The 41,114-nt window shown below is 68.8% G+C and carries 35 protein-coding genes and 2 pseudogenes (1 of these 37 running past the window's edge); 20 read left to right on the top strand and 17 right to left on the bottom strand.

All coding sequences use genetic code 11. The features are described from left to right. Positions 1–180: the 3' end of a dihydrofolate reductase family protein gene (locus IE318_RS21465; RefSeq protein WP_189902703.1), read on the top strand. 387 nt of this gene lie to the left of the window's left edge; only the last 180 of its 567 coding nucleotides appear in the window; the start codon falls outside the window, past its left edge; it ends in the stop codon at positions 178–180. Between the two features lie 62 nt (positions 181–242). On the opposite strand, the gene dnaB is transcribed toward IE318_RS21465, so the two are convergent. Beyond that, the gene (dnaB, locus tag IE318_RS21470; protein ID WP_030168573.1) at positions 243–1,718 is read right to left on the bottom strand and encodes a replicative DNA helicase; all 1,476 of its coding nucleotides are present in this window, start codon (positions 1,716–1,718) and stop codon (positions 243–245) included. Positions 1,719–2,177: 459 nt separating this feature from the next. Between dnaB and IE318_RS21475 the strand changes: the two genes are divergently transcribed. Next, complete coding sequence (locus IE318_RS21475) at positions 2,178–3,515, top strand: MATE family efflux transporter (RefSeq protein ID WP_189902705.1); 1,338 nt, start codon at positions 2,178–2,180, stop codon at positions 3,513–3,515. Between the two features lie 177 nt (positions 3,516–3,692). Here the strand turns inward: IE318_RS21475 and rplI are convergent, their stop codons facing one another. The 4 genes from rplI to rpsF form a co-directional block, all read right to left on the bottom strand. After that, on the bottom strand, positions 3,693–4,139 hold the full coding sequence (rplI, locus tag IE318_RS21480; protein WP_030168569.1) for a 50S ribosomal protein L9: 447 nt from the start codon (positions 4,137–4,139) through the stop codon (positions 3,693–3,695). Positions 4,140–4,157: 18 nt separating this feature from the next. Then, a complete protein-coding gene (rpsR, locus tag IE318_RS21485) occupies positions 4,158–4,394 on the bottom strand; it encodes a 30S ribosomal protein S18 (protein WP_003949403.1) in 237 nt (78 codons plus the stop codon). 80 nt (positions 4,395–4,474) lie between these two features. Further along, entirely contained in the window at positions 4,475–5,047 is a 573-nt protein-coding gene (locus tag IE318_RS21490) for a single-stranded DNA-binding protein (RefSeq protein ID WP_189902707.1), read from the bottom strand. A gap of 76 nt (positions 5,048–5,123) precedes the next feature. Continuing rightward, on the bottom strand, positions 5,124–5,414 hold the full coding sequence (rpsF, locus tag IE318_RS21495; protein WP_003991486.1) for a 30S ribosomal protein S6: 291 nt from the start codon (positions 5,412–5,414) through the stop codon (positions 5,124–5,126). Positions 5,415–5,711: 297 nt separating this feature from the next. On the opposite strand from rpsF, the gene IE318_RS21500 reads away from it, so the two are divergent. From IE318_RS21500 to IE318_RS21510, 3 genes are all read left to right on the top strand, one after another. Then, complete coding sequence (locus tag IE318_RS21500) at positions 5,712–6,035, top strand: hypothetical protein (protein ID WP_189902711.1); 324 nt, start codon at positions 5,712–5,714, stop codon at positions 6,033–6,035. Between the two features lie 212 nt (positions 6,036–6,247). Further along, positions 6,248–7,369 carry a peptidoglycan bridge formation glycyltransferase FemX gene (gene femX / locus IE318_RS21505; protein ID WP_030168561.1) on the top strand — a complete coding sequence of 374 codons (1,122 nt, stop codon included), beginning with the start codon at positions 6,248–6,250 and terminating at the stop codon, positions 7,367–7,369. Positions 7,370–7,471: 102 nt separating this feature from the next. Further along, positions 7,472–8,503, top strand: coding sequence for an alanine racemase (locus tag IE318_RS21510; protein ID WP_030168558.1), 1,032 nt, complete (start codon positions 7,472–7,474; stop codon positions 8,501–8,503). Between the two features lie 83 nt (positions 8,504–8,586). On the opposite strand, the gene IE318_RS21515 is transcribed toward IE318_RS21510, so the two are convergent. Continuing rightward, the gene (locus IE318_RS21515; protein ID WP_189902713.1) at positions 8,587–10,101 is read right to left on the bottom strand and encodes a glycosyltransferase family 87 protein; all 1,515 of its coding nucleotides are present in this window, start codon (positions 10,099–10,101) and stop codon (positions 8,587–8,589) included. A gap of 127 nt (positions 10,102–10,228) precedes the next feature. After that, positions 10,229–12,931, bottom strand: coding sequence for a transglycosylase domain-containing protein (locus tag IE318_RS21520; RefSeq protein ID WP_189902715.1), 2,703 nt, complete (start codon positions 12,929–12,931; stop codon positions 10,229–10,231). Positions 12,932–13,327: 396 nt separating this feature from the next. Here IE318_RS21520 and IE318_RS21525 point away from each other — a divergent pair, with 396 nt between their 5' ends. The 4 genes from IE318_RS21525 to IE318_RS21540 all read left to right on the top strand — a co-directional run bounded on the left by IE318_RS21525 (position 13,328) and on the right by IE318_RS21540 (position 17,121). After that, entirely contained in the window at positions 13,328–14,011 is a 684-nt protein-coding gene (locus IE318_RS21525) for a PadR family transcriptional regulator (protein WP_030168549.1), read from the top strand. Between the two features lie 44 nt (positions 14,012–14,055). Then, on the top strand, positions 14,056–15,138 hold the full coding sequence (locus tag IE318_RS21530) for an inositol-3-phosphate synthase (protein WP_030168547.1): 1,083 nt from the start codon (positions 14,056–14,058) through the stop codon (positions 15,136–15,138). 93 nt (positions 15,139–15,231) lie between these two features. Further along, positions 15,232–16,494 (top strand): MFS transporter, encoded by a 1,263-nt coding sequence (locus tag IE318_RS21535; RefSeq protein ID WP_189902717.1) that lies wholly within the window; start codon positions 15,232–15,234, stop codon positions 16,492–16,494. Between the two features lie 126 nt (positions 16,495–16,620). Continuing rightward, the gene (locus IE318_RS21540) at positions 16,621–17,121 is read left to right on the top strand and encodes an LppU/SCO3897 family protein (protein WP_030168541.1); all 501 of its coding nucleotides are present in this window, start codon (positions 16,621–16,623) and stop codon (positions 17,119–17,121) included. 105 nt (positions 17,122–17,226) lie between these two features. Here the strand turns inward: IE318_RS21540 and IE318_RS21545 are convergent, their stop codons facing one another. Further along, a complete protein-coding gene (locus IE318_RS21545) occupies positions 17,227–18,693 on the bottom strand; it encodes a CCA tRNA nucleotidyltransferase (RefSeq protein ID WP_189902719.1) in 1,467 nt (488 codons plus the stop codon). Between the two features lie 315 nt (positions 18,694–19,008). Here IE318_RS21545 and IE318_RS21550 point away from each other — a divergent pair, with 315 nt between their 5' ends. The 7 genes from IE318_RS21550 (at position 19,009) to trxA (ending at position 28,849) form a co-directional block, all read left to right on the top strand. Beyond that, positions 19,009–21,453, top strand: a complete 2,445-nt coding sequence (locus IE318_RS21550) for a DUF6049 family protein (protein ID WP_189902721.1) — start codon at positions 19,009–19,011, stop codon at positions 21,451–21,453. A 45-nt stretch (positions 21,454–21,498) separates the two neighbouring features. Next, on the top strand, positions 21,499–23,835 hold the full coding sequence (gene murJ / locus IE318_RS21555; RefSeq protein WP_189902723.1) for a murein biosynthesis integral membrane protein MurJ: 2,337 nt from the start codon (positions 21,499–21,501) through the stop codon (positions 23,833–23,835). Positions 23,836–23,953: 118 nt separating this feature from the next. Further along, entirely contained in the window at positions 23,954–25,651 is a 1,698-nt protein-coding gene (locus IE318_RS21560) for a protein kinase family protein (protein WP_189902725.1), read from the top strand. 53 nt (positions 25,652–25,704) lie between these two features. Then, positions 25,705–26,433 carry an RNA polymerase sigma factor SigM gene (sigM, locus tag IE318_RS21565; RefSeq protein ID WP_189902727.1) on the top strand — a complete coding sequence of 243 codons (729 nt, stop codon included), beginning with the start codon at positions 25,705–25,707 and terminating at the stop codon, positions 26,431–26,433. Beyond that, positions 26,430–27,332, top strand: coding sequence for an anti-sigma factor family protein (locus IE318_RS21570; RefSeq protein WP_189902729.1), 903 nt, complete (start codon positions 26,430–26,432; stop codon positions 27,330–27,332). Before sigM ends, IE318_RS21570 begins: the two co-directional genes overlap by 4 nt. 168 nt (positions 27,333–27,500) lie before the next feature. After that, positions 27,501–28,472: a thioredoxin-disulfide reductase gene (gene trxB, locus IE318_RS21575; RefSeq protein WP_189902732.1), complete on the top strand. Its 972-nt coding sequence runs from the start codon at positions 27,501–27,503 to the stop codon at positions 28,470–28,472. A gap of 44 nt (positions 28,473–28,516) precedes the next feature. Continuing rightward, complete coding sequence (gene trxA, locus IE318_RS21580) at positions 28,517–28,849, top strand: thioredoxin (protein WP_189902734.1); 333 nt, start codon at positions 28,517–28,519, stop codon at positions 28,847–28,849. Between the two features lie 103 nt (positions 28,850–28,952). On the opposite strand, the gene IE318_RS21585 is transcribed toward trxA, so the two are convergent. The 9 genes from IE318_RS21585 to rpmH form a co-directional block, all read right to left on the bottom strand. Next, entirely contained in the window at positions 28,953–29,570 is a 618-nt protein-coding gene (locus IE318_RS21585) for a GNAT family N-acetyltransferase (protein WP_030168517.1), read from the bottom strand. A gap of 244 nt (positions 29,571–29,814) precedes the next feature. Beyond that, a complete protein-coding gene (locus tag IE318_RS21590) occupies positions 29,815–30,927 on the bottom strand; it encodes a ParB/RepB/Spo0J family partition protein (protein ID WP_189902736.1) in 1,113 nt (370 codons plus the stop codon). Next, a complete protein-coding gene (locus tag IE318_RS21595; protein WP_078917019.1) occupies positions 30,924–31,997 on the bottom strand; it encodes a ParA family protein in 1,074 nt (357 codons plus the stop codon). Before IE318_RS21595 ends, IE318_RS21590 begins: the two co-directional genes overlap by 4 nt. A gap of 303 nt (positions 31,998–32,300) precedes the next feature. Further along, positions 32,301–33,017, bottom strand: coding sequence for a 16S rRNA (guanine(527)-N(7))-methyltransferase RsmG (gene rsmG / locus IE318_RS21600; protein ID WP_030168510.1), 717 nt, complete (start codon positions 33,015–33,017; stop codon positions 32,301–32,303). 117 nt (positions 33,018–33,134) lie between these two features. Then, positions 33,135–33,647: a Jag family protein gene (locus tag IE318_RS21605; protein ID WP_189902738.1), complete on the bottom strand. Its 513-nt coding sequence runs from the start codon at positions 33,645–33,647 to the stop codon at positions 33,135–33,137. 15 nt (positions 33,648–33,662) lie between these two features. Continuing rightward, positions 33,663–35,000 (bottom strand): membrane protein insertase YidC, encoded by a 1,338-nt coding sequence (gene yidC / locus IE318_RS21610; protein ID WP_189902740.1) that lies wholly within the window; start codon positions 34,998–35,000, stop codon positions 33,663–33,665. A gap of 3 nt (positions 35,001–35,003) precedes the next feature. Continuing rightward, a complete protein-coding gene (gene yidD, locus IE318_RS21615) occupies positions 35,004–35,357 on the bottom strand; it encodes a membrane protein insertion efficiency factor YidD (protein WP_189902743.1) in 354 nt (117 codons plus the stop codon). Then, on the bottom strand, positions 35,354–35,725 hold the full coding sequence (gene rnpA / locus IE318_RS21620) for a ribonuclease P protein component (protein WP_189902745.1): 372 nt from the start codon (positions 35,723–35,725) through the stop codon (positions 35,354–35,356). Before rnpA ends, yidD begins: the two co-directional genes overlap by 4 nt. Positions 35,726–35,746: 21 nt before the next feature. After that, complete coding sequence (rpmH, locus tag IE318_RS21625) at positions 35,747–35,884, bottom strand: 50S ribosomal protein L34 (RefSeq protein ID WP_003956500.1); 138 nt, start codon at positions 35,882–35,884, stop codon at positions 35,747–35,749. Positions 35,885–36,251: 367 nt separating this feature from the next. Here rpmH and IE318_RS46950 point away from each other — a divergent pair. The 4 genes and pseudogenes from IE318_RS46950 to IE318_RS21640 form a co-directional block, all read left to right on the top strand. Beyond that, positions 36,252–36,597, top strand: a pseudogene (locus IE318_RS46950) (chromosomal replication initiator protein DnaA); the annotation flags it as partial. A gap of 149 nt (positions 36,598–36,746) precedes the next feature. Further along, positions 36,747–38,303: pseudogene (gene dnaA, locus IE318_RS21630) on the top strand (chromosomal replication initiator protein DnaA); the annotation flags it as partial. 964 nt (positions 38,304–39,267) lie between these two features. Next, positions 39,268–40,398 (top strand): DNA polymerase III subunit beta, encoded by a 1,131-nt coding sequence (gene dnaN, locus IE318_RS21635; protein ID WP_030168495.1) that lies wholly within the window; start codon positions 39,268–39,270, stop codon positions 40,396–40,398. 177 nt (positions 40,399–40,575) lie between these two features. Further along, positions 40,576–41,114, top strand: a 539-nt coding sequence (locus IE318_RS21640; protein ID WP_229903654.1) for an NAD(P)-binding domain-containing protein, incomplete at its 3' end; no start/stop codon positions are given.

The following is a 41,114-nucleotide window of genomic DNA, read 5'->3' on the forward strand; positions in this document are numbered from 1 at the left end:
GCCGGGGCGGCCATGCGCGCCGGGCTGATCGACGAGTACGTGATCGTCGCCCATCCGGTCCTGGTGGGCGGCGGCACGCCGTTCTTCACCGCGCTGGACAGCTGGGTGAACCTGAACCTGGTGGAGACGCGGACGTTTCCCGGCGGCGTGGTCCTGACCAGATACGAGACGAGGCGCTGAGCAGCTTCCAGCTGTCTCATGGCTTGGGGCGGCTTGAATCCGGGACCCCACATGAGCACCGGTCAGGTCTGCGCCATGTCCACGAACCGCGAGTAATGGCCCTGGAAGGCGACCGTGATCGTCGCCGTCGGGCCGTTTCGGTGCTTGGCCACGATCAGGTCGGCCTCGCCGGCGCGCGGCGACTCCTTCTCGTAGGCGTCCTCGCGATGGAGCAGGATGACCATGTCGGCGTCCTGCTCGATGGAGCCGGACTCGCGCAGGTCGGAGACCATCGGCTTCTTGTCCGTGCGCTGCTCGGGGCCACGGTTGAGCTGGGAGAGCGCGATGACCGGGATCTCCAGCTCCTTGGCCAGCAGCTTGAGGTTGCGGGACATGTCCGAGACCTCCTGCTGGCGGCTCTCGGCGCGCTTGGAGCCACCGGACTGCATCAGCTGGAGGTAGTCGATGACGACCAGCTTGAGGTCGTTGCGCTGTTTCAGGCGCCGGCACTTGGCGCGGATCTCCATCATCGACAGGTTCGGGGAGTCGTCGATGTAGAGCGGGGCAGCCGAGACGTCCGGCATGCGGCGGGCCAGCCGCGTCCAGTCCTCGTCGGTCATCGTGCCCGAGCGCATGTGGTGCAGGGCGACCCGGGCCTCCGCGGACAGCAGACGCATCGCGATCTCGTTGCGGCCCATCTCCAGGGAGAAGATGACGCTCGGCAGGTTGTGCTTGATCGACGCGGCCCGCGCGAAGTCCAGCGCGAGCGTCGACTTACCCATCGCGGGCCGTGCGGCGATGACGATCATCTGCCCCGGGTGCAGGCCGTTCGTCAGCGAGTCGAAGTCGGTGAACCCGGTGGGCACACCGGTCATCTCCCCGCTGCGCGAGCCGATCGCCTCGATCTCGTCGAGCGCGCCCTCCATGATGTCGCCCAGCGGCAGATAGTCCTCGCTGGTGCGCTGTTCGGTGACGGCGTAGATCTCGGCCTGGGCGCGGTTGACGATCTCGTCGACGTCGTCGTCGGCCGCGTATCCCATCTGTGTGATCCGCGTACCCGCTTCGACCAGGCGGCGCAGGACCGCGCGCTCGTGGACGATCTCCGCGTAGTACGCGGCGTTCGCCGCCGTGGGCACGGTCTGCACGAGGGAGTGCAGATACGAGGCACCGCCCACCTTGTTGATCTCGCCGCGCTTGGTGAGCTCGGCGGCGATGGTGATGGGGTCGGCCGGCTCGCCCTTGGCATAGACGTCGAGGATGGCCTGGTAGATCGTCTCGTGCGCGGGCTTGTAGAAGTCGTGGCCCTTGAGGATCTCGACGACATCGGCGATGGCGTCCTTGGACAGGAGCATCCCACCGAGGACGGACTGCTCCGCGTCCAGATCCTGCGGGGGGACGCGCTCGAACGACGAGCCGCTGTCCCACTTGCCGTCGTCCGGGCCACGGTCGTGCTGTTCGTCGCGGCCGCGGACCTGGTCGGGCCGACGCCGGGAGGCGGGCAGACGATCGCTGGGTCCGCTGTCGGCCCACGGGTCGTCCAAGGGCTCGGAAATGCTCACCGAGCGACCTCCTCCCGTCCGCCGAGCGGACCTCGCCGTGCCCCTCATTTCTACGGCACGGCACTGACAATTCGAGAAGCCCGACTCCGCTTCTGGCCCGTCTTTTTATGACGGTTTGGAAGCCTGCGGACGGAGCGCGCGCCGGACTACGGTAGGCCCCCGGGCACCGTCAGCCAATCTGGTTATCCACAGGCCATGTGGACGAGCGACCGGATGCTGTGGAGAACTCCCCCAAACCTGTGCACGACCCGGTGGACAGTGCTGTGAACAAGACCTCGCCGAATTCCCCAGAACCCATCTGACCTGCACAGTTGCCGTCCACTGGCTGTGCAGAAGAAAAACTTTCCCCGTCGGACCAAGATCGGTTCGAACGGTGCGTACAAGTGCGCAGCACGAGACACCAAGTAAGGGGTGCAAGACCTTTGCGTCACTTACCTGTGGACGATTAGATTGGTGCCCATGACACAGGCCCCCGCACGCCCCACGGCCGGCCGACGCCAGCACGACCGAGAGATCGTCGCGCTGGCCGTCCCGGCCTTCGGCGCCCTCGTCGCCGAGCCGCTCTTCGTCATGGCCGACAGCGCCATCGTCGGCCACCTCGGAACGGCGCAGCTCGCCGGACTCGGTGTCGCCTCGGCCCTGCTGACGACCGCCGTCAGCGTCTTCGTCTTCCTCGCCTACGCCACCACGGCCGCCGTCTCGCGACGTGTCGGCGCGGGCGACCTCCAGGCCGCCATCCGCCAAGGCATGGACGGCATCTGGCTGGCCCTGCTGCTCGGCGCCGCCGTCATCACCGTCGTCCTGCCCACGGCACCCGTCCTGGTCGACCTCTTCGGCTCCTCGCACACGGCAGCTCCGTACGCGACGACGTATCTGCGCATCTCCGCCCTGGGCATCCCGGCCATGCTCGTGGTGCTCGCCGCCACGGGTGTGCTGCGTGGACTGCAGGACACCCGGACGCCGCTCTACGTCGCCGTCGCCGGCTTCATCGCCAACGCCGCCCTCAACGCAGGCCTCGTCTACGGCGCCGGACTCGGCATCGCAGGTTCCGCCTGGGGCACCGTCATCGCCCAGTGGGGCATGGCCGCCGTCTACCTCACCGTGGTCATCCGCGGAGCCCGTAGACACTCTGCCTCTCTGCGTCCGGACGCCGCCGGCATCAGGGCGTCCGCACAGGCCGGAGTTCCCCTCCTCGTCCGCACCCTCTCGCTACGGGCCATCCTGATGATCGCCACGGCGGTCGCGGCCCGGCTCGGCGACGCGGACATCGCCGCCCACCAGATCATCCTGTCCCTGTGGAGCCTGCTCGCCTTCGCGCTCGACGCGATCGCGATCGCCGGGCAGGCGATCATCGGGCGCTACCTCGGCGCCGACGATCCCCAGGGCGCGCGCGAGGCCTGCCGCCGCATGGTCCAGTGGGGCATGGCGGTCGGGGTCGTCCTCGGGTTCCTCGTGTTGACGAGCCGCCCGCTCTTCCTGCCTCTGTTCACCAGCGACGCCGTGGTCAAGGACGCAGCGCTGCCCGCGCTGCTCATGGTGGCGCTCTCCCAGCCGATCTGCGGCGTGGTCTTTGTGCTCGACGGTGTGCTGATGGGTGCCGGAGACGGGCCTTATCTCGCGGGCGCCATGCTGGTGACCCTCTTGGTCTTCACGCCGGTGGCGCTGCTCGTGCCCATCCTCGGAGGCGGACTCACCGCCCTCTGGGCTGCGATGACGCTGATGATGACCGTGCGATTGCTGACCCTGTGGCTGCGCTCGCGTTCGGGCCGCTGGGTAGTCACCGGTGCGACGCGCTGACCGTTTCACGTGAAACACCGTGCCTGTCATGTTTCACGTGAAACACCCGGCGCCGCATCGCGAGTGACGGCCGTGGAAAATCGCGGACACGACGCCCGTGGAACCACACCCGTGGAAAGGGGCCGCACCCTCGATGGGTGCGGCCCCTTTCCCGACTGCTCAAGCAGCGCGCAGCACTCAGGCGGCGACGACCTCGATGCTGACCTTGGCGGCAACCTCGGGGTGCAGACGCACGGACGTCTCGTGGGCGCCCAGGGTCTTGATCGGCGCACCCAGCTCGATGCGACGCTTGTCGACCTCGGGACCACCGGCGGCCTTGATCGCCGAAGCGACGTCGGCCGGGGTGACGGAACCGAAGAGACGGCCGGCGTCGCCGGAGCGAACGGCCAGACGGACCTTCACGCCCTCGAGCTGGGCCTTGACCTGGTTGGCCTGCTCGATGGTCTGGATCTCGTGGATCTTGCGAGCACGACGGATCTGCTCGACGTCCTTCTCGCCACCCTTGGTCCAGCGGATCGCGAACTTCCGCGGGATCAGGTAGTTGCGAGCGTAGCCGTCCTTGACGTCGACGACGTCGCCCGCGGCACCGAGGCCGGAGACCTCGTGGGTGAGGATGATCTTCATGAGTAGGTCACCCTTCCCTTAGCGCGCGGTGGACGTGTAGGGCAGCAGCGCCATCTCACGGCTGTTCTTCACGGCCGTGGCGACGTCACGCTGGTGCTGCGTGCAGTTGCCGGTCACGCGGCGGGCACGGATCTTGCCGCGGTCGGAAATGAACTTCCGCAGCATGTTCGTGTCCTTGTAGTCCACGTACGTGACCTTGTCCTTGCAGAAAGCGCAGACCTTCTTCTTAGGCTTGCGCACAGGCGGCTTCGCCATGGTGTTTCTCCTGTGTGATCAAGAAGTGTGGGTACGGCCCACCCGACCCGGGCCCGGCCCCGGAAGGCCGGCCGCAAGGCCTAGAAGGGGGGCTCGTCCGAGTAGCCGCCACCGCCGCCGGAGCCGCCACCCCAGCCGCCGCCCTGGTTGCCACCGGCGGGAGCGCCGGTCGCCCACGGGTCGTCGGCGGGAGCACCGCCCTGCTGACCGCCACCGGGGCCGCCGCCCCAGCCGCCGCCACCCTGGCCGCCACCGCCGCCGTAACCGCCCTGGCCCTGCCCACCGCGGCCGGCGGTCTTGGTGACCTTGGCCGTTGCGTTGCGCAGGCTGGCGCCGACTTCCTCGACGTCCAGTTCGTAGACCGTGCGCTTGACGCCCTCACGGTCCTCGTAGGACCGCTGCTTCAGCCGGCCCTGCACGATGACGCGCATGCCTCGCTGGAGCGACTCGGCGACGTTCTCCGCCGCCTGCCGCCAGACCGAGCAGGTCAGGAAGAGGCTTTCGCCGTCCTTCCACTCGTTCGTCTGACGGTCGAAGGTGCGGGGGGTGGACGCGACACGGAACTTCGCGACCGCCGCACCGGAGGGGGTGAAGCGCAGCTCGGGGTCGTCGACAAGATTGCCGACGACCGTGATGACGGTCTCGCCTGCCATGGGGAACCTCTCGGCGGGTGTGCTGCTGGCTGCTTGTGCTGCTACTCGAATCCCGAGACCGGCTGAGCGGGAGGGCTCAGTGGGTCTCGGGGCGGAGGACCTTGGTCCGGAGGACCGACTCGTTCAGGTTCATCTGGCGGTCGAGCTCCTTGACGACCGCAGGCTCGGCCTGCAGGTCGATGACCGAGTAGATGCCCTCGGGCTTCTTCTTGATCTCGTACGCGAGACGACGACGGCCCCAGGTGTCGACCTTCTCGACCTTTCCGCCGCCGTCACGGACGACAGAGAGGAAGTTCTCGATCAGCGGGGAGACAGCGCGCTCCTCGACGTCGGGGTCGAGGATGACCATCACCTCGTAGTGACGCATGTGGAACCCACCTCCTTTGGACTCAGCGGCCACGGTCGTTCCGTGGCAGGAGGGTTGTGATGCGTACGCAATCGTGCTTGCCAGTAAATCAGCCGGCACTGACAATCGGGGTCGGCCGACGGAATCTCCGGGCCGTCCCCAGGTTGCCCTGGCTTCGGTCCGGGCAGACACGAGTGCAGACGGTACAGACTACCCGCACCCCCGCTTCCGGTTGAAATCGGGGCGCAGGACCCGGCAACCTGGACACCTCGGGTGTGCACGGCGCTACGATGCGCCGCTTTTCGCTGGAGGTGCCCCATGGCACAGACGATGCGACCGAACACCGCCGCGAGCAACGGGCTTTTCGCCACGGACGGCAAGTCCCATCCGCTGCAGGACACCCTGCTCGCGGTGACCCTGGTGCTGGGTGTGCTCGCCTTCATCACCGGGCTCCTCTTCCACAACCTGCATCTGGTGAGCTCCTGGGCCGGACTGGCGGGCATCCTCACCGGGGCGTACGGCCAGTGGGTCTCCGTGACCACACGCGAACGCTTCGGGCTGATCCTCGGCCTCGGCGCCGCCGCGATCGGCTTCTTCCTCGGCATGGCACACGGCGGCCTCTTCGGCGGCGTCATCAGCTGACGCCGGGCATCCCGGCCGCTCCTGTCCCGGACGGCGTCCGCCCGACCCCGCGGGCGCCGTCCGTCCGACCCGCAGCACGCCCCGGCCAGGCAATGGGCCGGGGCGAAGGTTGCGTGCGGCCAGAGTGCGCGCTCCCGGGGCGCAGTAGGCTTCGGCGCGAGAGCCGGAGCCCCTGAACCCATGGGGACACGCCAGCCCGAGGAGCGCCCCGAATGAGCCTGACCCTGAGGACCATCAGTCGAGAGCAGCATCTGGCCTACATCCAGAGTCTGCCGGCGGCGAGTCACATGCAGGTCCCGGCATGGGCGGACGTCAAGGCGGAGTGGCGCTCGGAGAATCTCGGCTGGTTCGACGACCGTACCGGCGAGATGGTCGGTGCCGGCCTGGTCCTCTACCGTCAGCTGCCCAAGATCAAGCGCTACCTCGCCTATCTGCCCGAGGGCCCGGTCATCAACTGGTTCGCGCCGAACCTCGACGACTGGATCCAGCCGATGCTGGCGCACCTGAAGCAGCAGGGTGCCTTCTCGGTGAAGATGGGCCCGCCGGTGATCATCCGCCGCTGGAGCTCGGAGACCATCAAGAGGGGCATCCAGGACTCCGACGTCAAGCGCCTGCGCGACCTCGAGGCCGACTTCATCGAGCCCCGCGCCTTCGAGGTCGCCGACAAGCTGCGCCGTATGGGCTGGCAGCAGGGCGAGGACGGGGGCGCCGGCTTCGGCGACGTACAGCCCCGCTACGTCTTCCAGGTGCCGCTCGCCAACCGGTCCCTGGAAGAGGTGCACAAGAACTTCAACCAGCTGTGGCGCCGCAACATCAAGAAGGCCGAGAAGGCGGGCGTCGAGGTCGTCCAGGGCGGCTACCACGACCTGGAGGAGTGGCAGCGGCTGTACGAGATCACGGCCGTGCGCGACCACTTCCGGCCGCGCCCGCTGTCGTACTTCCAGCGCATGTGGATGGCCCTCAACTCGGAGGACCCCAACCGCATGCGGCTGTACTTCGCCCGGCACAACGGCGTGAACCTGGCCGCGGCGACGATGCTGATCGTCGGTGGCCACGTCTGGTACTCCTACGGGGCCTCCGACAACATCGGCCGTGAGGTCCGTCCTTCGAACGCGATGCAGTGGCGGATGCTGCGGGACGCCTACGCCCTCGGCGCCACGGTCTACGACCTGCGCGGCATCTCCGACTCGCTGGACGAGACCGACCACCTGTTCGGCCTGATCCAGTTCAAGGTCGGCACCGGCGGGCAGGCCGCCGAGTACCTCGGCGAGTGGGACTTCCCGCTGAACAAGCTGCTCCACAAGGCGCTCGACATCTACATGTCGCGTCGCTGACCTCGCGTTCTCCGCGTCGACACCGTTGCTCCGCTTCGACACCGTCGGCAATTCCCACACTTCTGATTCACCGCAGCCACGAGAAAGGTTCCGGGTCCGGCCATGGCGCTCACGCTCTACGTCGACACCGCGCGCTGGCGGGCGCACCACAAGCACGTGCAGGAGCAGTTCCCGGGGCTGGTCCCGGTCTGCAAGGGCAACGGCTACGGCTTCGGCCACGAGCGGCTGGCGGAGGAGGCCACCCGGCTCGGCTCGGACGTCCTCGCCGTCGGCACGACCTACGAGGCCGCGCGGATCAAGGACTGGTTCGGTGGCGACCTGCTGGTGCTGACCCCCTACCGGCGCGGCGAGGAGCCCGTGCCGCTGCCCGACCGGGTGATCCGCTCGGTGTCGTCGATCGACGGCGTGTACGGCCTCGTCGGGGCGCGTGTCGTCATCGAGGTGATGTCCTCGATGAAGCGGCACGGCGTCAGCGAGCAGGAGTTGCCCCAGCTGCACGCCGCCATCGAGAACGTCCGCCTGGAAGGCTTCGCCATCCACCTGCCGCTGGACCGCACCGACGGCTCGGACGCCGTCGAGGAGGTCATCGGCTGGATGGACCGGCTGCGCGCGGCGCGGCTTCCGCTGCACACGATGTTCGTCAGCCACCTCAAGGCCGAAGAGCTCGCCCGGCTGCAGCAGCAGTTCCCGCAGACCCGGTTCCGCGCCCGCATCGGCACGCGGCTGTGGCTCGGCGACCACGAGGCCACCGAGTACCGCGGCGCGGTCCTGGACGTCACACGGGTGGCCAAGGGCGACCGCTTCGGCTACCGCCAGCAGAAGGCGGCCTCCGACGGCTTCCTCGTCGTCGTGGCGGGCGGCACGTCGCACGGAGTGGGCCTGGAGGCGCCCAAGGCGCTGCACGGCGTCATGCCGCGCGCCAAGGGCGTGGCACGGGCCGGGCTGGCCACGGTGAACCGGAACCTCTCGCCGTTCGTCTGGGGCGGCAAGCAGCGCTGGTTCGCCGAGCCCCCGCACATGCAGGTCTCCATCCTGTTCGTGCCCTCGGACGCGCCGGAGCCGAAGGTCGGGGACGAACTGGTGGCCCATCTGCGGCACACCACCACGCAGTTCGACCGGCTCGTGGACCGCTGAGCGGCCCAGCTACGCCGAAGGCCGTACACGATGCTTACCGTGTACGGCCTTCGCTCTTCCTGAAGCTCCTCAGCGCCGTTCGCTCACAGCGAACGGTCGTCGGGTGGCGCCGGGATCCGACTGCCCCACTCCACCGGAGGCCCGCCGAAGTGTGCCGCGTGGAGCCGGGAATGACCCGAGGTGCCGAGGACGAAGGCATCCGGCGCGCCGTCGAGCACACCCCCCGAGGGATCGTCGTCCCCGCCCTGGCGCACCACGTCCCGCTCCGGCATCAGGATGTCGCGGACGACGATCGCGCACAGGTACACCGTCCCCGCCAGATGCACGGCGATCGCCCACTGGTAGCCGTGGGTCGGCAGTCCCTTGTGCGCGTCCCCGCTGGTCGTGTACGCGAGGTACATCCAGATACCGAGGAAGTACGCCACCTCGCAGGCCTGCCAGATCAGGAAGTCCCGCCACTTCGGGCGGGCCAGCACCGCGAGCGGGACCAGCCACAGCACGTACTGCGGTGAATAGACCTTGTTGGTGAGGATGAACGCCGCCACCACCAGGAAGGCCAGCTGGGCGAAGCGCGGGCGGCGAGGAGCGAACAGAGCCAGCGCCGCGATGCCGAGGAAGCACAGCACCACGAGCAGCGTAGCCACGGTGTTGACGAAGTCGATGCTGGGCGGACTGCTGGAGTTCTGGGCCCAGATCAGCCAGAAGGATCCGAAGTCGACGCCCCGGTCGTGGCTGAACCGGTAGAACTGCCACCAGCCGTCGGAGGCGAAGGCCATCACCGGCACGTTCACCACCAGCCAGGCGACGACCGCACCCGCCAGGGCCTTGCCGAAGTCCCGCCATCGGCCCGCGCGCCAGCACAGCACGAGCAGGGGGCCGAGCAGGAGCACCGGGTAGAGCTTGGCGGCCGTGGCGAGCCCCAGGAGGACGCCGAAGGCGAGGGAGCGCCGCCGGGACCACATCAGCATCGCGGCGGCCGTCAGGGCGACCGCCAGCAGGTCCCAGTTGATGGTCGCGGTCAGCGCGAAGGCCGGCGCCAGGGCCACCAGCAGACCGTCCCAGGGCCGCCGGGCATGCGTGCGGACCACACAGACGGCGATGACGGCCGCGCAGACCATCAGCATCCCGGCGTTGACCATCCAGTACCACTGCTCCTGGTGCTGGATGGTGCCGCTGTGCGGGGTCAGCCAGGAGGCCACCTCCATGAACACACCGGTCAGCACCGGATACTCGAGATACGGCATGTCGCCGGTGAGCTTGTCGAAGTAGGGCACGAGACCGTCGGCGAAGCCGCGCCCCTGGTAGAGGTGCGGGATGTCCGAGTAGCAGGCCTTCGTGTACTGAGAGCTGGCCCCGAAGAACCATGCGCTGTGGTAGCAGGGCGCCTTCTGGACCAGTCCGAGGGCGAACATGCCGATCGCGACGAGCGCGACGACCCGCACCGGAGTCCACCAGGACGTCCCGAGCAGGGCGCGCCGCCCGGCAGGACCGCCGATCAGCTCGCTGCCGGCCGCGGCGACCTCGTCCTCCCTGGTCGGCCGCACCGGGCCGGGGGCGGGCTCATGCACGCTCGCTTGCGTCGATTCAGCACTGGGCATGCCGCCATCCTGCCGTACGTGTCTCGGAAAAGCCGTGGGCCGCCGCACCTCGACGGTGCGACGGCCCATGTTTCACGTGAAACGTCCTTACCGGACGGCGCCGGATCCCGGGCTCACGGCTTCACGGCTAATTGCCCGTGCCTCCGAAGAAGCCCCCGTTTCCATTGCCTCGGGTGGTGCTTTGGGTGCTGGTATCCGTGGCGGTGGGTGTCGAGCTGGGGAAGCCTCCGTCCGTGCCGCCTGTGCCATTGCCTCCGTTGCCGTTGCCGCCGTTCTGACCGCCGGTGTCCGAGCAGCCGAAGAAGCCACAGTTCGACTGGGACGGCGTGGGCGACGGGCTGTTCGTCGCGCTGGGCGTGGGCGTCGGCGTCGGGCTCGACTCCTGGCTCTGAGTGGCCGAGGGAGTGGGCGTGGGGCTGGGAGCGGCGTTGACGATCTCCCCGATGGGCTCGGGCGTCGGGAACGGCTCGGCCGGCTGGCCCTTGAGCGCCTGGAACATGTAGTCGTGCCAGATCTGAGCCGGGAACGAGGCACCGTGGATCTTCTTCTGGCCGCCCGTTCCGTACATCTCCAGGAAGGTGCGCGACTTGTTCTTCTCGTTGTCGTCCAGCCGGAACATGCTGATCGCGGTGGACAGCTGCGGAGTGTAGCCCACGAACCAGGCGGACTTGTTGCCGTCGGTGGTACCGGTCTTGCCTGCCACGTCGCGACCGGGCAGCTGGGCGTTGGTACCCGTTCCCTTCTCGACGACGGTCTTGAGGACGTCCGTCACATTGTCGGCGACCGCCGCGGTGAAGGCCTGCTTCGTGTTGCTCTTGTGCTTGTAGACCGGCCCGTCCTTGCTGTCGACCTGAACGACGGAGTACGGATCGTTCTGCTTGCCGCTGGCCGCGAAGGTGGCGTAGGCGCCGGCCATGCGGATCGCGCTGGGGTCGGAGATGCCGATGGAGAAGGACGGGTAGCTGGTGCCGGCCAGGCTGTCCTCCTTCAGGCCCGCGTCCAGGGCCGCCTGCTTGACCTTGTCCAGGCCGACGTCCATGCCGAGCTGCACGAACGCGGAGTTCACCGACTCCCGCATCGCCTCGCGCAGATCGATCATGTAGTTCGGCGGCTGCCCGTAGGACTCATTGCCGTCGTTGGTCTGCAGCCACTCCTCGCCCTTCTCGTTCTTCCAGACCGTCCCGTCGTAGTCCTTGATCTTGAGCTTGTTCTTGCCGCTGAAGCGGCTCTTGGGCGAGACCTGGGTGCGTTCGTCCTGCGCCTGTACTGGGTCCTTGTGCGGGTCGCGGACACCGTCCCGCATGGCCGCCGCCAGCACGAACGGCTTGAAGGTCGAACCCACCTGCGCGCCGGTGGCGTCGGCGTTGTCGGTGAAGTGCTTCGTCCAGTCCTCGCCGCCGTAGATCGCCTTGATGGCCCCGGTTGCCGGGTCCACCGAAGCCCCGCCGAACTGGACGTGGGTGTCGGTGTCCGGTCGCTCCTTGGGCTTGATGTTGGCCTTCTGGACCTTCTCGACCGCGTCCTTGAGCTGGTTGACCTTCGTCTTGTCGAAGGTCGTCTTGATCCTATAACCGCCCAGCTGCAGCTTCTCCTGGGTGATCCCCGTCTCGTCGCTGTGGGATACCAGATAGCTGTTGGCCAGGTCGACCAGGTATCCGATCTGACCGCTCAGCCTGGTGTTGGACCGCGGGTTCTCCCAGTGGGGGAACCCGGTGTACTTGGCCCGCTCGGTGGCGCTCAGATGGCCGTACTTGACCATCTTGTCGAGGGTGTCCTGCATCTGTGCCGTGGCGCGGCGGGTGTTCGCCTGGGGCGTGGCGGTCGGGTCGATGGACACGGAGCCGGCGGGGTCGTAGTACGTGGCGCCCTTGAGCATGGCCGCGAGGAAGGCACACTCGCCGGGATTCAGCTTGTCGGAGTCCTTGTTGAAGTACGCGCGCGCTGCAGCCTCGATCCCGTACGCCCCCCGGCCGTAGTACGCCGAGTTCAGGTAGCCGGCCAGGATGTCGTCCTTCTTGACGGTGGCGCCCACCTTGATCGAGATGAAGATCTCCTTGAACTTGCGGGAGACCGTCTGGGACTGGTCGTCCAGTCGCGCGTTCTTGACGTACTGCTGGGTGATCGTGGAACCACCCTGCGTCTGACCACCGGTGGCCATGTTGAAGACCGCTCGGGCGATGCCCTTGGGGTCGATGCCACTGTCGGTGTAGAAGGTCTTGTTCTCCTGCGAGATGACCGCCCACCGCATCGCCTCGGGGATGTGCGAGAGGTTGACGATCTGGCGGTTCGTCTCACCGCCCGTCGCAACCATCTGCGACCCGTCGGACCAGAGGTAGACGTTGTTCTGCGCCGTCGCGGTCTGGGCGACGTTGGGCACGCTCACCATCGCGTAGCCGATGCCCGCCACGGCCACCAGGCTCCCGATGAAGCCGATGAACAGTCCGGAGACCAGCTTCCAGGACGGCACCCAGCGCTGCCAGCCATACTTGCCCGCGCGCGGGTAGTCGATGAACCGCTTCCTGGCGGGGGGAGCCGTGCGGCCCCGGCCGCGCCCCGGCCCGTTCGGGCCGCCGGGGCCGCCCCCTCTGCGCCGGCCACCGCTTCTCTGCGCCGCCCGGCGTGCCTCGGCGCGCCCGCCGTACGGGCGGCCCTCACCTCCCGCACCGTACGAGCCCGACCCGTAGGACGTGGACCCATAGGAGTCGGCAGGTGACCCGGTGGCGCCTCGCGGTGCCGCACGGCGGCCGGAGGACGAACCGGACTGGCCGCGTCGGGCCGCGGCACGTCCGCCTCCCTGCGGCTGCTGCGGTTTGCGACGGTGCTCGCTCATCGAACGACTACTCCTCGGGCAGGCGCACCTTTGCGCGCCTGGAAACGGCGGCTGGTTTCCGGTCCCCCCGAAGTACGGATGTGGTCGGTCGCGCATTCACCCGTACTGCACCAGGGACGAGGACGTCCCCAGGCGTCACTCGGTTCCCGGAGGTCTGCATGGCGCACAGACTACGCACCGCCAAAACCCACCGGGTCCCGAAGTTCACCCCAAATCAGGCAACTTGCCTGCACCGAAACAGTGATGTGATCCCGTTCACCATGTCACCCCTTGTCGCATGCGCGGCGCCGTTCTATCGTCGTGATGTATCGAGTCGATACATCAGGGCGACATAAAGACCGTCACGGCACCCGGAGTGGCCCGCCACCACCGGGTCGCGGCAGAGAGGAGGCGACAGTGGGCCGGCGTTCCGGAATCCTCGAGTTCGCCGTACTCGGCCTGCTCCGCGAGTCCCCGATGCACGGCTATGAACTGCGCAAACGACTCAATACGTCACTGGGTGTGTTCCGTGCGTTCAGCTACGGGACGCTCTACCCCTGCCTCAAGACGCTGGTCGCGAACGGCTGGTTGATCGAGGAGCCGGGGAGCACCGCCGAGGACACCGTCGCCGCTGCACTCGCGGGACGTCGCGCCAAGATCGTCTACCGGTTGACGGCAGAAGGTAAGGAGCACTTCGAGGAGCTGCTCTCCCAGACGGGCCCCGACACGTACGACGACGAGCACTTCGCCGCGCGCTTCGCCTTCTTCGGGCAGACGTCGCGCGACGTACGCATGCGCGTGCTCGAGGGCCGCCGCAGTCGGCTGGAGGAGCGCCTGGAGAAGATGAGTGCCTCCCTCGCGCGCACCCGGGAGCGCCTCGACGACTACACCCTCGAGCTCCAGCGCCACGGAATGGAGTCCGTGGAGCGCGAAGTGCGCTGGCTGAACGAGCTCATCGAGAGCGAGCGGGCCGGACGGGACCTGAAGGGTTCCGCCACCGGGGGGACCGCTCAGCAGGACACCACCAATGGAGCGACGGGCGGCCTGCCCCGGACCGGGGATCCTTCCCGGCCGGATACGCCCGGCGACACCGCCACGTGAGGTCCCGTCGGGGCTTCACCGAGTACACACAGGGAGCAACCGGAATGGGTTCGGTTCGCGTAGCCATCGTCGGCGTGGGCAACTGCGCCGCATCGCTGGTGCAGGGCGTCGAGTACTACAAGGACGCCGACCCGGCGTCCAAGGTCCCGGGCCTCATGCACGTGCAGTTCGGCGACTACCACGTGCGGGACGTCGAGTTCGTCGCCGCGTTCGACGTCGACGCGAAGAAGGTCGGCCTGGACCTCGCGGACGCCATCGGCGCGTCCGAGAACAACACCATCAAGATCTGCGACGTCCCCTCCACCGGTGTGACGGTGCAGCGCGGCCACACCCTGGACGGTCTCGGCAAGTACTACCGCCAGACCATCGAGGAGTCCGCCGAGGAGCCGGTCGACGTCGTCCAGGTCCTCAAGGACAAGCAGGTCGACGTCCTGGTCTGCTACCTGCCGGTCGGCTCCGAGGACGCGGCGAAGTTCTACGCCCAGTGCGCCATCGACGCCAAGGTCGCCTTCGTCAACGCCCTCCCGGTCTTCATCGCCGGCACCAAGGAGTGGGCGGACAAGTTCACCGAGGCGGGCGTGCCGATCGTCGGTGACGACATCAAGTCCCAGGTCGGCGCCACCATCACGCACCGCGTCATGGCGAAGCTGTTCGAGGACCGCGGCGTCATCCTGGACCGCACGATGCAGCTGAACGTCGGCGGCAACATGGACTTCAAGAACATGCTCGAGCGCGAGCGCCTGGAGTCCAAGAAGATCTCCAAGACCCAGGCCGTCACCTCCCAGATCCCCGACCGGGACCTCGGCGAGAAGAACGTCCACATCGGCCCGTCCGACTACGTGGCATGGCTCGACGACCGCAAGTGGGCCTACGTCCGCCTCGAGGGCCGCGCCTTCGGTGACGTCCCGCTGAACCTCGAGTACAAGCTCGAGGTCTGGGACTCCCCGAACTCCGCCGGTGTCATCATCGACGCCCTGCGCGCCGCGAAGATCGCCAAGGACCGGGGCATCGGCGGCCCGATCCTGTCGGCGTCCTCCTACTTCATGAAGTCCCCGCCGGTCCAGTACTTCGACGACGAGGCCCGCGAGAACGTCGAGAAGTTCATCCGCGGCGACGTCGAGCGCTGAAAAACCGCTCCTGCCAGGGCTGTTGGGTCCCCGGGCCGGGTACGCCACACGTACCGGACCCGGGGACCCTTCCCATATGTGAGGCTGTGCCTCATGGCCGTCGTCCGTGACCTGCGCGTCCTGCTGCGCTTCAAGGATTTCCGGCGCCTTCTCGCCATACGGCTGCTCTCCCAGGGCGCCGACGGCGTGTATCAGGTCGCGCTGGCCACCTACGTCGTCTTCTCCCCGGAGCATCAGGCCTCGGCCGCCGCGGTCGCCTCGGCGATGGCGGTGCTGCTGCTGCCCTACTCCCTGGTCGGCCCCTTCGCCGGGGTCCTGCTGGACCGCTGGCGGCGCCGCCAGGTCTTCCTGTACGGCAATCTCGTGCGCGCGGTGATGGCGGCGGCGACGGCCGTGCTGATGGTGGCCACCGTCCCGGACTGGCTGTTCTATGTCTCGGCGCTGTGCGTCACCGCCGTCAACCGCTTCGTCCTGGCGGGGCTGTCCGCGGCACTGCCACGGGTGGTCGACGCCGAGCGGCTGGTGATGGCCAACTCCCTGTCGCCCACGGCGGGCTCCCTGGCCGCCTTCGCAGGCGGCGGTCTCGCCTTCCTCGTGCGCCTGGTGGGTGCGGACTCCGACGCGGCCGTGGTGCTGCTCGGCGCCGTCCTCTATCTGTGCTCGGCCCTCGTGTCTCTGCTCATGGCTCCGGAACTGCTCGGCCCCGACCGTGGCCCGGCCCGGCCGCGGCTGGGCGCCGCGCTGACCGGCACCGCACGCGAGCTGGCGGCGGGCGTCCGCCATCTCGCGGCGCCACCCCGCAGGGCGGCGGCCCGAGCGCTGGCCTCGATGACGCTGATGCGGTTCTGCTACGGCGCGCTGACGGTCATGGTGCTGATGCTGTGCCGCTACGGCCTGTCGTCCGGCACCGGTGAGGGCCTGCGCCTGCTCGGGCTGGCACTGGGCTTCTCCGGTGCCGGGTTCTTCACCGCGGCGGTCGTGACCCCTTGGGCGGCGGGACGGCTGGGCCCGGCCCGCTGGATCGCCGTGTGCGCCGGCGCGGCCGCCGTCCTGGAGGCCGCCCTCGGCTTGCCCTTCGCCATCGGCCCGCTGCTGGTCGCGGCCTTCGTCCTCGGGCTGACCACCCAGGGGGCGAAGATCGCCACGGACACGATCGTGCAGTCGGTGATCGAGGACGGTTTCCGCGGCCGGGTCTTCTCCGTGTACGACGTGTTGTTCAACGTCGCCTTCGTGGGCGCCGCGGGCGTCGCCGCGCTGATGCTGCCGCCGGACGGCCGCTCGGCCGTGCTCGTCGTCACGGTGGCCGTCATCTACGGGGTCGTTGCGGGAGCTATGGCCCGGTTTGAACGCCAGTAAGTGTCACATCAATGACACAGACCCCCTACGGAGTACTGGGTTGTCACTGGCGGGCTGTAGCTTACGTGCGTCTTATTTCGACGCCATGTCCGCGTCATCCTGCCTACGTTCCAGGGGGACTCCCACGTGACCACTCCGCCGCCCCAGGGCCAGAACCCGTACGCCCAGGCGCCCTCCGCTCCGATGGGGCAGCAGCCCGGCCAGCCGTACCCCCCGCAGCAGCCCTACGCCCCGTTCCCGCAGCAGCAGGGCGCGCCGGTTCCGCCGCCGCCCGCGCCGACGAGGCGCGGTGGCAAGAAGACGCTGCGCATCGTGGGCGGCATCCTCGTCGCCGTCATCGTCGCCCTGCTGAAGTTCGGTGGCGCCCTGGGGCTGGGCTGGTTCCTGGGCCGCGACGACGCGGAGACCACCTCGGTGGGCGCGTGCATGCACAACAACGGCACGATGACCGATCCGGACCTCAAGGAGGTCGACTGCTCGTCCAGTGAGGCGCAGTACAAGGTGGTCCAGAAGTTCGACGGCTCCACCGACGAGGACAAGTGCCAGGCCGTCACCGACGCGACGATCTCGTACGTCCAGTACGGCGGCGGTCACGACGTGGTGCTCTGCCTGAAGGAAAGCAAGTAGCACACCGCTCGACTCACGACGGAGGGGCGACGTTTCACGTGAAACGTCGCCCCTCTCGCGTCTCGGGGTGATGTTTCACGTGAAACATCACCCCGCCGCATGTGCTCAGCCCTGCTCGGCCCACCATTCCTTGAGGGCCGCCACCGCCGCGTCGTGCCCCATCGGACCGTTCTCCAGGCGGAGCTCCAGCATGTGCTTGTAGGCGTGGCCGACGGCCGGTCCGGGCTTGATGCCCAGGATCTCCATGATCTGGTTGCCGTCCAGGTCCGGGCGGATCGCGTCCAGCTCCTCCTGCTCCTGCAGCTGGGCGATGCGCTTCTCCAGGCCGTCATAGGCGCGGGAGAGAGCGGTCGCCTTGCGCTTGTTGCGTGTGGTGCAGTCGGAGCGGGTGAGCTTGTGGAGGCGGTCGAGGAGAGGCCCGGCATCGCGGACGTAACGGCGGACCGCAGAGTCCGTCCACCCGCTGGTGCCGTAGCCGTGGAACCGCAGGTGCAGCTCGACGAGACGGGAGACGTCCTTCACCAGCTCGTTGGAGTACTTCAGGGCGGTCATGCGCTTCTTGGTCATCTTCGCGCCGACCACCTCGTGGTGGTGGAAGGAGACCCGGCCGTCCTTCTCGAAGCGCCGGGTGCGCGGCTTGCCGATGTCGTGCAGCAGCGCGGCCAGGCGCAGTGTGAGGTCGGGGCCGTTCTCCTCCAGAGCCATCGCCTGTTCCAGGACGATCAGCGTGTGGTCGTAGACGTCCTTGTGCCGGTGGTGCTCGTCGCTCTCCAGCCGCAGGGCCGGCACCTCGGGCAGCACCCGGTCGGCGATCCCCGTGTCGACGAGAAGGGACAGGCCCTTGCGCGGGTGGGCGGAGAGGATCAGCTTGTTGAGCTCGTCCCGTACGCGTTCGGCAGAGACGATCTCGATACGCCCGGCCATTTCCTTCATCGCCGTGACGACCTCGGGGGCGACGTCGAAGTCGAGCTGGGCGGCGAAACGCGCGGCCCGCATCATGCGCAGCGGGTCGTCGGAGAAGGACTCCTCAGGCGTTCCGGGGGTGCGCAGCATGCCCGCCGCGAGGTCCTCCAGGCCGCCGTGCGGGTCGATGAACCTCTTCTCGGGCAGGGCCACCGCCATTGCGTTGACGGTGAAGTCCCGGCGGACGAGGTCGTCCTCGATGGAGTCGCCGTACGACACCTCGGGCTTGCGCGAGGTGCGGTCGTAGGCCTCGGACCGGTAGGTCGTCACCTCGATCTGGAAGGAGCGATCGGCGTCTCCGACGCGGGCCTGCTTCTGGGCGCCGACCGTGCCGAAGGCGATGCCGACGTCCCACACCGCGTCCGCCCAGGGCCGCACGATCTTCAGGACGTCCTCGGGACGGGCGTCGGTCGTGAAGTCCAGGTCGTTGCCGAGCCGGCCGAGCAGCGCGTCCCGGACCGAGCCGCCGACCAGGGCGAGCGAGAACCCGGCCTCCTGGAAGCGGCGCGCGAGGTCGTCGGCGACGGGGGCCACTCGCAGCAGTTCGCTCACCGCGCGCTGCTGCACCTGGCTCAGGGCAGAGGAAGTGTCATCGTTGGCGTTCGGCACAACAGAAAAGGGTACGTGGCCCGGGCGCCGGGCCGCCGCGACATTAAGCGCCCGACCGCGGCGACGTCTACGGGCACCCGGCTTCTGCTCGTTCCTTGCTCATTCCCTGCACCGGCGCCCACCTCTCCACCGTGCAGAAGCCTCGTCTTTGTGACGTACTGAACAGCATCCCCGGATAGGGGCATATCCAGGGCGCCCTCGCCTTGCGACCGATCTTGTGACCGCCTCCGCGGCACTTCCCCTCGGCGCGCATCGTTACCATGCGTGGACGCACATTCCGACGACCACTGACGACGACGAGGGACGGGCGAGCGCGTGGCCGAGGCGGCAGACTTCCAGGGGACCAGTCCCTCACCTGCCCGCCGCATGCTGCGGCGGGCCGGGGCACTGCTCGCCGGGGCGCCCCTGCTGGCCGGTCTGCTCCAGTTCTCGGCCGCTCCCAGCGCGCACGCCACTGGCCAGGACTCGCTCCGGGCCGCCTCCGGCTCGCGCACGGTGGCCGTCTCCCTCGACTCGCTCAGCCCCAGTGCCCCCTCGGACGACGACACGCTGACCGTCTCGGGCACCGTGACGAACAACGGCAAGCAGGCGGTCACCGACGCCCACGTGGGTCTGCGCGTCGGCCAGGAACTGGGCACCCGCTCCGCGATCGACGACGTCGCCCGGCGGACCGATTTCGTACCGATCGCCGACGGCCCGGAGATCGGCGACAAGTACGCCCAGAAGTTCGCCGAGCTCGCCCCCGGCGTCGCCGAGCACTTCAGCATCTCCGTGCCGGTCGACAAGCTGGACCTGGGCGCGGACGGGGTCTACGAGCTCTCCGTCTCGCTGTCCGGCCAGACGTCCGCGCAGCCCTGGGAGCAGGTGCTGGGCATCCAGCACACCTTCCTGCCCTGGCAGGCCGACGATGCCGACACGAAGACGAAGACGACGTTTCTGTGGCCGCTGGTGTCCACCGCCCACATGACGGCGGAGACGGGCCCCGGCGCGCAGCAGACCCCGGTCTTCCTCAACGACGACCTCGCCAAGGACCTCGCCCCCGGCGGCCGGCTGGACCGGATGCTGACCCTGGGCAAGGACCTCGACGTCACCTGGGTGATCGACCCGGATCTGCTGGCGTCCGTCGACGCGATGACGCGCAACTACCGCATCCAGACGAAGGCCGGCGCGACCCCGGTCGCCGGCACCCACCAGGCCGTGGCCAAGCAGTGGCTCGCCGCACTGCAGCAGGCGGTGGCGGGCAAGGAAGTCGTGGCGCTGCCCTTCGCCGACCCGGACCTGGCCTCCATCGCCCACAGCGGCACGAGCGTCACCGGATCGCTGAGCCAGCTCAAGGACGCCACCGACGTCGCCAGCAGCACGGTGGAGACCGTGCTCCACGTGAAGCCCGACACGGACTTCGCCTGGCCGGTGGACGGCGCCGTCGACCCGGCGATCGTCAGGGTCGCCACCTCCGCGGGCGCGGACAAGGTCATCGCCCGCAGCGACAGCATCCGGGAGTCCGACGCCCTGACCTACACGCCCTCCGCGGCCCGCCCGGTCGGCGGGGGCACCACGGCCGTCGTCACCGACGCACGGATGTCGACGGCGTTCGAGGGTGACATGACGCGGGCCGGTGCCGGCACGCTCGCCGTGCAGCGTTTCCTGGCCCAGAGCCTCGCTCTGAACGGCCAGACGGGCAAGCAGCGCAGTATCGTCGTCGCCCCGCAGCGCATGCCCAGCGCGAGCCAGGCGCAGGTCATGGCGCAGGCCCTGACGGCGCTCCAGCAGAGCACCTGGTCCCAGCCCCAGAACCTGGCCGCGGCCGCCAAGGCCAAGCCGGACCCCGAGGCCACGACCACGATCCCCTCGGCCTCGGACTACCCCTCCTCGCTGCGCAAGCGTGAGCTCCGGCACTCCGCCTTCTCGGTGATCGCCAGGACGCAGGACAAGGTCGACAACTTCAAGGTCGTCCTCACCGACCAGTCCCGGGTCGTCACGCCGTTCGGACGGGCCATGAACCGCGAGATGTCCACGTCGTGGCGGGGCCGGAAGAGCGCGGCGGAGAGCTTCCGGGACGGGGTGGAGGCCTACCTCGACGACCTCACCGACCAGGTCAAGCTGATCGACAAGTCGGAGACGAAGCTCTCCGGCCACAGCGCCACGATCCCTGTGACCGTTCAGAACAACCTGGTGCAGGGCGTCGACCATCTGGTGCTGCGGCTCACCTCGACCAACCCCACCCGCCTCAAGATCGGCGGCGAGGCCTATGCGGAGCAGCCGGTGGCGGTCTCCGGCGGCCACACCCAGTCCGTGAAGTTCACCACGTCGGCCAACGCCAACGGCCCCGTCACGGTGATCGCCCAGCTGTACACGCAGGACGGCCAGGTGTACGGCGCACCCGTCACCTTCGACGTGAAGGTCACCGAGATCACCGCCACCGTGATGCTGGTCATCGGGGGTGGCGTGCTGCTCCTCGTCCTCGCCGGCTTCCGCATGTACACCCAGCGCAAGCGGGCGGCGGCCGGGGAGAGGGCCGAGGCCGCGCAGGAGACGGAGGACGCCGAGGACGGCTCCGGCGGCCCCGACGAGTCCTCCTCGAGCGCTGCCGAACCGAAGACAGGCGGACCGGAGAACCCCGAGACCCCTGCCGAACGTCTTACGGAAGAGTCGGGCTCCCGTTCTCGGGCAGATGCCCCGGAGCAGGCGAGTGACCCGGCACCGGACACCGCAGCGGAAAGCGCCGACCCGTCCGGCACGGGTGAGAAAGTGGACCGTTGAGGATGTCGTGGCCCGGAGGGCCCGGGACGATGAGGTGGGGTAAGCATGAACGCGCCGTACGACGGTGACCGCGGCCAGGCCGTGGGCGGCTCGGGTCACCACGACGCACCGCCCCCCGAACACGGTCAGATGCCGCAGCAGCCTCCGGCGGACATGTACCTCCAGGACGCCTACTCCGAGGACCCCTACCGGGCGCAGGACCTGACCGCTCAGGACCCGGTCGGCGAGGCGCTGTACGACCGTGCCGCGCACCCGCCGCCGCCCGCGGGCACGTACGGGCCGCAGCAGCCGCTGTACGGCAGCCCGCCGCCGTCGCCGTACGCCCCCGACCCTCGTGTCTGGGCGCACACCCCACCGCCGGAGCCGTCCGGCACCACCCAGTACCTGCCCTACGGCGAGGACCCCCGCACCACGCAGTTCGTGGGCGTCGACGACCTGGTCAGCCACTCCGGCGAGGAGCACCACGAACCGGACGCCTTCGCCCACCTCTTCCGCGATCAGCAGCAGGGCGGCTACCAGGACCCGCGCCAGGCCGGTTACCAGAACCCCGGGCCGCAGGGCTACGACCCCCGGCAGAGCGGCTACCAGACCCCGCCCTCCGGCCCGCACGGCTACCAGACCCCGCAAGGGATGGGCGGCCGTCCGCCGATGGAGGTTCCTTCGGTTCCCGGACCCGCTCCGGCCCCGACAGGCACCGGCACCGTCGCTCCGCCCTCCACAGCCACCTCCGCGCCCGCCCCGGCGAAGAAGGGCGGGAAGGCCTCGGGCCTGCTGAAGTCGAGCGCGGTGATGGCAGCGGGCACCCTGGTCTCCCGCCTCACCGGGTTCATCCGTTCCGCGCTGATCGCGTCGGCGCTGGGCATCGGCCTGCTCGGCGACACCTTCCAGGTCGCCTACCAGCTGCCGACCATGATCTACATCCTGACCGTCGGCGGCGGCCTCAACTCGGTCTTCGTCCCGCAGCTCGTCCGCTCCATGAAGGAGGACGAGGACGGCGGCGAGGCCTACGCCAACCGGCTCCTGACGCTCGTCATGCTGGCCCTCGGTGGGCTCACCGTGGTCGCCGTGCTCGGGGCCCCCTATCTGATCCGCCTGCTGTCCGACTCCGTCGCCGGCGACCCGGCGGCGAACCAGGTCGGCGTCACCTTCGTCCGGTACTTCCTGCCCTCGATCTTCTTCATGGGCATCCACGTGGTCATGGGCCAGGTGCTCAACGCGCGCGGGAAGTTCGGCGCGATGATGTGGACGCCGGTGCTGAACAACATCGTCATCATCGTCACGCTCGGCACGTTCATCTGGGTGTACGGCAGCGCCGCGCACTCCGGGATGAAGGTCACCAACATTCCGCCCGAAGGACAGCGGCTGCTCGGTGTCGGCGTCCTGCTCGGCATGGTGGTGCAGGCCCTGGCGATGATCCCGTACCTGCGCGAGTCCGGATTCCGGCTGCGGCCGCGGTTCGACTGGCGAGGACACGGCCTGGGCAAGGCCATGACGCTGGCCAAGTGGACCGTGCTGTTCGTCCTCGCGAACCAGGCCGGCGCACTCGTCGTCACCCAGCTGTCCACGTCGTCGGGCAAGCACGCGCACATCGACGGCACCGGCTTCGCCGCCTACGCCAACGCCCAGCTGATCTGGGGCCTGCCGCAGGCCATCATCACCGTCTCCCTCATGGCGGCCCTGCTGCCGCGGATCTCCCGCTCAGCCCATGAGGGCGATGCCGGCGCCGTCCGCGACGACATCTCACAGGGCCTGCGCACCACGGCCGTCGCCATCGTTCCGGTCGCCTTCGCCTTCGTCGCCCTCGGCGTCCCGATCTGTACGCTGATCTTCGGCTCCGCCGGCACCGGCGCTGCCACGAACACGGGCTACATGCTGATGGCCTTCGGCCTCGGACTCATCCCGTACTCCGTGCAGTACGTCGTCCTGCGCGCCTTCTACGCCTACGAGGACACCCGCACCCCCTTCTACAACACGGTCATCGTGGCCGCGGTCAACGCGAGCGCCTCGGGCCTGTGTTACTTCCTGCTTCCGGCCCGCTGGGCCGTGATCGGCATGTCCGCCGCCTACGGTCTCGCCTACGCCATCGGCGTGGGCGTCGCCTGGAACCGGCTGCGCAAGCGGCTCGGCGGCGACCTCGACGGGGCGCGCGTGATGCGGACGTACACCCGGCTGTGCATCGCGGCGGTACCGGCGGCGCTGCTCAGCGGCGCGGCCTGCTACGCGATCGGCCACTCCCTCGGCCAGGGCGTCGTCGGATCGTTCGCCGCGCTGCTGGCCGGCGGTGCCCTGCTGCTGGGCGTCTTCTTCGTCGCCGCCCGCCGGATGCGCATCGAGGAACTCAACTCGCTCGTCGGCATGGTCCGCGGCCGTCTGGGACGTTGAGGCTGGGGTACACGCACAACCATCGTCCGCCGCTGTGTGTCGTGCATAGCAGCAGACTGTGGGCACAATTGGTTTCGGCGTCGGACAGCGCGCAATGGATGGGGAGGCAGGAGCGACGGTGGCGGAACGGAGCACGGCTGCCGTCGACGTGGCAGACAACAGCGGCGACAAGTCGCTGACCGCGGAGGCGGACCAGTCCACGGCCGACGGGGTGGCCCAGAACCGGGAGCGGGACACGGACAACGACGAGGCACAGGGGAACGCCGGGGCCGAGCGTCCCGGAAGGAAGGCCTCACCGCCTGAACTGCACAGCGGTCACAAGCTGGCCAGACGCTACCGCCTCGAGGAGTGCGTCACCCGTCTGGACGGATTCAGCAGTTGGCGAGCGGTGGACGAGAAACTCCGCCGTGCCGTCGGCGTGCACGTCCTGCCCGCGGACCACAGCCGCGCCCGCGCCGTGCTGGCCGCGGCCCGCTCCTCCGCCCTGCTGGGGGACCCCCGCTTCGTCCAGGTCCTCGACGCCGTCGAGGAGAACGACCTCGTATATGTCGTCCACGAATGGCTGCCGGACGCCGTCGAACTGACGACGCTGCTGTCCGCCGGGCCGCTGGAGCCTCACGACGCCTACCAGTTGGTCAGCCAGGTCGCCTCCGCCATGGCCGCGGCGCACCGTGAGGGCCTCGCGCATCTGCGCCTGAACCCCAACGCCGTGCTGCGCGCCTCCACCGGCCAGTGGCGCATCCGCGGCCTCGCCGTGAACGCCGCGCTGCGTGGCATCAGCTCCGACACCCCGCAGCGCACCGACACCGAGGCGATCGGCGCCCTGCTGTACGCGGCGCTCACGCAGCGCTGGCCGTACGAGAACGACGCCTACGGTCTGACCGGCCTGCCCAAGGACATCGGCCTCATCGCCCCCGACCAGGTGCGTGCCGGTATCCATCGCGGTCTGTCCGAGCTCTCCATGCGCGCCCTCGCCAACGACGGTGCCACCGCCTCCCGCCACGAGTCTCCGTGCACCACTCCGGAGGAACTGGTCAAGGCGATCGGGGAGATGCCGCGGATCCGTCCGCCGGAGCCCTCCTTCACCACGCCGCCGGAGTACCAGGGCACGTCCTACCAGCAGGGCACATACGGTCGTCCGGCCCCGCATCCCGGCGTCGGCCACCCGGTCCCGGCCCCGCCGCCCGCGCTGCAGAGCCGCACCGGCAAGGCCCTGAAGTGGGCCGTCTCCGCGCTGCTCATCGCCGCCCTGGGCCTGGGCAGCTGGCAGCTCGCCGACGCCCTGATGGACCAGGGCGGAAAGTCCACCAAGGACAGCCAGACGCAGACACAGGACGGCGGCAACAAGAACAAGCAGCAGCCGAAGCCGGCCCAGCCGATCGCCATCAGCAGCGTCCGTGACTTCGACCCGTTCGGAGACGGTTCCGAGAAGTCGTCCGACACAGGCAAGGTCACTGACAGCGATCCGAGTTCGTACTGGCAGACCGACTACTACACGAGTGCGGACTTCGGGAGGCTGAAGTCGGGGCTGGGCGTCATTCTCGATCTCGGCAAGGTGCAGCAGGTCGGCAAAGTGACCGTCTCGTTCGTCGGGTCGACGTCCGTGGAACTGCGTGCCGCGAGTGGGGACAGCGGTGCAGAGCCGACAGCCTTCGGGAGCTATGCCAAGGTCGCCTCGGGTGCCGGGACGAGCGTGACACTCAAGCCCGCTCGCCCCCTCACGGCGCGCTATCTTCTGGTCTGGCTCACGAAGCTGCCGTTGCAGACGGACGGGACCTACCGGGCCAGAGTGGCGGACATCAAGGTGACCTCCTGAATCAGGTCTCACCGTCAACTGACGGTGGTTGTCGGGCGAGGGGGTGAAGGTGCATGCCGCAGGGCCTCGAAGGCGTCTCCGACCATGAACTTCTGACCCGCCATGTGGCGGGCGACCCCGACGCCTTCGGTGAGCTTGTGCGGCGGCATCGGGACCGGCTCTGGGCGGTCGCCCTGCGCACGCTGGGGGACCGTGAGGAGGCCGCCGACGCCGTGCAGGACGCGTTCGTCTCCGCCTACCGCGCCGCCCATACCTTCCGCGGCCAGTCGGCCGTCACGACCTGGCTGCACCGGATCACGGTGAACGCCTGCCTGGACCGGGCCCGCAAGGCGGCCACCCGGAAGACCTCTCCGGTGGACGACACCGAGCGGCTGGAGCAGCTCCTGGAGCCGCACGAGTCGGCCTCGGCGCCCGCCGAGCGCAACGACGTGCAGCGGCAGCTCGTAGAGGCGCTGGGCACTCTCCCGCCCGACCAGCGGGCCGCCCTGGTGCTCGTGGACATGCAGGGCTATCCCGTCGCCGAGGCCGCCCGCATCCTCGACGTGCCGACCGGGACGGTGAAGAGCCGCTGTGCCCGGGGCAGAGCCAGGCTCCTGCCGTTGCTCACCCATCTACGGCCGGGCGCGCCCGGCGATCAGAAGGACGAGAAAGAACCGGGCACGGGACGGAACCGGGCGGAGGGGACATCCGTCCCACCAGCAGCGGCACCCCGGAACAGAGGTGCGCAGGACATCGGGCCAAGTGATTCAGCTGCTGTGAAGGGCGGAGGTGGGCGAGCATGACATTCACGACGGATACGGCCGGGCACCCGGACGTCACCGAGATCTCCGACCTCACCGAAGGCCTGCTGCCTGCCTCCCGGGCCGAGGAACTGCTCCGGCACCTGGACGAGTGCTCCTCGTGCGCCGATGTCCATGAGTCGCTGGAGGAGATCCGAGGGCTGCTCGAGGCCCCGTCGGAGCCGCTGGCGATGCCCCAGGACGTCGCGGAGCGGATCGACGTGGCTCTCGCCGCCGAACGCGTCAGCGGCACCGCCATCGACCGGGCCGGCAACGGCGATCGCGACGGTCATCACGCGCTTGTTTCACGTGAAACATCGGTCGCGGACCGTCCGGCGGGCCGCGCTCGCACCGACGGCACCGGACCGGGCCGCAAGGCCCGCACACGTCGCGGGCGCCGTAGGGTCGCCGTCCTCGGCACCGCCCTCACCGTCGCCGCCCTGGGAGTCGCGTCCGTGGTGCTGACATCCCTGCACGACGACAAGGGGTCCGACACCACGGCTCACGGCCGGTCCAGCGCCTCCGCGGACACCTTCTCCGAGGGAACGCTCGAGAACCGGGTCACGCATCTCCTCGACAGGACCCAGAAGGCGCAGGGCACCACCCACACGCCGCACAGCTTCGGCGCGGATTCGGACCCGGGCACCGACAAGCCGAACATCCTCAAGAGCGCGCCCACCGTCTCGGTTCCCCCGTGCGTCCTGGAGGGCCTCGGCAGCACCGCGAACCCGCTCGCCGCCGAGGCGGGCACCTACGGCGGCAAAGACGCCTATCTTCTGGTGCTGCCCGACGCCTCCGGAAGCAACACCCACGTCACGGCCTACGTCGTCGACGCGACGTGTGTCCACCGCCCGTCGGCCGCCGCCAAGGTTCTGCTCTCGCACCCCTACACGCGTTCCTGAGTACGAACGCCTGCTCGTCGCGTTGCGCGGTACTCCCTCCATCGAGGTAGCTCCGTGTGCCCGTCCGCACCGGGAATGCACGCCCCTTAGGATCCGTTGGGTGGGGTGAGAGCAGCGAGCAAGGCTCCCCCCGGCAGTAGGCATAGTCCAGAGACGAGGAATCAAGCCGTGAGCGACGTCCGTAACGTGATCATCATCGGCTCCGGTCCTGCCGGCTACACGGCGGCGCTCTACACCGCGCGCGCGTCGCTGAAGCCGCTGGTGTTCGAGGGCGCCGTCACCGCGGGGGGCGCGCTGATGAACACCACCGAGGTGGAGAACTTCCCCGGCTTCCGCGACGGCATCATGGGCCCCGAGCTCATGGACAACATGCGCGCCCAGGCCGAGCGCTTCGGCGCCGAGCTGATCCCGGACGATGTGGTCGCCGTCGACCTGACGGGCGAGATCAAGACCGTCACGGACACCTCGGGCACGGTGCATCGCGCCAAGGCCGTGATCGTCACCACCGGCTCGCAGCACCGCAAGCTCGGCCTGCCGAACGAGGACGCCCTCTCCGGTCGTGGTGTCTCCTGGTGCGCCACCTGTGACGGCTTCTTCTTCAGGGAGCAGGACATCGCGGTGATCGGTGGCGGTGACACCGCCATGGAGGAGGCGACCTTCCTCTCCCGCTTCGCCAAGTCGGTCACCGTCGTCCACCGCCGGGACACCCTGCGTGCCTCCAAGGCCATGCAGGAGCGCGCCTTCGGCGACCCGAAGATCAAGTTCGTCTGGGACAGCGAGGTGGCGGAGATCCAGGGGGACCAGAAGCTCTCCGGCCTGAAGCTGCGCAACGTCAAGACCGGTGAACTCTCGGACCTGCCGGTGACGGGACTGTTCATCGCGATCGGCCACGACCCGCGGACCGAGCTCTTCAAGGGCCAGCTGGACCTGGACGACGAGGGCTACCTGAAGGTCGCCGCGCCCTCCACCCGCACCAACCTCACCGGTGTCTTCGGCGCCGGTGACGTGGTCGACCACACCTACCGGCAGGCCATCACCGCGGCCGGCACCGGCTGCTCCGCCGCTCTCGACGCCGAGCGCTTCCTCGCCGCCCTCGCGGACAACGAGCAGAAGGCCGAGCCCGAGAAGACCACCGTCTGAGACCCCAACCACCTCACCGCCCCGCATCAGTTAAGGAGCCCGCCGTGGCAGGCACCCTGAAGAACGTGACCGACTCCTCCTTCGAGGAGGATGTCCTCAAGAGCGACAAGCCCGTCCTGGTGGACTTCTGGGCCGCCTGGTGCGGTCCCTGCCGCCAGATCGCGCCGTCCCTCGAGGCGATCGCCGCCGAGTACGGCGAGAAGATCGAAATCGTCAAGCTCAACATCGACGAGAACCCGGGTACGGCTGCCAAGTACGGCGTGATGTCGATCCCGACGCTGAACGTCTACCAGAACGGCGAGGTCGCCAAGACCATCGTCGGCGCGAAGCCGAAGGCCGCGATCCTGCGCGACCTCGAGGACTTCATCGCCGAGTGACACAGCGGGCCGTCGAGTAGACGGCGGATGTTTCACGTGAAACACGAATGGGCCAACCCTCTCGGGTCGGCCCATTCGTGTTGGAGGGCGACGCTGGCGACGCTCACAGCGGCCGGAGCACCGGTTCCTTCTGCACTGCCCCCAGCAGCCGGTCGATCGCCATCTCCACGTCTTCCCTCCAGGAGAGGGTCGACCGCAGTTCCAGCCGCAGTCGTGGGTGGGCGGGGTGGTGCCGGACCGTCTTGAAGCCGACCGCCAGCAGATGGTCGGCCGGCAGCACACAGGCGGGTTCCTTCCACCGGGCGTCCCCGAAGGCCTCGATGGCCTTGAAGCCTCGACGCAACAGATCCTTCGCCACCGTCTGGACCAGCACGCGCCCCAGCCCCTGTCCTTGATAGCCCGGCATGATGAAGCCGGTCATCAGCTGCACCGCATCCGGGGAGACCGGACTCGTGGGAAAGGCCAGGGAGCGCGGTACATAGGCAGGGGGAGCGTAGAGCACGAAGCCCACCGGTACGTCGTCGACATAGACCACTCGGCCGCAGGAGCCCCAGTCCAGGAGGACGGCGGAGATCCACGCTTCCTTCTCCAGCGCCGGCGTGCCTGCCTTCACCGCGGCTTGGCCACTGACGGGATCCAGTTCCCAGAAGACACACGCGCGACAGCGCTTGGGGAGGTCCTGGAGGTTGTCCAGCGTGAGCGGTAGGAGCCTACGGCCCATGAAGGCTGATCCTCGCTTCCTGCGCCCGCGATGTCGCGAGCGGCCGTCAACCAGAGGTGCTGCCGGGTGGATGCGCCGTACCCGATCGCATCGTATCCAGGATGCGATTCCATCGATACCGCCGCAAAGCAAAGGACGGACCGTGTTCCGGTATAGACCGGACACGGCCCGTCCCAGCCGAGCGCTTTCTGTCGTGCGTCCGAAGCGCAGCCGTCAACCGAGGCCGTCCCTTGCACAAGGGGCCTCAGTCGTCCGTCTCCTCCGACCCGCCCTCCACGAGGCTCTTCTGCAGCACCGGGCCCTCGCCCGGAGCCAGGGTGCCGAGGATGCGCTCCAGATCCTCCATGGAGGCGAACTCGACGGTGATCTTGCCCTTCTTCTGGCCCAGGTCCACCTTCACCCGGGTCTCGAAGCGATCGGACAGCCGGGTCGCGAGGTCCGACAGGGCCGGCGAGACCCGGGTCCCGGCACGGGGGCCCTTGGACCGCGGTGCCGCCTGCGGCCGCGCCCCCATCAGCTGCACGATCTCCTCGACGGCCCGCACCGAGAGCCCCTCGGCCACGATCCGCCGGGCCAGCCGGTTCTGCTCCTCCGGGTCCTCGACCGACAGCAACGCCCGAGCGTGCCCGGCGGACAGTACTCCGGCGGCGACCCGGCTCTGTACGGCCGCCGGGAGCTTGAGCAGTCGCAGCGTGTTGGAGACCTGCGGACGGGAGCGGCCGATGCGGTCGGCCAGCTGGTCATGGGTGCAGTTGAAGTCCTTCAGCAGCTGGTCGTAGGCGGCCGCCTCTTCCAGCGGGTTCAGCTGCGCCCGGTGGAGGTTCTCCAGCAGGGCGTCCAGAAGGAGCTTCTCGTCGTCCGTGGCCCGCACGATCGCCGGGATCGCCTCGAGCCCCGCCTCGCGGCAGGCCCGCCAGCGTCGCTCACCCATGATGAGCTCGTACCGCTCGGGACCGAGCTGCCGTACGACGACGGGCTGGAGGAGGCCGACCTCCTTGATGGAGGTGACGAGCTCAGCGAGCGCGTCCTCGTCGAAGACCTCACGCGGCTGGCGCGGGTTCGGCGTGATGGAGTCGAGAGGGACCTCCGCGAAGTGGGCACCCATCGGAGGTGCCGGCACTTCCGGGCTTCCGCTCGTCGGCAGTTCCTCTGTTTCACGTGAAACAGCGGGCAGCGTCGTCACCTTCGCCGCGGCCACTCCGCGATCGCTGCGGTCAGCGGTCAGCACCGGAACGGCCGTAGGTGATGTGGAGGCAGCGCCCCCGACCGCCGCCGGAGCCGACGGCCTCTCTCCTGTGGGGGCAGGTGGGATCAATGCTCCCAGGCCACGGCCCAACCCCCTTCGTCGATCACTCACTGGATCCCCTCCACCATGCTCGGGTCGCTCTGTGCGCCGATGTGGGCACGCATGGGGTCATAGCTGACGCCAACGCCCTTCAGCGCGATTTCTCGTGCCGCCTCGAAGTAGGAGAGGGCACCGCTCGATCCTGGATCGTAAGTCAGCACCGTCTGTCCGTAGCTGGGTGCCTCCGAGATACGGACGGAACGGGGAATGCTCGTCCGTAGCACCTCGTCACCGAAGTGGCTGCGCACCTCTTCCGCGACCTGGGACGCCAGGCGCGTCCGGCCGTCGTACATGGTGAGCAGGATGGTCGAGACGTGCAGAGCGGGGTTGAGGTGCCCGCGGACCAGGTCGACGTTGCGCAGCAGTTGCCCCAGGCCCTCCAGCGCGTAGTACTCGCACTGGATCGGGATGAGGACCTCCTGCCCGGCGACCAGCGCATTGACCGTCAGCAGGCCGAGCGAGGGCGGGCAGTCGATGAGGATGTAGTCCAGCGGCTGCTCATAGGCCTGGATCGCCCGCTGCAGCCGGCTCTCGCGGGCCACCAGGGACACCAGCTCGATCTCCGCACCGGCGAGATCGATCGTGGCGGGGGCGCAGAAGAGACCCTCGACATCGGGGACGGGCTGGACGACCTCTGCCAGCGGCTTGCTCTCCACCAATACGTCGTAGATGGAGGGGACTTCCGCATGGTGGTCGATACCCAGTGCGGTGGAGGCATTGCCCTGGGGGTCGAGGTCGATCACCAGGACACGGCTGCCGTGCAGAGCCAGCGAGGCGGCAAGATTGACGGTCGTCGTCGTCTTGCCCACGCCACCCTTCTGGTTGGCGACCACGATGACTCGGGTCTGTTCGGGCCGCGGAAGGCCCTCACCGGCGCGGCCTAGAGCCTCGACCGCCAGTTGGGCAGCACGACCGATCGGAGTGTCGTCCATCGGGGGCGGTGTTTCACGTGAAACATGCTCCCCCATCGACTCGGTACGGGGACCGGGGACCGGATCGGTCATCGGTCCCGCGATGTTGGCGTCGGACCGCAAGGATTCACTCTCCTCGACTTCAGGCTCGCAATGAACAGAGCCTCCCATGCCATCGGGGTCGCGAACCAGTGAGGCCTGACGTTCTGTGGAGAAATCCACCTCTGTGGACAACTCCGTTCCCTGTCCGAGTGAGCCGAGCGGCTTGCGATCGCGGGGTTGGGCCGCAGCCCGACCACGGTTGATGATGCCGTGCAGTAGTGAGCGACGTTTCACGTGAAACACGATGCACAGCAGCCGTGGCCGAACTGTCGCGACACTCCGTCATGCGTGGGTTGGGCAGCTTGTGTGGAGTACGCCCGATCATTCGGGCCGGCCACGGGCGCCATCGCGCCCGCAGCTCCGCAGGGGTCGTCAGCGACGGCGTCGCGTCCGCCCCGTCCGGGCCGCCTTCGCCCGCTTGGCCGCGAAACGCACACCGCCCGGGCTCTCCCCGACCTCGACGCGCACCACCGTGGACAGCGGATCCACGACGCCCTCACCCACATGCAGGATGGAGGTCTCCACCGCGCCGAGCTTGCTCAGAGCCGTGGCCGCGCTCTTCAGCTCCTCCTCGGCCGTGTCCCCCTTGAGGGCGAGCATCTCGCCGTACGGGCGCAGCAGGGGAATGCCCCAGGTGGCCAGCCGGTCCAGCGGGGCGACGGCCCGGGCGGTCACCACATGGACCGGCGGGATCTTGCCCATGACCTCCTCGGCCCGGCCCCGGACGACCGTCACATGGTCGAGTCCGAGGAGCTCGACAACCTCCGTGAGGAAGGTGGTGCGCCGCAGCAGCGGCTCCAGGAGCGTGATCTTCAGGTCGTCCCGGACCAGCGCCAGGGGGATGCCCGGCAGGCCCGCACCGGAGCCGACGTCGCACACCGTCACCCCTTCGGGGACGACCTCGGAGAGCACCGCGCAGTTCAGCAGGTGCCGCTCCCAGAGACGGGGTACCTCACGCGGGCCGATGAGCCCTCGCCGTACTCCTGCCTCGGCCAGCAGCTCGGCGTACCGGACCGCATCCGCGAAGCGATCACCGAATACGTCACGTGCCTGCTCGGGCGCAGGGGGGAGCTCCGCTGCCTCCGTCACGGGGACCGTCCTTCCGTACCGCATCAGCGCGTTCAGCGCCGACCACCAGAACTACCAGGCTGACAAGATTGCGGCCCCGCCTGCGCAACAGACGGGGCCGGTGGAGTGTGAGACCGCTCAGGCGGGAAGCACGACGACGAAGCGCTGCGGCTCCTCGCCCTCGGACTCGCTGCGCAGGCCCGCGGCCTTGACCGCGTCGTGCACGACCTTGCGCTCGAACGGCGTCATCGGCCTCAGCTTCACGGGCTCTCCGCTGCTCTTGGCCTCGGCCGCGGCCTTGGCGCCCAGCTCGGACAGCTCGGCCCGCTTCTTGGCTCGGTAGCCCGCGATGTCCAGCATGAGGCGGCTACGGTCGCCCGTTTCCCGGTGCACCGCCAGGCGCGTGAGCTCCTGCAGCGCCTCCAGCACCTCGCCGTCCCGGCCGACCAGCTTCTGCAGGTCACGACCGCCGGTGTCGCTGATGATCGAGACAGAGGCGCGGTCGGCCTCGACATCCATGTCGATGTCGCCGTCGAGGTCGGCGATGTCCAGCAGACCCTCGAGGTAGTCCGCCGCGATCTCGCCCTCCTGCTCCAGGCGGGTCAGGGCGTCTGCGCCCTCGGCAGCGGCGGAGGTGGTGCCTTCCGTCACGGGATGGGCTCCTTCTTACTTCTTGGACGGGGACTTGGGCCGCTGCGGGCCCTTGCGCTGTCCGGACTGCGCCTTGCTGCGCTGCCCGGACTGGGCCTTGCTGCGGTTGTCGTTCCCGGACTTCGGGGCGGACTTACCGGCAGCGGCGGGCGGGGCGTCCTGTGGCTCGTCGGACTTGCTCAGCGACGTCGACGGCGTCTCCGGCTCGGCGTCACCGGCCCCGGCGTCACCGGCCCCGGCCGCCTTCGGGCCGCCCGACTGGCGCTGGGCCTTGGTCTGCCGCTTGGGCTGCTGGCGCCGGGGGGCGGTGCCGGCGGTCGCGGTGGTGGTCGTGCCGTCCTCGGACTGCGCGGCGACGGCGGCCTCGCTCTTGACCACGCTGCCGTCGGTCTGGGCCGCCAGCCCGGCCTTGTTCAGGCCGTTGATGAACTTGCGCTCGAACTCGTTGCGGTCCCGGCCCTTGACGACGATCGCCTTGACGATGGCCTTCTCACGCCGGTTGCGGGTCTTGCCGTGGTGCGTCACGTGCTTGTACAGACGCTCCAGGTAGGCGGCCTGGGCCTTGGAACCCGGGGTCGGGTTGTTGTGGATGACGTACATCTGCTGGCCCATGGTCCACACGTTGGTGGTCAGCCAGTAGACGAGGACACCGACCGGGAAGTTGATGCCGAAGACGGCGAACATGACCGGGAAGACGTACATCAGCATCTTCTGCTGCTGCATGAACGGCGTCTTCACCGTCGTGTCGACGTTCTTGGTCATCAGCTGGCGCTGCGTGTAGAACTGCGAGAACGACATCAGGACGATCATGACCGCGGTCACGACCCGGACGTCGGTCAGCGAGGCGCCGAGGGCCGCGACCTTGTCCGAGCTGTCCATGAACTTCGCCGCGAGCGGCGCACCGAAGATGTGCGCCTTACGGGCGCTGGCGAGCAGCTGATCGTCGATGACGCCGATCGTCTTGCCCGTCGCGATGCCGTTGAGCACGTGGTACAGGGCGAAGAAGAACGGGGACTGCGCCAGGATGGGAAGGCACGAGGAGAGCGGGTTGGTGCCCGTCTCCTTGTACAGCTTCATCATCTCTTCGGACTGACGCTGCTTGTCGTTCTTGTAGCGCTCCTGGATCTTCTTCATCTCCGGCTGGAGCGTCTGCATCGCGCGTGTCGCCTTGATCTGCTTCACGAAGAGCGGGATCAGGCAGATGCGGATCAGGATCACCAGGGACACGATGGACAGGCCCCAGGCCCACCCGGTGTCAGGTCCGAAGATCGCCCCGTACACCTTGTGGAACTGGACGATGACCCAGGAGACGGGCCAGGTGATGAAACTGAAAAGACTGGCAATCGTGTCCACTAATCATGCTCCTTGGGCATGGGACGAGGTCTTCGCGGCCGGGCTCGACGGGATGGTCCCGTCGGTGGCCGTTTCGGCGGCGGAGGGCCCGCCCTTGCGTGCACGCCAGGCGTCACGCAACAGTTCGTGCCACCGCGGACGCTTGCGCGGAGGAACGTGGTCCACACCACCCGGCGACCACGGATTGCACCGCAGGATCCGCCAGGCGGTGAGCGCTGTTCCCTTCACCGCACCGTGCCGGTCGATGGCCGTGTAGCCATAGTGGGAACACGACGGGTAGTACTTGCACACCGGCCCGAGCAACGGGCTGATGGTCCACTGGTACAGCTTGATGAGAGCCAGCAGCGGGTACTTCATCGCGCGCCCCCTCCCAGCAGTCGTCGAAGGGCGGCATCCAGGTCTCGGGCCAGCTGTGCTTGGTCGGCGTCACCGGCTCCGGGCAGCGCTCGTACGACTACCAGGCTACCGGGGGGCAGCAAGGCGACTCGGTCACGCATCAGATGGCGAAGTCTGCGCTTCACGGCGTTGCGCACGACCGCGCCACCCACTGCCTTGCTCACGACGAAACCCGCACGCGGCGGGGGAGCGCTCTCCCCTGACGCGTGCGGGTCCGTGGCACCGCTGCGAAGGTGGACGACGAGGAGTGGGCGTCCTGCCCGGCTTCCTCGTCGTACCGCGGTCGCGAAGTCCTCGCGCCGCCTCAGCCGGTTCTCGGTGGGCAGCACGATGTCATGACCTGACCGGGATCAGGCGGACAGACGGGCGCGACCCTTGCTACGGCGGGACGCGAGAATCGCGCGGCCGGCACGGGTGCGCATACGCAGCCGGAAGCCGTGGGTCTTCGCGCGACGACGGTTGTTCGGCTGGAAGGTGCGCTTGCTCACTCGGGGGCTCCAGAAGAAATCGGTAGTGGCGGGGTGCCGTCCTGGCTGTCACCGTGCGCCCACGAGTAGCTCGCAGTAACGCCCGAGTGCACCGCTTACCGATCACCTTGACGCGATCTGTGCCCATCGGAGGCAGGCGGCAGCAGCCATCGACAACTCGACCTGGTTACGGTACGCGGGGCTGCGCCATCCGGTCAAACCAGCACCACGTGAGAGACACTTGTCCACAGGCTGGGGACAACAACTTGAACCGTGGCCGCCGCCCTGACTACCGTGGCTGGACTCCCATTCGTTGACTTGTCCCCCGTTTACACCCCGACCCGTCCCGAACCACACGTTCGTGGGAACCCGTGAGAGAGCGTGCCCTGTGGCTGACGTACCCGCCGATCTTGCCGCAGTGTGGCCGCGAGTACTGGAGCAACTTCTCGGGGAGGGCCGCGGACAGGGCGTCGAGGCGAAGGACGAGCACTGGATCCGCCGCTGCCAGCCGCTCGCGCTGGTCGCGGACACCGCCCTGCTCGCCGTTCCGAACGAGTTCGCGAAGGGCGTCCTGGAGGGCCGGCTGGCCCCGATCGTCAGCGACACGCTGAGCCGGGAGTGCGGCCGCCCCATCCGTATCGCGATCACCGTCGACAGCTCCGTCGGCGAACCCCAGAACCCCACGCCTCCGGCGCCCGGCTCGCGCTACGAGGAGCAGCAGCTGCCCTCTGGCCAGGGAGGCGGCTACGAGGGCTACGGCCGCCACCGCGGCGAGCCACGCCCCGACAGCCACCGCCCTTCGGGTCGCGCCGACCAGCGCCCGGGCGGCTCCGGCGAGCCACTGCCGCCGCCGCGCACGGGCCCGCAGCAGGACGACGGCACGGATTCACTGCCGACCGCCCGCCCGGCCTACCCCTCGGACTACCAGGACTACCAGCGCCCCGAGCCCGGCGCCTGGCCGCGCGCCGGCCAGGACGACTACGGCTGGCAGCAGCAGCGGCTCGGCTTCCCGGAGCGGGACCCCTACGCGTCGCCGGGCGGGCAGGACGCGTACGGCCCGCGCGACGGCTACGGCCAGCAGGACTCGTACGGCCAGCAGGATTCGTACGGCTCGCAGGACCCGTACGGACCCGGCAAGGACTCCTACCCGGGGTCGCAGGACTACCGTCCGCGACCGATGGACCGCGCGCCGTACGACCAGCCACGCTCCGATTACGACTCCTCCCGCGCCGACTACGACCAGCGGGACTACGACCAGCGGGACGGCGGGCGCCGGGAGCTGCCCGAGCCTCCGGCGGGCTCCGGGCCGGTGCGCCGTGGGGGACCCGCGGGCCCGAGCCCGTCCGGCACCGGCGGCGTGGGCCCTTCGTCCGGGCAGCCCGCGCCGGCGAGCGGCCCGGGCGAGCCGACCGCGCGGCTGAACCCGAAGTACCTCTTCGACACCTTCGTCATCGGCGCGTCCAACCGCTTCGCGCACGCGGCGGCGGTCGCCGTCGCCGAGGCGCCGGCCAAGGCGTACAACCCGCTCTTCATCTACGGCGAGTCGGGACTCGGCAAGACGCACCTGCTGCACGCGATCGGTCACTACGCACGCAGCCTGTACCCGGGCACGCGCGTGCGGTACGTGAGCTCGGAGGAGTTCACCAACGAGTTCATCAACTCCATCCGCGACGGCAAGGGCGACAGCTTCCGCAAGCGCTACCGCGAGATGGACATCCTGCTCGTCGACGACATCCAGTTCCTGGCGGACAAGGAGTCGACGCAGGAGGAGTTCTTCCACACCTTCAACACGCTCCACAACGCCAACAAGCAGATCGTGCTCTCCAGCGACCGGCCGCCCAAGCAGCTGGTGACGCTGGAGGACCGGCTGCGGAACCGTTTCGAGTGGGGTCTGATCACGGACGTCCAGCCGCCCGAGCTGGAGACGCGCATCGCGATCCTGCGCAAGAAGGCGGTGCAGGAGCAGCTGAACGCCCCGCCGGAGGTGCTGGAGTTCATCGCCTCCCGGATCTCGCGGAACATCCGTGAGCTGGAGGGCGCGCTGATCCGGGTGACGGCGTTCGCCTCGCTCAACCGGCAGCCGGTGGACCTGGGCCTGACGGAGATCGTCCTCAAGGACCTCATCCCGGGCGGCGAGGACACGGCCCCGGAGATCACGGCGAGCGCCATCATGGCCGAGACCGCCCAGTACTTCGGGCTGACGGTGGAGGACCTGTGCGGCACCTCGCGCGGGCGCGCGCTGGTGACCGCCCGGCAGATCGCCATGTACCTGTGCCGTGAGCTGACCGACCTGTCGCTGCCGAAGATCGGCGCGCAGTTCGGCGGACGCGACCACACGACCGTCATGCACGCCGACCGCAAGATCCGCGCGCTGATGGCGGAGCGGCGCTCGATCTACAACCAGGTCACCGAGCTGACCAACCGCATCAAGAACGGCTGACGGCCGCCGAGAGCAGCGCCGAGGGCGCCCCGGGGAACCGACTCCCCGGGGCGCCCTCTTGCATGCGTCGGGGGCCTCGCCCCGGGCCTCCAGGACTGTCGATCGCACTCCCAGGTGGACTCCCAGGACAGTCGATCGGGCCCCGAGACCGTCGATCGAGGGGCGACGCCACCCACCGCCACGCACAGCCACCCACAGCGCGGTGTTCGATTAAATGCCTGGTTACGGCCGCTCTCCACAGATTCGGTGACTTTCTTCCGTCCACATCCTGGGGACTGCGAAGTTGTCCCGAACGGCATCCACAGGCATGCCACGGCACAGCCATCGCTCCAGCTCAGCAGCCTGTGGACTCGTGGACGAGCGATCTCCACAGACTGTGGACGAAGCGGAGATCCACAGGCTGTGCACGAAGTTGTCCACGGGCAACCCACAGGCTGCGCCCCGTTGTCCCCAATGATCCGCCCGTTCTCCACATCCCTGTCCACTGTTCGGCAACGCGACGCCCCCGGTCACCGCGTCGAGTGAAAGCCGTCACACGAAGCTGCCGGATTGGGGTGTGGGAAACGTGGGTAAATCTGGGGACGCAGCTGGGGAGAACTGGCCTCAGGCTGTGGGTGGGGTGTGCAGAACTTCCTGTTCTCCACAGAAACCCCGAGTTGTCCACTGCCGTCGCCCACAGGGCCCGTGGACAAAATTTCCGCGCTGAGCTGGGCAAACGTGGTTATCCACGGTATCCACAGGCCCTACTACTACTCCCGACTAGAGAGAGTGCGGAATTCGTTTCGAAGCGGGTCCTGTGCACAACTTGCCCGCCGGACCCCGACCGTCCCTCGGAGCGACTTGACCCCGACAGGCACCTACTGTCAGTGGCGTGCGTCAGACTGGTCCCCGGTGTCCTTCCCGTCGCAGTGGGTGGTGACACCGAGTCGGAGGACTCAGTAGCAACAGCAGGAGGCGGCTTACGGTGAAGATCCGGGTGGAACGCGACGTACTCGCGGAGGCAGTGGCCTGGGCGGCACGCAGCCTCCCGGCCCGTCCGCCGGCGCCTGTTCTCGCCGGCCTCCTGCTGAAGGCCGAGGACGGCCAGCTGAGCCTGTCGAGCTTCGACTACGAGGTCTCCGCCCGGGTGTCGGTGGAGGCCGAGGTCGAGGAGGAGGGCACGGTCCTCGTCTCCGGCCGACTGCTCGCCGACATCTCCCGTGCCCTGCCCAACCGCCCGGTGGAGATTTCCACAGACGGTGTACGGGCGACGGTGGTCTGCGGCTCCTCCCGCTTCACGCTCCACACACTGCCTGTGGAGGAGTACCCGGCGCTGCCGCAGATGCCGAACGCCACGGGCACGGTCCCCGGCGAGGTCTTCGCGGCCGCCGTCGCGCAGGTGGCCATCGCCGCCGGCCGCGACGACACGCTGCCCGTCCTGACCGGTGTGCGCATCGAGATCGAGGGCGACACGGTCACGCTGGCCTCCACCGACCGCTACCGCTTCGCGGTCCGCGAGTTCCTGTGGAAGCCGGAGAACCCGGACGCCTCCGCGGTCGCCCTGGTGCCCGCCAAGACCCTGCTGGACACCGCCAAGGCGCTGACCAGCGGTGACAGCGTGATCCTGGCGCTTTCCGGCTCGGGTGCCGGTGAGGGCCTGATCGGTTTCGAGGGCGCTGGCCGCCGGACGACCACCCGGCTCCTCGAAGGCGACCTGCCGAAGTACCGCACGCTGTTCCCGACGGAGTTCAACTCGGTCGCCACCATCGAGACCGCCCCCTTCGTGGAGGCCGTCAAGCGCGTGGCCCTGGTCGCGGAGCGCAACACCCCGGTGCGCCTGAGCTTCGAGCAGGGCGTGCTGATCCTGGAGGCCGGCTCCAGCGACGACGCACAGGCTGTGGAAAGGGTCGACGCCCACCTCGAGGGCGACGACATCTCCATCGCCTTCAACCCCACGTTCCTGCTGGACGGTCTGAGCGCGATCGACTCCCCGGTGGCCCAGCTGTCCTTCACGACCTCCACCAAGCCGGCGCTGCTCAGCGGCAAGCCGGCGATGGACGCGGAGGCGGACGAGGCCTACAAGTACCTGATCATGCCGGTGCGGTTGAGCGGCTGAGCTGCTCGCAGTGGCGGCGCCGGTCCACAGCCTGTGGACCGGCGTGCGACGAAGTCGCAGGTGAGGGCGTACGTTTGAGCGCGTATGCCCACGGATGTGCGCGAGAGTCCGGGTTTAGGCTCGGACGCGGGTACGAATGTGCCCTCACGCCACGTCGCACACCTAAGGACACAACTGATGGAGCTCGGTCTCGTCGGCCTCGGCAAGATGGGCGGCAACATGCGCGAGCGGATCCGCCGCGCGGGCCACACCGTCATCGGATACGACCGCAACCCGGACCTCGCGGACGTCCACAGCCTGCAAGAGCTTGTGGAGAAGCTGCAGGGCCCGCGCGTGGTCTGGGTGATGGTTCCGGCCGGTGCCCCGACCCAGTCGACCATCGACGAGCTCGCCGAGCTGCTGCAGCCCGGTGACGTGGTCGTGGACGGCGGGAACTCGCGTTGGACGGACGACGAGAAGCACGCGAAGGAGCTGGCCGCCAAGGGCATAGGCTTCGTCGACTGCGGCGTCTCCGGCGGTGTCTGGGGCCTGGAGAACGGCTACGCGCTGATGTACGGCGGTGACCCGGAGAACGTCGCCAAGGTGCAGCCGGTCTTCGACGCGCTCAAGCCGGAGGGCGACTTCGGCTCGGTGCACGCCGGCAAGGTCGGCGCGGGCCACTTCGCGAAGATGGTCCACAACGGCATCGAGTACGCGATGATGCAGGCCTACGCCGA

The organism is Streptomyces spiralis (assembly GCF_014654675.1).
Taxonomy (GTDB): Bacteria; Actinomycetota; Actinomycetes; order Streptomycetales; family Streptomycetaceae; genus Streptomyces; species Streptomyces spiralis.

Bases quoted from the DNA above. Each gene is read 5' to 3' on its own strand.
- IE318_RS21475 (WP_189902705.1), top strand. From the start codon at position 2,178: ATGACACAGGCCCCCGCACGCCCCACGGCCGGCCGACGCCAGCACGAC.
- rplI (WP_030168569.1), bottom strand. From the start codon at position 4,139: ATGAAGATCATCCTCACCCACGAGGTCTCCGGCCTCGGTGCCGCGGGC.
- rpsR (WP_003949403.1), bottom strand. From the start codon at position 4,394: ATGGCGAAGCCGCCTGTGCGCAAGCCTAAGAAGAAGGTCTGCGCTTTC.
- IE318_RS21490 (WP_189902707.1), bottom strand. From the start codon at position 5,047: ATGGCAGGCGAGACCGTCATCACGGTCGTCGGCAATCTTGTCGACGAC.
- rpsF (WP_003991486.1), bottom strand. From the start codon at position 5,414: ATGCGTCACTACGAGGTGATGGTCATCCTCGACCCCGACGTCGAGGAG.
- IE318_RS21500 (WP_189902711.1), top strand. From the start codon at position 5,712: ATGGCACAGACGATGCGACCGAACACCGCCGCGAGCAACGGGCTTTTC.
- femX (WP_030168561.1), top strand. From the start codon at position 6,248: ATGAGCCTGACCCTGAGGACCATCAGTCGAGAGCAGCATCTGGCCTAC.
- IE318_RS21510 (WP_030168558.1), top strand. From the start codon at position 7,472: ATGGCGCTCACGCTCTACGTCGACACCGCGCGCTGGCGGGCGCACCAC.
- IE318_RS21515 (WP_189902713.1), bottom strand. From the start codon at position 10,101: ATGCCCAGTGCTGAATCGACGCAAGCGAGCGTGCATGAGCCCGCCCCC.
- IE318_RS21520 (WP_189902715.1), bottom strand. From the start codon at position 12,931: ATGAGCGAGCACCGTCGCAAACCGCAGCAGCCGCAGGGAGGCGGACGT.
- IE318_RS21530 (WP_030168547.1), top strand. From the start codon at position 14,056: ATGGGTTCGGTTCGCGTAGCCATCGTCGGCGTGGGCAACTGCGCCGCA.
- IE318_RS21535 (WP_189902717.1), top strand. From the start codon at position 15,232: ATGGCCGTCGTCCGTGACCTGCGCGTCCTGCTGCGCTTCAAGGATTTC.
- murJ (WP_189902723.1), top strand. From the start codon at position 21,499: ATGAACGCGCCGTACGACGGTGACCGCGGCCAGGCCGTGGGCGGCTCG.
- sigM (WP_189902727.1), top strand. From the start codon at position 25,705: ATGCCGCAGGGCCTCGAAGGCGTCTCCGACCATGAACTTCTGACCCGC.
- IE318_RS21570 (WP_189902729.1), top strand. From the start codon at position 26,430: ATGACATTCACGACGGATACGGCCGGGCACCCGGACGTCACCGAGATC.
- IE318_RS21585 (WP_030168517.1), bottom strand. From the start codon at position 29,570: ATGGGCCGTAGGCTCCTACCGCTCACGCTGGACAACCTCCAGGACCTC.
- IE318_RS21595 (WP_078917019.1), bottom strand. From the start codon at position 31,997: ATGGGAGGCTCTGTTCATTGCGAGCCTGAAGTCGAGGAGAGTGAATCC.
- yidD (WP_189902743.1), bottom strand. From the start codon at position 35,357: ATGAAGTACCCGCTGCTGGCTCTCATCAAGCTGTACCAGTGGACCATC.